Raw genomic sequence first — 57232 nt, forward strand, 5'->3', positions numbered from 1 at the left:
GGTCCTTGACCAGCTCGCTCGGCCGCCCGGGCGGAAGCAGCTCGGCGGCCGTGAGCAGCCCGGTCACCGGGTCTGCGCCGCCCGCTCGTCGTGGTCGCGGAACACCTCGGCGATCTGGTGCCTGCGCTGTTCCATGCGGACGAGTCCGAGGCCGAGCCCGGCGACCGCGTCGCGCACGAGGTCGTACGTCTCCTCGCCCGTCGCCTCGACGAGCAGGATGTGCCCGGCGCCGGGCAGGCCCTCCTCGCGCGCGTGCACCAGGCTGCCGCCGCGCTCCTGAAGCGCCTGCCGCAACGCACCGGTGCCGTCGGGCCGTTCGTCGGTGTCGGTGACCTCGACGGCGAGGGTGCCCATGGTCTGGGTGAAGTCACGGGTGGAGCTGGAACGCAGCAGCTTCCCGCCGTCGATGATCACGACGTGGTCGCAGGTGCGCTCGAGCTCGCCGAGGAGGTGCGAGGTGACCAGGACGGAGATGCCGAAGTCGGTGTGCACCCGGCGGATCAGGCCGAGCATCTCGTCCCGGCCGACGGGGTCGAGGCCGTTGGTGGGCTCGTCCAGGAAGACCACGGAGGGGTCGTGGACGAGCGCCTGGGCGAGCTTGACCCGCTGCTTCATGCCGGTCGAGTAGCCGCCGATGGGGCGGTAGCGCTCTTCGTAGAGCCCGACGTGGCGCAGCGTGTCGGCGGTGCGCTCGCGGGCCGCGGTGGGCGGCAGGCCGGACATCCGCGCCATGTGGACGACGAACTCGGTGGCCGAGACGTCGGGCGGCAGACAGTCGTGCTCGGGCATGTACCCGACACGCTCGCGGATGGCGGCGCCTTCGGTGGCGATGTCCAGGCCGAGGACCTCACCGCGGCCCTCGGTCGCCGGGGACAGGCCGAGCAGAATCTTGATCAGAGTGGACTTACCGGCTCCGTTGGCCCCAACGAGCCCGGTCACACCCGGGCCGATGTCCACGGAGAGCCGGTCGAGAGCGGTCACCCGGGGGAACCGCTTGCTGAGGCTTTCGGTCGCGATCACAGTCACGTTTTCGACGGTAGTGGCGGGGGCCACAGCCGACGTCAGACCAGACTCCTGTATCGGTCTACGCCCTGGGGCGTAGGGGCCCGTAGGGGTACGCCCCCAGAACCAGCCCCTCCGGCAGAACCAGCCCCCTCCGGCGTTTGAGGAGCGGGGGTCCGGGGGCAGCGCCGCCCCACGCGGCGTTGGCCGCATATCGGCACAGCCGGGAAGGGGCGGGACCGGGGAAAGAAGCGCCGCAGGCCCGCCCGCCCCGGCCGCAGAAGTTATCCACAGCCTGCTGCAAGCCCCTTGACGCAGCCGCCGGGCATTGTCACATTCATCAGTGTCAAGTTACGGACACGTAGCGCAGGCGGGCCGCAGGGCTGATGCCGATCACGGGACGGACGGTGGCATGACCTCAGCAGTGGACACCGAACTCAGCGCTGAACTGCGGGGGTTCAGAGAAGTGCAGACGCTCGCGTACGCGTGCGCGGAGTCGGTCGCGGCGCAGCTCAGGCCGGGCGTGACGGAGCGCGAGGCGGCCCGTATGCAGCGGGAGTGGCTGCGCGAGCGCGGCGTGCGCGACTGGTTCCACCTGCCCTTCGCGTGGTTCGGGGACCGCACGGCCTTCGTCGGCTTCAAGATCCCGCTTCAGTTCTTCCCGACCGACCGGAAGCTGGAGCCGGGGATGCCGTTCATCCTCGACATGGCCCCGGTCTACAAGGGCTATACGGCGGACATCGGCTACTCGGGCTGTCTCGGCCTCAACCCCGTGCACGACAAGCTCCTCGCCGACCTGGAGGAGCACCGCGCCCTGATTCTGCGCGAGGTCCGCGAGGGCCGCAGGCTGCGGGAGATCTACGAGGACGTGGAGCGCCTGATGACCCGCCAGGGCTATGCCAACCGGCACCGCGCCTATCCCTTCGGCGTGATCGCGCACAAGGTCGACCGGGTCAAGCAGCGGCGCTTCTCGCCCACGCTGTTCGGCTTCGGCACCCAGTCCCTGAAGGGCCTCGCGAGCGATGCGTTGCACGGCCACCGGGACGGCTGGTCCCCGCTGTGGAGCCCGTACAAGTTCTCCGACCACCCCCCGCAGCCCGGGCTCTGGGCGGTCGAGCCGCACCTCGGATTCAGGGGTACGGGCGCGAAGTTCGAGGAGATCCTGGTCGTCACCGACTCCAAGGACCCCGAGCAGCGCGCGTTCTGGCTGGATGACGATCTGCCGCATGTGCGGCGCTGGGCGGAGGCGAAGGCCGCATGAGCGAGGGTCTGTTGAAGGGCGAGGGTCTGTTGAGGGGCGCGCGGGAGCGCTGGGTGCGTACGGGCGGCGTGGAGCTGTGCGTCGCCGAGCTGGGCGAAGCCGACCGGCCGACGGTCGTGCTTGTGCACGGCTATCCGGACTCCAAGGAGGTCTGGTCGGAGGTCGCGGCCCGGCTGGCGGACCGCTTCCATGTGGTCCTGTACGACGTGCGCGGCCACGGCCGCTCGACCGCGCCGACCCCGCTGCGCGGTGGTTTCACCCTGGAGAAGCTGACCGACGACTTCCTGGCGGTCGTGGACGCGGTCAGCCCCGACAAGCCGGTGCATGTGGTGGGGCACGACTGGGGCTCGGTGCAGTCCTGGGAGTTCGTGACGGTCAAGCGCACCGAGGGCCGGATCGCCTCCTTCACCTCGATGTCGGGCCCGTCCCTTGACCACTTCGGGCACTGGATCAAGAAGCGGATGACCCGCCCGACCCCGCGCCGGGTCGGTCAACTCCTCGGCCAGGGCGCCAAGTCGTGGTACGTGTACATGCTGCACACGCCCGTGCTGCCCGAGCTGGCCTGGCGCGGCCCGCTCGGCAAGCAGTGGCCGAAGATCCTGAGCCGCTTCGAGAAGGTCCCCCGCGGCGGCTACCCGACGCCCTCGCTGCCCTCGGACGCGGCCCACGGCGCCTGGCTCTACCGGGACAACGTCCGGGCACGGCTGTTCCACCCGCGCTCCGACGCGTACGCGCACGCACCCGTGCAGCTGATCACGCCGACCGGCGACGCCTTCCTGTCCCCGCGGCTCTACGACGAACTGGAACTGTGGGTCCCGCAGTTGACCCGCAGGACCTTGGCGGGCATGCACTGGATCCCGCGCACCCGGCCCGACCAACTGACGGCCTGGATCACGGACTTCGTGACGGCCCATGACGACCTGAGCGCACCGGCCGCGCCCGGCGCCCTCGGCGACCGAGAGACACAGGGGGCCGCGGTGGCGGTACGGAATTCCCGGGCGGCGGGCAAGCACGCCGACCGATTCGGCGGACAGCTCGTCCTGGTCACCGGCGCGGCCAGCGGCATCGGCCGGGCCACCGCGTTCGCCTTCGCGGAGGCCGGGGCCCGAGTGGTGGCGGTCGACCGGGATGCCGAGGGCGTGGCCCGTACGGCCGAATTGGCCCAGCTCATCGGCGCACCCGCCGCCTGGGCCGAGACGGTCGACGTCACCGACGAGCAGGCCATGGAGAAGCTCGCCGAGAAGGTCGCCCACGAGTACGGCATCGTGGACGTCCTGGTGAACAACGCCGGGATAGGCGTCTCCGGCTCCTTCTTCGACACCACGGCCGAGGACTGGAAGAAGGTCCTGGACGTCAATCTGTGGGGCGTCATCCACGGCTGCCGGATATTCGGCAAGCAGATGGCCGACCGCGGCCAGGGCGGCCATATCGTCAACACCGCGTCGGCGGCGGCCTATCAGCCCTCCAGGGCCCTGCCCGCGTACAGCACCTCCAAGGCCGCCGTGCTGATGCTCAGCGAGTGCCTGCGCGCCGAGCTGGCCGCGAAGGACATCGGCGTCTCCGCGATCTGCCCGGGCTTCGTGAACACCAACATCACGGCGACCACGCATTTCGCCGGTGTCGACGAGGCGGAGGAGAAGCGCCGCCAGAAGAAGTCCTCCCGCCTCTACGGCCTGCGCAACTACCCGCCGGAGAAGGTCGCTGACGCGATCCTGGGCGCCGTGGTCAAGAACCAGGCCGTCGTCCCGGTCACCCCGGAGGCGCGCGGCGCCCACCTGATGTCCCGCTTCACGCCCAAGGCGCTGCGTGCGATCGCCCGATTGGAGCCGCCGCTGTGAGCACCGAGAGCGCGTACGGATCAAGCCCCGAGGAGCACACCGACACCAACAAGCACACCGCGAGCGAAGAGCACAGGGCTGGCGTCACCGAAAAGGCGGGCACCAAAGAGACCGGCACCCAAAAGACCGCCACCGAAGAGACCAGCGCCCAAAAGACCGGCACCCAAAAGACCGGGACCGAAGAGCACTACGCGATCGTTCCCCGCCGGGTCGCCTTCGACTGGGAGCGGACGCCGCTGCACTGGATACCGGGCGAGCCCACCGCGACACACGTGATCAACGTGCTGCATCTGCTGCTTCCCGCGGGCGAGCGGTGGTTCGTGAAGGTCTTCAAGGAGGGCCTGCCGCTCGTCACGGACCCGGTGCTCCTGAAGGACGTCAAGGGGTTCATGGGCCAGGAGGCCACGCACAGCGTGCAGCACGCGTATGTGCTCGACCACCTGGCCGCGCAGCACCTGGACACCCAGCCGTACACGAAGTACGTCGACTTCCTCTTCGAGAAACTCCTCGGCGAGACCCCGCCGTTGGGCATCCCGATACCCACCCAGGAGTGGCTGCGCGTGCGGCTCTCCATCATCGCCGCGATCGAGCAGTTCACGGCGGTCCTGGGCGACTGGGTGCTCGGCGCCGAGGGCCTGGACGCGGCCGGTGCGGACGAGGTCATGCTGGACCTGCTGCGCTGGCACGGCGCGGAGGAGGTCGAGCACCGCTCGGTCGCCTTCGACATGTACCAGCACTGCGGGGGCCGGGGGCTGCCGCGGTACGCCCGCCGGGTGGGCGGCATGGCGGTCACCGCGCCCGTGATGCTGTTCCTGTGGATCTGGGGCTCCGCCTACCTGATCCGGCACGACCCGGAACTCGCGGGCCGACTGCGCTACTCGCTCACCGAGCACAACAAGGCCGTACGCAAGGGCCTGCTGCCCACCTCGCGGTCGATCGCCGCCGCGATACCCCGCTACCTGCGGCGGTCGTACCATCCCTCGCAGGAGGGCTCGCTGCGCAGGGCCGTCGCATATCTGGCGCAGTCGCCCGCGGCCCGCGTCGCGGCGGGCGCGGTCGGGCGCGCGGCGATCACGTGACGGGGCTGCGCGGGGCGTGCGGCCGGGATACGACGGCCACGGTCGGCCCGGTCGGCCTACTCGGCGTGGTCGGCCCGGTCGGCCTGATCGGCCTGATCGGCCTGGCAGGCGTGGTCGGCCGAGGCAGGGCAGCACGGTGATGGAAGGGCGGGGGAGCGTGGCGTCAGTCTCCGAGTACCGGATCGAGGATCTGGCCCAGCACAGCGGGGCCACGGTCCGTACGATCCGCGCCTACCAGGACCGCGGGCTGCTCCCCCGGCCGGAGCGGCGTGGCCGGTCCAATGTGTACGGCGACGCGCATCTGACCCGGCTCCACCAGATCGCCGCGCTGCTCGACCGCGGCTACACCCTGGCGTCCATCAAGGAGCTCCTGGAAGCCTGGGACGCGGGCCGCGGCCTGGGCGGGGTGCTCGGCCTGGTCGCGGAGATCGACCGCCCATGGTCGGACGAGGAGGCGGACCGGATCACCCGGGCCGAACTGGACGCGAAGTTCGGCGGCAAGCCCGACGAGGCCGCCATCGACGACGCGGTGGAACTCGGCGTCCTGGTGCGCATTCCGGACCGGGACGACGCGTTTCTGGTGCCGAGCCCCCAAGAGCTCGCCGTGGCCGCCGAGTTGCATGCGGCGGGCGTACCGCTATCCGCAATCGCCGATCATCTGCGGGAGTTGCGGGTCCAGGTGGAGCACATCGCCTCCCGCTTCCTGGAGTTCACCACCGAACACGTCTTCGCCCGCTACCTGGGCCACCACCCGCCGAGCGACGCGGAGGCCGACGAAGCGGCCGAGCTGGTACGCAAGCTGCGCCCGCTCGCCCAGCAGACGGTGGACGTCGAACTCGCCCGCGCCATGCGGACATTCGCGACCCGCCACCTCCACCATCACCTGGCGGCCCCGACCCCACCGGCCGCCCGACCCGACCCACCGGTCACCGATGTACCGGTCACCCTGCCGGCCGACACAATGCACTCCGTACAGGCGCTGGTTGGCTCGGAGCGCGCCGCGGAGTTCATCGCGCTCGCTACCGAACGTGAGGTGAGAGCCAGGCAGTTGGACGCGCTCACGTCAAATGACGGACCAGGAGAGGCGATTGACGAACTCGCCTAGGACGCAGAGGAGTTGTCTCGTTGTCCACAGGGACATTCAACAGACCTGTGGATAACCTGGGTTGGCTGTGGATCATGCATAACTCCGGTAAAAATTAAGTGAATTCACGGAACTTATGCGAACGCCCCGGCGAACGTCCAGCAACGGGGAGCGTGAGAAGCGGAGGGCAACCGGGAGCGGGGGCGACCAGGAGCGGGGGGACCGGGAGCGGGAGGCAGGGAGAGCGGCGCACGGAAAAGCAGCCGCACGTAGGCTCGCACCATGAGCACCTCCCTGCGACTGAGCACCCTCATACTGCCCATCCACCGCTGGTCCGACGGCGGCCGCGCCCGCTGGCAGCGCGCCGAGGAGCTCGGCTTCCACACCGCGTACACGTATGACCACCTGGCGTGGCGCACCTTCCGTGACGGACCCTGGTTCGGCGCGGTGCCCACCCTGACCGCCGCGGCCGCCGCCACCTCCCGGCTGCGCCTCGGCACCCTCGTGACCTCGCCGAACTTCCGGCACCCCGTCACGCTCGCCAAGGAGCTGATCACGCTCGACGACATCTCCGGCGGCCGGATCACCCTCGGCGTCGGCGCGGGCGGGAACGGCTGGGACGCGACCACCCTCCTCAAGACCGGCGAGGAGCCCTGGACGCCGCGCGAGCGCGCCGACCGGTTCGGCGAGTTCGTCCCGCTGCTCGACCGGCTGCTGCGGGAGCCCGCCGAGGTGACGTACGAGGGCACGTTCTACTCGGCGAGCGAGGCGCGCAACGTACCCGGCTGTGTCCAGACCCCCCGCCTCCCGTTCGCCGTCGCGGCCACCGGCCCCCGCGGCCTGAAGCTCGCGGCCAAGCACGGGCAGGCATGGGTGACCACGGGGGACCCGAAGGTCAGCGCGTCGGGCACGCCGGAACAGTCGGTTCAGGCCATTCGCGGCCAGCTCGAACGGCTCGACAAGGAGTGCTCGGACCTCGGCCGGGACACCGCAGACCTCGACAAGGTGCTGCTCATCGGCTTCACGCCGGACCGCGCCCGCCCGCTGGAGTCGGTCGACGCGTTCGTGGACTTCGCGGGCCGCCATGCCGAGCTCGGCATCACCGAGTTTGTCGTGCACTGGCCGATCCCGGACTCGGACTTCGCCGCCGACCAGACGGTCTTCGAGCGCATCGCCACGGAGGCGCTGGGCCAGCTCAGCCGCTGAACGGACCGGGGAGATCCGGAAGGAAGGTCCCGGGGGGGCGCGGCCGGGAAGGGTTCGACGGGCCCAGACGACGGCAAGGTTCGACGGCAAGGGCCCGACGGAAAGGGTCCGACGGGACCAGGAACGATCACGGCGGCATCGGCACCGAAAGCGATCACCAGATCACCGGCAGAACCGAAAAGGATCAGCCGATGCGGCCCTCTCAACAGTGCCGCATCGGCCTCAGATGTGCACCGGCGGGAACGCACGTGGGGCATATGCGGCACCATTCCGATATGACCTCAGCGCCTGCGCCCTCACCGGCCCCCGCCACCACGCCGCGGCTGATCGCCACCGACCTCGACGGCACCCTGCTGCGCGACGACAAGTCGGTGTCGGACCGCACGGTCGCGGCCCTGGCCGCCGCCGAGGAGGCCGGAGTCGAGGTCTTCTTCGTCACCGGACGCCCCGCCCGCTGGATGGATGTCGTCAGCGACCACGTGCACGGCCACGGCCTGGCCATCTGCGGCAACGGCGCCGCCGTGGTCGATCTGCACGGCGGCCCCGACACCCACCGCTTCGTGAAGGTCCGCCCCCTGGACCGGGACCCGGCCCTGAGCGTCGTCGACATCCTGCGCACCGCCGCCCCCGGCACGTCCTTCGCGGTGGAGCGGACCAGCGGCATCCACCACGAGCTGGCCTACCCGCCGATGCACCTCGACCCCGCGGTCACCATCGCACCGGCCGAGAAGCTGCTCGCCGAGTTCCCCGCCGACCCGTCGGCGGGCGACCAGCCGGTCCTCAAGCTCCTCGCCCACCACGCCGAGCTGTCCCCGGACGAGTTCCTCGGCCTGGCCCGTACGGCGATCGGCGACACGGCGTCCGTCACCCGGTCCAGCCCCACGGCACTCCTGGAGATCAGCGGACCGGGCGTCTCCAAGGCGAGCACCCTGGCGCTGTGCTGCGCCGAGCGCGGCATCGCCCCCGCGGAGGTCGTGGCCTTCGGAGACATGCCGAACGACATCGAGATGCTGACCTGGGCCGGCCGCTCGTACGCCATGGGCAATGCCCACCCCGATGTGCTCGCCGCGGCCTCGGCCCGGACCGACCCCAACAACGAGGACGGCGTCGCCCTCGTCATCGAACAGCTCCTCGGCATCAAGAGCTAGGCACTCGGCCAGGAGCATCAAGCGCGCCTGCCAGGCGTCGCGCGGCAGGCGGGAGTTTGACGACAGGTCCTAGGGGGCGTCTCCCCCTAGGACCCCACCGGCACCCCGCGCTCCGCCAGCCACGCCACCGGATCCACCGCCGACCCCAGATGTGGGGTGACCCGCGCCTCGAAGTGCAGGTGCGGACCGGTCGAGTTGCCGGTCGAGCCCGCCTGCCCGAGCCACTGCCCGGTCCGCACCCGTTCCCCCTGGTCGACGGTGACCGACGCCAGGTGCGCGTACTGCGTGTAGTACCCGTCCGAGTGCTTGATCAGGACCTCCATGCCGAAGCCCGCCCCGCACTTCACCTGCTCCACCCGTCCCTCGCCGACCGCGCGGACCGGTGTGCCGATGTCGACGGCGAAGTCCTGCCCGGTGTGCCGGTTCGCCCAGTGCTCGCCGGAACCACCGAATCCGGCGGAGAGTTGGTACGTCTCCACGGGCGCGACCCAGGGCTCGTAGGCGAACGGCTCCGGCTGGTCCAGGCGCGCGGCGCCCCGGCACGCGCCCGCCGTGACCTGCTGTTCGGCCTCCTGCTCCAGCGTCGCCCGGGCCTGCTCCAGCTTCTGCTCGATGCCGCGCTTCAGTTCGGCCAGGTCCGCCTGGCGCGCCTGAAGCGACTGCCAGGCCGCCTTCGCCCGCTCCTTCCCGGCGTTCAGGGCCCGCTCCGCCCGTTGGCTGCTTGCGATGGCATTGTTCATCGCGAGATCGGCCTGCCAGGAGAGCCGCTGACTGCGCATCAGCGCCTCGGGATCCTCGGCCAGGAGCAGCTGGGCGGTGTACGACACATCGCCGCCGGTGCGGTACTGGGAGCGCGCGATCCGGCCCAAGTCATCGTGGAGCAGCCGCAGTTCATGGCGCTTCTGGTCGAGCAGCTCCTCCAGGCGTTCGGCCTTGGCACGCTGTCGCTCCGCCGCCCGCCGCCCGGCCTCGTACCGTTCGGTGGCCTTCGCGGCCTCCTCGTACAGCCGCGCCACCTCGGCACTCGTCGACTCCGGCCCCTCGGCGGCGGGGGCCCCGCCGAGTGCGTCGGTGGGACCGCGTACGCCCACGAGCAGCGCGACGAGCACACACAGCACCACCGGAGCGGTCAGCGGACGGCGAGCGGAGCGGCACATTCCCGGATCGTCGCCCGCACCGGCGCGCCCCGCCCGCCTGAGAACGGCAACGGAGTGAGCCACGCCCACGTACGGACCAAGTCACAGACCAAGTCACGGCCCAAGCCACGAACCAAGTCACGGACCAAGCCCGAGCCGTACGGCGTGGTTGGTCAGTGGGGCGCCTGCCACACCACGGACGTCCCCCGCTCCCCGAGCCCCGGCCCGTACCAACTGTCCCCGCCCAGGGACTCCGCACGCCGCTTGAGGTTCTTCAGGCCGCTGCGCCGCCCGCCCTCCGGAATACCGACCCCGTCGTCCGCCACCGTGAGGCGCACCCCGGGCCGCCCGTCCGGCAACGTCGCCGCCGCGTCCACGACGACCTCGATCCGGGTCGCCTCGGCATGCCGGAACGCATTGGACAGCGCCTCGCGCAGCGCCGCGATGAGGTTCTTGCCGACCAGCTCGCCCACCACGGTGTCGACCGGCCCGACGAACCGGCTCGACGGCTTGAAGCCCAGCGGAACGGCCGCCATGTTGATCTCCCGGAGCACCCGGGTCCGCAGCCCGGACGGAGGCTCGGCGGGCCCCTGCTGAAGCGCGAAGATCGCCGTACGGATCTCCTGGATGGTCACATCGAGCTCGTCGACCGCCGTCCCGACACCGTCCCGCACATCGGGCACGACCGCCCGGCGCTGCGCGCTCTCCAGCATCATCCCGGTGGCGAAGAGCCGCTGAATGACCAGGTCGTGCAGGTCACGGGCGATCCGGTCACGGTCCTCGAAGACCGCGAGGCGCTCCCGGTCGCGCTGCGCCTCGGCCATCATCAGGGCCAGCGCGGCCTGCGCCGCGAACTGGCTGGCGAGCGTCTTCTCCGCCTCGGTGAAGGGCGCCGCACCCGGCGCCCGCGGCGTGGCAAGCGCACCGAGCACCCGGCCACCGCTGTTCAACGGCAGCAGCATCGCGGGACCGTAGTTCTGGGCGAAGTTGGTGATCAGCCGGGGGTCGGACCGGGCGTCGTCCACGAACAGCGGCTCCCCGGAGAGCAATTGGTCCACGGCGGGCGACTCCGGCGGCACCACGACGCCGAGCGGGGTCGCCAGTTCGTCCGAGGAGACCGCCACGATCTCCAGGCCGCCCTCCGGCGCGGGCAGCAGCACCATCGCGGACGCCGAGTCGGCCAGCTTCCGCGCCTGTTCGGCGACGACGGTCAGCGCGTCGTCCGCGTCCGCCCCGGAGAGCAGCGCCGTGGTGACGGCCACCGAGCCGTCGATCCAGCGCTCGCGCTGCCGGGTCGCCTCATACAAGCGCGCGTTGCCGATCTGGATCCCGGCCTCGGTGGCGAGCACCTTCACCATGTGCAGGTCGTAGTCGTTGAACGGCCGACCGCCCCGCTTCTCGGTGAGATACAGGTTGCCGAACACCTCGTCCCCCACCCGGATCGGCACCCCGATGAAGGTGTGCATCGGCGGGTGGTGCGGCGGGAAACCCCGCGACCGCGGGTCCTTGCTCAGGTCATCGAGGCGCAGCGACACCGGGTCCTGGATGAGCGCGCCGAGCACCCCGCTGCGGCCGTCCGGCGGCGCGCCGATGCGCTCGCGCTCCTCGTCCGAGATGCCGTGCGTGATGAAGTCGGCGAGCCCATCGCCCTGGTCGTTGATCACGCCGATCGCCGCGTACCGGGCGCCCGTGAGGCTGGCCGCGGTCTCCGCGATGCGGTCCAGGGTGGTGTGCAGCTGGAGCCCGCTGCCCACCGAGACCATGGCCTCCAGCAACTGCGGCAGCCGCGCGGCCAGTTCCTCGGGGAGCGCCTGCAGACTGCGCGCCGCCTGCTCGGCGGCGGCCGTGCCGGTCGCATTCCGATCCGGAAAGGGCGGCGGCGAATCTTCGGGGACTGCGGGCGCTGACATGCCCTTGAGCGTAGTAAGTCCTATTTATCAAGGAAAGTCGGGTACGGGTCTATCGGGTACGGGTTTGTAGATGGGGAGACACCCTCTAGGCCCGCACCAGCTCCGTCTCCCGTTCACGCGCCAGCATCCGCGCCAGCACCCCGCCCTCCTCGGCGGCCAGCTCCGCGTACCCGCCGCGCTGCACGACCCGCCCCTCGTCCAGGACGATCACCTCGTCCACCGCGTCGAGCCCGGCGAGCCGGTGTGTGATCAGCAGCGTCGTCCGCCCCTCGGTCACCGCCAGGAGGTCGGCGGTCAGGGCGTCCGCGGTCTCCAGGTCGAGGTGCTCGGCCGGTTCGTCCAGTACGAGGACGGGGAAGTCGGCGAGCAGCGCGCGGGCCAGGGCGAGCCGCTGCCGCTGCCCGCCGGAGAGCCGGGCACCGTGCTCGCCCACCAGGGTGTCCAGGCCGTCGGGCAGCGAGTCGGCCCAGTCCAGGAGCCGGGCCCGGGCGAGCGCGTCGCGCAGCTCGTCCTCTGTCGCGCCGGTCCTGGCGAGCCTGAGGTTCTCCCGGATCGAGCTGTCGAAGATGTGCGCGTCCTGGGCACACAGGCCGACCACGCGGCGCACCTCGTCACCGTTCAGGACGTACGCGTCCGTTTCGCCCAGGCGGTACGTCCCCGCCTCGGCGTCCAGGAAGCGCAGCAGCACCTGGGCGAGGGTCGTCTTGCCGGAACCCGACGGGCCGACGACGGCGACCCGGCGGCCCCGGTCCAGGGTGAGCCCGACATCGGCGAGCGCGTGGGCCCGCTGTTCCGCGTGCCGCGCGAACAGCCCGTCGACCCGCACCGGGAAGGGATCGGGGGGCGGTGCGGAGACCGACTTCCGGGGGGCGCCGGGGGCCTCGGCCCGTTCGGCGTACGGCTCGGCTCCCGCGGGCACGAGTTCGGCTTCCACAGGCACAGGCTCGGCTTCGACGGGCACGAGCTCGGTCTCCGTGGGGACGCGATCGGGAGCCATCCGCTCTGCGGGCGCGAACTCGGCGGGCGCGGCCGGTTCCCGTACCGGATCCGGAGCGTCGAGCACCTCGAACACCCGCTCCGCGCTCTTGCGCACCCGCTGCCGGAACTGCACCGCGAGCGGCAGCCCGGCCACCGCCTCGAACGCGGCCAGCGGCGTGAGCACCACGACCGCGAGCGCGACCCCGCTGAGCCGCCCGTCGCGGACGGCCCCCACCCCGGCGAGCGCCGCCGCGGCCACGGTCAGACCGCAGGCGAGGGCGGAGAGCCCGGCGCCGAGCGCGGTGGCGGAGGCGGCCCGGGACGCGATCCCGGTGAGCTCCCGGTCGGCCGCCCGCGCCTCGGCCGTACGTGCGCGCAGCGCCCCGGCGACGGTCAACTCGGCGGTGCCGGTGAGGAGATCGGCAACCCGGATGGCCAGGGCGCCGCGTGCCGGGGCGAGCCGCCGCTCCGCCCGGCGGGCCAGGGCGCCGCTCAGGACGGGCACCCCGGCACCGGCGACGAGCAGCCCCCCGGCGAGCAGCACGCCCGCCTCGGGCAGCAGCCACGCGGTGAACCCGACCGCCCCGGCCGAGACGACCACGGCCGCCGACGCGGGCAGCAGCCAGCGCAGCCAGTAGTCCTGGAGCGCGTCCACATCGCCGACCAGACGGGTCAGCAGATCCCCGCGCCTGGCCCGGTGCAGCCCGGCAGGCGCAAGCCGCTCCAGGCGGCGGTATACGGCGACCCGGGTGTCGGCCAGCATCCGCAGTACGGCGTCGTGCGTGACCAGGCGCTCGGCGTACCGGAAGACCGCGCGCCCCAGACCGAACGCCCGGGTCGCGGTCACCGCCACCATCAGATACAGCACCGGAGGCTGCTCGGAGGCCCGCGCGATCAGCCACCCCGAGGTGGCCATCAGCCCGACCGCACTGCCGAGCGCGAGGCTCCCGAGCAGCAACCCCAGAAGCAGCCGCCCCCGCCGCTCCCCGGCCATGTCCCGCACCCGCCCGAGCAGTTCGCGCCCGCCCTTGGAACGCACACCCTCGGGGCGTGCCGAGGCCGTGGCCGAAGCCGAGGGCGAGGGTGAAGCCGAGGCCGAAACCGAAGCCGGGGCCGACGCAGAAACCGCCCCCACAACGTGCGGCTCCCCCCGCTCCTCCCGCACGACCGCCTCGGCCTCGGCCTCGACGTCACCACTCCGTACCGCCGTGGCACCGCCCGGCGCCACCTCCGTAACCGATACCGAACCCCCGTCGGTCACCCCGGCCGGACGTACCGCCGCAGCTCCGGCCGGACGTGCATCCACCGCCTCGGCCGGACGCCCGTCCGCGTCCCCGGCCAGATCCCCATCCCCGGCCAGCCGTACACCCGCAGCCCCATCCGGACGCACGCCAGAAGGCCCCGCCCCCACCGGCCGTACCCCCGAAAGCCCCGCCCCCTCCGAGCCGAGCTCCGAACACCCGGCACCATCCACCCCAAGCCGTACGACCCGGTCAGCCACCGCAAGCAGCGCGGGCCGGTGCACCACAAGGAGCACCGTCCGGCCGACGGCGAGGCGCCGGACCGCCTCGACGATCTCTGCCTCGGTCGCCCCGTCGAGGCTCGCCGTCGGCTCGTCGAGCAGCAGCACGGGCCGGTCCGCGAGGAACGCCCGGGCCAGTGCGAGCCGTTGCCGCTGCCCGGCGGAGAGCCCGGCCCCGTCCTCGCCGAGCCGGGTCGCGAGGCCGTCCGGCAGCGCGGCCACGAAGTCGAGGGCGCCCGCGTCCCGCATCGCCGCGCGTACCGCGTCGTCGGAGGCCTCGGGCCGCGCGAGCCGTACGTTCTCCGCGATGGTCCCGGCGTACAGATGCGGCCGCTGCGGCACCCACGCGACCCGCTCGTGCCAGGCCTCCGGCGAGACCGTGGCCAGGTCGGTCCCGCCGACCCGCACCCGCCCTTCGTCGGGCCGTACGAAGCCGAGCAGCGCGCTCAGGAGGGTCGACTTGCCCGCCCCGCTGGGCCCGACCAGGGCCACGGTCTCGCCTTGTTCCACGTGAAACGTCGCGCCGGTGACGGCGGCGGTCTCCCGTCCCGGGTACCGGACCGTCACCCCCTCGACGCTCAACCTGCCGCTCGGGGCGGGCCCTTCACCGGCCGACGGCACCGGTGTCTCCAGGACCTCGAAGATTTCCTCGGCGGCGGCGAGCCCCTCCGCCGCCGCGTGGTACTGCGCCCCCACCTGCCGCAGCGGCAGATACGCCTCGGGCGCGAGCACAAGCACGACCAGACCGATGTAGAGGTCCATCTCGCCGTGCACGAGCCGCATGCCGATGGTCACCGCCACCAGCGCGACCGACAGGGTGGCGAGCAGTTCGAGCGCGAACGACGACAGGAAGGCGATCCGCAGGGTCCGCATCGTGGCCCGCCGGTACTCGCCGGTGATCCGCCGGATCGACTCGGCCTGCGCCTTGGCCCGCCCGAACACCTTCAGGGTCGGAAGCCCGGCGACGACATCGAGGAAGTGCCCGGAAAGCCGGGAGAGCAGCCGCCACTGACGGTCCATCCGGGCCTGGGTCGCCCAGCCGATGAGCACCATGAAGATCGGGATCAGCGGCAGGGTGACGACGATGATCGCCGCAGAGACCCAGTCCTCGGTGACGATCCGCGCGAGCACCGCGACCGGCACCACGACCGCGAGCCCCAGCTGGGGCAGATAGCGGGCGAAGTAGTCGTCGAGCGCATCGACCCCGCGGGTGGCGAGTGCTACCAGTGATCCGGTGCGCTGCCCACTCAGCCAGCCAGGCCCGAGGGCCCCGGCACGTTCGAGCAACCGCCCCCGCAGCTCCGACTTCACCGCCGCGCTCGCCCGGTGCGCGGACAGTTCGGTGAGCCAGCCGACGGCCCCGCGCCCCACCGCCACGGCCGCGAGCAGCAGCAACGGCGTACGCAGCGCGGAGCCGTCGAGCCCCTGCTGGAAACCGCCCACCACGACCTCGGCGATGAGCATCGCCTGGGCGACGACCAGGCCCGCCCCGGCCAGCCCGAGCACCACCACCGCGATCAGGAAGAAGCGGGTGGCCCTGGCGTACCGGAGCAGACGCGGGTCGATCGGTTTCACGTGAAACAGCCCCTAGTGCGCATCGACGGCGATGTGCTGTGTGCCGATCCGCTTGCGGAACACCCAGTAGGTCCAGCCCTGGTAGAGCAGCACGATCGGGGTCGCGATGCCGGCGCACCAGGTCATGATCTTCAGGGTGTACGGGCTCGACGAGGCGTTGGTGACCGTAAGGCTCCAGGCCTCATTGAGCGAGGACGGCATGACGTTCGGGAAGAGCGTCAGGAACAGCATGGCCACCGCGGCCGCGATCGTGACCCCGGAGAGCGCGAACGACCAGCCCTCGCGCCCCGCCTTGATGGCCCCGATGGCCCCGACCAGGGCGAGCGCCGCCACGAGCATCGCGATGAGGCTCGTGCCGTTGCCCTTGTCGGCCTGGGTCCAGATCAGGAAGCCGAGGGCGAGCACGGCCGTCACCAGGCCCAGGGTGAGCGCCAGCTTCCGCGCCCGCATCCGGATGTCCCCGGTGGTCTTCAGGGCCACGAACACCGCGCCGTGGAAGGTGAACAGGGAGAGGGTGACGAGCCCGCCCAGGATCGCGTACGGGTTGAGCAGATCCCAGAAGGTGCCGACGTACTCCAGGTCCTGATCGATCTTGACGCCCCGGGTGATATTGCCGAAGGCCACGCCCCAGAGGAGCGCGGGGAGCAGCGAGGTCCAGAAGATCGCGTGTTCCCAGTTGGTCTGCCAGCGGTCCTCATCCCGCTTGTGCCGGTACTCGAACGCGACCCCGCGCACGATCAGGCAGACCAGGATGAGCAGCAGCGGCAGATAGAAGCCGGAGAACAGCGTCGCGTACCACTCCGGGAAGGCGGCGAAGGTGGCGCCACCGGCGGTGAGCAGCCACACCTCGTTGCCGTCCCAGACGGGACCGATGGTGTTGATGAGCACCCGCCGCTCGGTCCGGTCCCGGGCGAGCAGCTTGGTCAGGATTCCCACCCCGAAGTCGAAGCCCTCGAGGAAGAAGTAGCCGATCCAGAGGACGGCGATCAGCACGAACCAGATGTCGTGGAGTTGCATGCTTGCGCTCCTCAGGGCTCAGTACGAGAAGGCCATCGGCCGGTCGGGATCACGGTCGCCGCCGATCTTGGTGGGCGGGTTGAGGTCGGACTCGGTGAGCTCGGGCGGTCCGGCCTTGGCGTACTTGACGAGCAGCCTGACCTCGATGACGGCGAGCGCCGCGTAGAGCGCCGTGTAGACGATCATCGAGGTGAGGACCTCACCCTGGGAAACATTGGGGGAGACGGCGGCGGAGGTCTTGAGCACCCCGAAGACGACCCACGGCTGGCGGCCCATCTCGGTGAAGATCCAGCCCCAGGAGTTGGCGATCAGCGGGAAGCCCATGGTCACAAGGGCGAGCCACCAGTACAGCTTGGTGAACTTGGGGCTCAGGGCCTTGTTCCGGAAGAGCACGAGATGCGGCACCTCGTCCTCGCCCACCCGCATCGACTGCGGCAGGAGGAACTTCTTCCGGGTCAGCCAGAGCCCGAGCAGGCCGATGCCGAGCGAGGCCATGCCGAAGCCGATCATCCAGCGGAAGCCCCAGTACGCGACCGGGATATTGGGCCGGTAGTCGCCGGGCCCGTACTTCTGCTGCATCTGCTCGTTCAGGTCGTTGATGCCCGGGACGTGCTCGCTGAAGTTGTTGTGGGCGAGGAAGGAGAGCAAGCCGGGGACCTCGATGGCGACCGTGTTGTGTCCCTTGTCCACGTCCCCGTAGGCGAAGACCGAGAAGGGCGCGGAGTCCTCTCCGTCCCAGAGCGCCTCGGCTGCGGCCATCTTCATCGGCTGCTGCTCGAACATGATCTTGCCGAGGATGTCGCCGCTGACCGCGGTGAGCAGTCCGCTGATGACGACGGTGACGAGGCCCAGGCGGAGCGAGGTCTTCATCACCGGCACGTGCTTCTTGCGCGCCATGTGGAAGGCCGCTATGCCGACCATGAACGCGCCGCCGACCAGGAAGGCCGCGGTGAGCGTGTGGAACATCTGGGCCAGGGCGGTGTTCTGGGTGAGCACCTGCCAGAAGTCGGTGAGCTCGGCCCGGCCCCGCTCCCCGTTTATGCGGTAGCCGACCGGATGCTGCATCCAGGAGTTGGCGGCGAGGATGAAGTAGGCGGAGAGGACCGTGCCGATCGAGACCATCCAGATGGTGGCCAGGTGCAGCTTCTTCGGCAGCTTGTCCCAGCCGAAGATCCACAGCCCGATGAAGGTGGACTCGAAGAAGAAGGCGATCAGCGCCTCGAAGGCGAGCGGGGCACCGAAGATGTCACCGACGAACCGCGAGTAGTCGGACCAGTTCATGCCGAACTGGAACTCCTGCAGGATGCCCGTGACGACACCCATCGCGATGTTGATCAGGAACAGCTTGCCCCAGAACTTGGTGGCCTTGAGGTACTTCTCCTTCTCGGTCCGCACCCACGCGGTCTGCAGGCCCGCGACGAGCGCTGCTAGCGAGATCGTGAGCGGGACGAAGAGGAAGTGGTAGACGGTGGTGATGCCGAACTGCCATCGCGCCAGAGTTTCTGGCGCCAGTGCCAGGTCCACGTCGTCAGTCTCCTTACGTCGCCGTAATCACAGCGGCACTTTGCCCGGTTCCGCCCCGGCCATCGCAGTCAAAGCAGGACGAGAGGGGCAAGCTTGTGAACGCGTTCACATTCACAAGCCATTATGACGCATGGACTTTCGAACGGGTTCAGGTGGGGGGTCCTTAACCGGACCCTGCTCCACCTCTTCCCAAGAACTTCAACATCTTGTTGAATCCGCGGCATGCAGATCCGTATCTCCTGGCCCGCCGGGCATCTCACCGCGACCCTCGAGGACACCCCGACCACCCAGGCGCTCCGCACGGCCCTGCCGCTCACGGCATCCGCCAATACCTGGGGCGAAGAGGTCTACTTCGACACCGGCGTGGTCGTCGACCGCGAGGCCGACGCCCAGCAGGTGGTCGAGCCGGGCACCGTCGCCTTCTGGACCGACGGCGACGCGCTCGCCCTGCCATACGGCCCCACGCCGATATCCCGTGGCGACGAGTGCCGCCTCGCCAGCCCCTGCAACCTCCTGGGCACCCTCGACGGCGACCCCCGCCGCCTCGCCACGGTCCGCAGCGGTGACCCGATCCGCGTGGAGCTGGTCGAGCCCTAGAGGGAGACACCCCCTAGGGCCCGTCTCCCCGATCTTCGCGGCCCGAGCTGACTTCTTCCGGACCCGGTCACCACTCCTTGCGGAACGCCTCCGCCGTCTTCAAGAAGATGTCGTTCGCCTCGGGCTCGCCGATCGTGACCCGTACGCCCTCGCCGGGGAAGGGCCGCACCACCACACCGGCCTTCTCGCAGGCGGCCGCGAACGGAACCGTGCGCTCCCCGAGCCGCAGCCATACGAAGTTGGCCTGCGACTCGGGGACGGTCCAGCCCTGCCCCGTCAGCCCGGCGGACACCCGCACCCGCTCCGAGACCAACGAGCCGACCCGGCCCAGGAGTTCGTCCTCCGCCCGCAGCGACGCCACCGCGGCCTCCTGCGCGAGCTGGCTCACCCCGAACGGCACCGCAGTCTTGCGCAGCGCCGCCGCCACCGGCTCATGGGCGATCGCGAAGCCCACCCGCAGCCCCGCCAGGCCGTACGCCTTGGAGAAGGTGCGCAGCACACACACATTGGGCCGGTCACGGTAGAGCGCGATCCCGTCCGGCACAGCACCTCCCTCACCTTCGGCGGCTCGAATGAACTCCCGGTAAGCCTCGTCGAGGACCACGAGCACATCGCCCGGTACCCGGTCCAGGAAGCGCTCCAGCTCGGCGCGGCGCACCACCGTGCCCGTCGGGTTGTTGGGGTTGCAGACGAAGATCAGTCGCGTCCGGTCGGTGATCGCGTCCGCCATCGCGTCGAGGTCGTGCACGTCCCCCTCGGTCAGCGGCACCTGCACCGACGTCGCCCCGCTGATCTGCGTGATGATCGGGTACGCCTCGAAGGACCGCCAGGCGTAGATCACCTCGTCGCCCGGGCCCGAGGTGGCCTGGAGCAGCTGCTGGGCGACGCCCACCGAGCCCGTGCCCGTGGCCAGGTGCGCGAGCGGGACGTCGAAGCGCTCGGACAGCTCGCTCATCAGGCCCGTGCAGGCCATGTCCGGGTAGCGGTTGAAGGACTCGGCCGCCACCGTCACCTGCTCCATCACACCGGGGAGCGGCGGATACGGGTTCTCGTTGGAGGACAGCTTGTAAGCCACCGGGCCGCCGGCCGCGGCAGGCCTGCCGGGCTTGTACGTCGGGATGCCGTCCAGCTCGGCGCGCAGCTTCGGGCTCTTCTCGCTCACCGCAGGTCCTCCTCGTACCACCAAGGTTCGAATACTGCTCACCCTATGAGGATTCGGCCCCGCTGCGAATGCCCTGGGGAAAACCGCCCCTCGCGCCTGCGCCCCGCGCGGCAGGGAGGGGGCGCGCCCCTTGGCGGTCCGTGCGCCGGTGGCTCACTCCGTGGCGCGCATCCCCCGTGCAGGTGAGTTGAGACCTCTTCGAGACCTCGGAGATTTGGCAGGCCCTCCCGCGTCAGCGGCCTAGGGAGCACCCCTTGATCCCCCAACTCCCTTACCTTCGAAGGTCATTGACATACTTTCACCATGCAGAAACGTGCCTGTCAACGGGTGCATATGCGCCCGTCGAGACCCCCCTCATGAGCCCTACTATCGGCTCGCCATGACAGCAGCAGGGAAGCACCAGGTGAGCCGGGCACAGACTCGGGGAAGCCGGCAGGGTCGGGCGGGTATCCGGGACGTGGCCGCCGCAGCCGGTGTCTCCATCACGACCGTCTCCGACGCGCTCAACGGCAAGGGCCGGCTCCCCGACGCCACCCGCCAACATGTCCGGGAGGTCGCGGACCGCCTCGGCTACCGCCCCTCCGCCGCCGCGCGCACACTCCGGACCGGCAAGTCGGGACTGATCGGCCTGACGGTGACGACGTATGGGGATGAACCTTTCACCTTCACCGAATTCGCCTATTTCGCGGAGATGGCCAGAGCCGCTACCTCCGCCGCTCTCGACCGCGGCTATGCCCTGGTGATTCTGCCCGCGACCTCGCGCCACGACGTGTGGTCGAACGTGGCGCTTGACGGCACCGTGGTCATCGACCCCTCGGACCAGGACCCGGTCGTCAGCGAGTTGGTGCGCCAAGGGCTGCCCGTCGTCTCCGACGGCCGCCCGGCGGGCTCGCTGCCCGTCACCGCCTGGGTCGACAACGACCACGAGGCCGCCGTGCTCGGCATCCTCGACCACCTCGCCGCGGCCGGCGCCCGCCGTATCGGCCTCCTCACCGGCACCACCACGGACACCTACACCCGGCTCTCCACCACCGCCTATCTGCGCTGGTGCGACCGCGTCGGTCAGGATCCGGTGTACGAGGCGTATCCCGCCCACGACCCGTGCGCAGGCGCCGTCGCCGCCGACCGACTGCTCGCCCGCCCGGACCGGCCCGACGCGGTGTACGGCCTGTTCGACCCCAACGGCACCGACCTCCTCTCCGCGGCCCGCCGCTACGGCCTGCGCGTCCCCGAAGACCTGCTCCTGGTCTGCTGCAGCGAGTCCACGGTCTACGCGAACACCGAGCCGCCCATCACCACGCTCTCCCTCAAACCGCGCCGCATCGGCACGGCCGTCGTGGAGTTGCTCATCGACGCGATCGAGAGCACCGAGGAGGGTCACCCGGTCGAGCAGGTGATACCGACCGAGCTGCTCGTACGGACCTCTTCGCAGCGGCGCCCCTCACGCACCACGGTCAGCCCACCGCGTACACCGGACCAGGGATAGGTCCTGCTCGGCAGGAGATCGAGCGAAGAGCCGTACCAATTCGGGATAAAACCGCGACGAACTGCGGTCCGGCCCTGATTCACCACCCCTGGTGCATCACACAGCACGAGCCGCATTCCTATGATGGGCGCACGACACCGCGGACCGCTGCGACCAGGCCGTCCGACTTGGTGGAGAAATGCGGCGCAACGGTGGTGGAGGGGTCGATGACTCAGGGGGCCGGTCAGGGACCCGCGGTGCGTACAGACACGGTGCGCGATTTCCGCGTGCCTGCTTATGTGCACCAGGGCGACCAGGAGCCTCCCTTGAGCGAGGAACCCGACGGCTATACGCCCACCCAGCGCGACCTGCCCGTCATCAACCGCGGTGACGTCATCAATCGCGGGGACACGGTTCAGGTGCACATCACCGAGGCGGCACCGGGCACGCCGGACGGACCCGGACCGCTCTATGTCGTCGGCGATGTGCACGGCTACCTCGAAGAGCTGGTGGTCGCGCTGCGCGAGCAGGGCATCATCGACGCCGAGGGCGACTGGTGCGCGGGGAACACCCGGCTGTGGTTCCTCGGCGACTTCACCGACCGGGGCCCGGACGGCATCGGCGTGATCGACCTCGTGATGCGCCTCTCCGCACAGGCGGCCGCCGCCGGCGGGTACTGCAAGGCCCTGATGGGCAACCACGAGTTGCTTCTGCTCGGCGCCAAGCGGTTCGGGGACACCCCGGTGAACTCCGGCGCGGGCACCGCCACCTTCCAGGCCGCCTGGCTCCTGAACGGCGGTCAGAAGTCCGACATGGACCGCCTGCAGGAGGTCCATCTGCAGTGGATGGCCCGGCTCGACGCCATCGAGCTGGAGGACGACCACCTGCTCGTGCACTCCGACACCACGGCGTATCTCGGGTACGGCGACTCGATCGAGGCCGTCAACGACACCATCCGCGAGGCCCTCACCCGTAACGACCCCGACGAGTGCTGGGACCTCTTCCGCAAGTTCACCAAGCGCTTCGCATTCCGCGACGAGGGCGGCGCACAGGCCGTCCGCGAACTCCTCGGGACCTACGGCGGCACCCGCATCGTCCACGGCCACAGCCCCATCCCGTATCTGCTCGGCGAGGTCGGCTCCGAGGACGGCGAAGACGGCGCGGGTCCTCAGGTCGAGGGGCCGCATGTGTACGCCGACGGGCTCGCCATCGCCATGGACGGCGGAGTGACCATGGCCGGAAAACTACTGGTCTGCCAACTCCCCTTGGATAAATGACCATTGCCCGGGCAGGCGGTCAGCGAAGCGAACCTCGCTGACCAGCGGCCAATTTCCGGAAACCCCCTGTCACCGCGTGCCGTAGGCGCTCTACCATCGGCTTATCCGTAGCAGGCTCTCCTCCGTTTCCGCCCAACTGCCCGCGAACGTGCGGGTATCCAGGCCCTACGGAGCATCGGGGGATGCACATGAACAGCGCTCCGCACCTGCTGAACGAGGACCGCCAGGACTACGAGCGGATCCTCGATGAGGCGCTGCGCTCGGCACCGGACCACCCGGATCTCGCCGCGGTCGGCGACCGGCTCAACCCCGAGCAGCTGCGCACCATGGCGCTCAACGCCACCACCCTGATCACCGCCGCGGCAGCCGCCGAGTACCAGCATTACGTGAAGGTCCGCGAGGAGTTGCGGGAGCCGCCGCGCACCGTCCCGTCCGCGACCTCGTCCTCGGCCGTATCCGAGTCGGGCCACACCGACGGCTCGGGCTCCGTCGGTCTCGCCGCCGCCATGGGCGAGGTCACCGAGTCCGCGGGCGCCGGTGTCGTGGCGGTTCTCGCCGTGCTTGCCCCCGTCCTGGCGGGCGCTGCCGCCGTGATCTTCCTGCTCGTCGGCTTCATCCTGAAGATGCTCACCCCCGAGCCCGCGTTCGCCGACACGATGCTGACGACCGGCTGGGTGTTCGGCGGCCTCACCGCGGCCGGTATCCTCGTCGCCGCCATCGGCCTGCTGCTCACCGCGCTACGAAACGGCTCCACTTCACTCCGGGCAGGCTCTCCGGGTGACTTGCACGAGGAGGTGGCCCGGGCGAGAGAAGCCTGGCGTGCGGCCCTCCTGGAGCGCGGCGTGCTGCCGTTTCTGCGCGAGGCCCTCGCCGCTCCTCCGGAGCCCCCTCAGACGCCGTCCACGCCCGACGGCCACCGCATGCCGCACCTCGGCTACCACCGGCCCGGTTTCAGCAGCCCCGAGGGCGGCCCCGAAGCGGGGCCACGCCCGACCTATTCGCGACCGGACTTCTCCAGCCCCGACTTCGGCGGGCCGGACCACCAACCCGAGTAGGTCCGGGCGTGTTTCACGTGAAACGGCCCGTTCCACGTGAAACACGCCCGATAGCGCCGCCGTTCAGGTGCTCAGCCGTTCAGTCCGCGAGCGGCAGATACACACGATTGCCCGCGGCGGCGAACTCCTTGGACTTCTCCGCCATCCCGGCCTCGATCTCCGACTCCGTCGTGCCGTGCTCACGCCGGATGTCCTGCGAGATCTTCATCGAGCAGAACTTCGGCCCGCACATGGAGCAGAAGTGCGCGGTCTTCGCCGGTTCGGCCGGAAGCGTCTCGTCGTGGAACTCCCGCGCCGTGTCGGGGTCCAGGGCCAGATTGAACTGGTCCTCCCAGCGGAACTCGAAGCGGGCGTCGGAGAGCGCGTCGTCCCACTCCTGGGCGCCGGGGTGCCCCTTGGCAAGGTCCGCCGCATGGGCCGCGATCTTGTACGTGATGACGCCGGTCTTCACGTCGTCCTTGTTCGGCAGGCCCAAGTGCTCCTTGGGCGTGACGTAGCAGAGCATCGCCGTGCCCCACCAGCCGATCATCGCGGCGCCGATGCCGGAGGTGATGTGGTCGTACGCGGGCGCGATGTCTGTGGTCAGCGGGCCGAGCGTGTAGAACGGCGCCTCCTCACAGACCTCCTGCTGAAGGTCGATGTTCTCCTTGATCTTGTGCATCGGGACATGGCCCGGGCCCTCGATCATGGTCTGCACGTTGTGCGCCTTGGCGATCTTGTTGAGCTCGCCCAGGGTCTCCAACTCGGCGAACTGCGCACGGTCGTTGGCGTCCGCGATGGAGCCGGGCCTGAGGCCATCGCCGAGCGAGTACGTCACGTCGTAGGCCGCGAGGATCTCGCAGAGCTCCTCGAAGTGCTCGTAGAGGAAGCTCTCCTTGTGGTGCGCGAGACACCAGGCCGCCATGATCGAGCCGCCGCGCGAGACGATGCCGGTCTTCCGGTTGGCGGTCAGCGGGACATACGGCAGCCGCACGCCCGCGTGCACGGTCATGTAATCGACGCCCTGCTCGGCCTGCTCGATGACCGTGTCCTTGTAGATCTCCCAGCTCAGCTCCTCGGCCTTGCCGTCGACCTTCTCCAGGGCCTGGTAGAGCGGGACGGTGCCGATGGGCACGGGGGAGTTGCGGAGCACCCACTCGCGGGTGGTGTGGATGTTCCGGCCGGTGGAGAGGTCCATGACCGTGTCGGCGCCCCACTTGGTGGCCCAGGTCATCTTCTCCACCTCCTCCTCGATGGAGGACGTGACCGCGGAGTTCCCGATGTTGGCGTTGACCTTCACCAGGAACCGCTTGCCGATGATCATCGGCTCGATCTCGGGGTGGTTGACGTTGGCCGGGATCACCGCGCGGCCAGCGGCGACCTCGTCGCGTACCACCTCGGGAGCGACGTTCTCGCGGATCGCGATGAACTCCATCTCCGGGGTGATCTCTCCTCTGCGGGCGTACGCGAGCTGCGTCACCGCCTGCCCGTCACGGGCCCGGCGCGGCTGCCGGGGACGGCCGGGGAAGACCGCGTCGAGGTTCTTCAGGCCGCCGCGCGGCGAGGTGTGCTTGAGGCCGTCGTCCTCGGGGCGGAGCGGACGGCCGGTGTACTCCTCGGTGTCGCCGCGGGCGATGATCCAGTTCTCCCGCAGCGGCGCGAGGCCACGGCGGACGTCGGTGTCGGCGGTCGGGTCGGTGTAGGGACCCGACGTGTCGTACAGGGTCACGGCCTTGCCGTTGGTGAGGTGCACCTGGCGGACCGGCACCCGCATATCGGGACGTGAGCCCTCGATATACGCCTTGTGCCAGCCGATGGACTCTCCGGCCTCCGTGCCGTTCGTGGTGGAGGCAGGCGTGCGTGCGTCCGATGTGGTCATGAGACCTACTCCCTACGCCGGCATTACCCGGTAACAGGTTCGGCGGTCGACGCAGCGGCTTCCGTAGTTCTCCTACGGAGGTCAGCGCCCTCTCAGCCCGGTGCTCCGAGCTCCCGCGATTGCAAAGGTGCCACCACGCTAGCGTCACACCGGCCGCGCTGAACAGAGGGCCCCCCGCGTTCTTGCGATGATCTGCTGGTGACCACCACACACCAGCCACCGCCTCCGCCCTCCGAACCGCCGCACGGCCACGGCCCCGGGGACGGCCATGGGCACAGCCACGCCCACGGTCCCGCCGCACCCGTCTCCAAACATCTGCGGAAGGTCATCGCCGCGGTGATCATCCCCTTCGCGACCGCCGTGGTGGTCGGTCTCGCGGTGCTCTGGCCGGGCGGCGCACCGCCGCACGAGCGCACCGGCGTCGGCTTCGACCGGCAGACCGAGTCGGCCGTCGTGACGCAGCTGCAGGAGGTCGACTGCAAGGACGTGAACGCCTCGCAGACGCCGCCCACCGGCGACACCACGACCCCTGAGGGCCGCGAGGCCCAGCGCTCCCAGACGGGCTCCTGCAAGAAGGCCACCGTCGAGGTGACCAGCGGTCCGCACAAGGGCCGCACCTTCGTCGAGGTCATCCAGCCGGACGCGCCACGGCAGTTGCGCGACGGCCAGGAAGTGGTGGTGGCGTACGCCCCCGGGGCGCCGAGGGAACTCCAGTACTCGGTGACCGACGTGGACCGCGGGGTTCCGATGTGGATCCTCGCGGCGGTCTTCGCGCTCGCCGTGGTTCTGGTGGGGCGGATGCGCGGCCTCATGGCCCTGGTCGCCCTGGCCATCAGCTTCGCGGTGCTGACCCTGTTCATCCTGCCGGCGATTCTCCAGGGCTCGAATCCGCTGGTGGTCGCGGTGGTCGGGGCCAGCGCGATCATGCTGATGGCGCTCTATCTCTGCCACGGCCTGACGGCCCGGACCTCGGTGGCGGTCCTGGGCACACTGATCTCGCTGCTGATCATCGGCCTGCTCGGCTCGCTCTTCATCGGCTGGGCGTTCCTGACCGGCAACACCGACGACAACACCGGTCTGATCCATGGGCTTTACCCGGATATCGACATGAGCGGTCTGCTGCTCGCCGGCGTCATCATCGGTTCCCTCGGTGTGCTCGACGATGTGACGGTGACCCAGACCTCGGCGGTCTGGGAGCTGCACCAGGCCGATCCGGCTATGGGCGTACGGCAGCTCTACCGCGCCGGCATCCGGATCGGCCGGGACCACATTGCCTCGGTGGTGAACACCCTGGTGCTCGCGTACGCCGGTGCCGCGCTGCCGCTGCTGCTGCTCTTCTCGATCGCGCAGAGCAGTGTGGGCACGGTCGCCAACAGCGAGTTGGTGGCCGAGGAGATCGTGCGGACGCTGGTGGGTTCGATCGGTCTGGTCGCCTCGGTGCCGGTGACCACGGGGCTCGCGGCGCTGCTCGTCTCCGCGGACAAGGAGCAGTCCGCCACGGCCGCCCCCGCCGGTCGGGCCGCGGCGCGCGGCGGAAGGGGGCGCCGACGCAAGCGCTGACCGCCCGGCGGGGGCGGGTCCTGTCGCTGCTCAGCCGATGCTTCGGCTCAGCCCGCACTCGGCTCCTCGGCCAGGATGCGGCCGAGCGCTTCGTCCAGGTGGGAGTCGAAGTCGGCGAGCGCGCGCTCCTGGCCGAGCGGCACCAGCTTGTCGGTGCGGTCGAGGAACGCGGTGAGCGGCGCGATCCCCGCCCGGAACAGCGCCTGATCGGCGCCGACCTGAAGCCGGATCACGACCTCGGCGGGCGGCTCGTCCGCCTCGGGCACGATATGCACATCGCCGTCGCCACACGGCCCGTTGATCCCGTCGACCAGGAGTTCCCGGCTGAAGGCCCAGGTCACTGGGTCGTCCCCGGGCAAATGGAAGGTCAGTCGCACGGCAAAAGGGTCCTGGGGCGCATATCGGAGTTCCACCGGAATACGAAAAGAGAGCTCCTCGGAAACGAGAAAGCTCATCATGACCTCTGCCTGCACCGACTCGCGCATCGCCTACCCCGTCGATCTGCCGCGTTGTGAGTGGAGCCAGGAATGGCCCTCCCGACCCAAAGCATCTTGCTGAACGTACTTACCAGATCACAAGGAGTGAGTTTTCAGATGCTGATAGAGAAGGCCAGCGTGGCGAGCTTCCTTCCCACGTCACTCTGCAACTCACGTACCGCGGGCAGCAGTCGACTGCTCTGATGCAGGGGCAGCGAGATGGCCAGCGTGGCGGCCGTGGTCCCGGCGGTGATGGGCACCGCCGCGCAGACCGTGCCGAGGGCGTACTCCTGACGCTCCATCACGGGCTGCATCCGGGACAGCGAGCCGAGCCGGCGCAGCAGCGTCCGGTCGTCCCGCACCGAGTACGGGGTGATGGACTGCACCGGGTAGCGGGAGAGATGCTCCCGCTGGTCGTCCGCGCCGAGCTGGGAGAGCAGGCACTGGCCGATCGCATGAGCGTGGGCGGTCTGCCGGAAGTCGGCCCACTCCTCCACCGCCGGGCTGCCCGGGGTGTCGGCGATGTCCACGACCTCGACCTCGCCCTCCCGGTAGACGGCGAAGTACACCGGCACACCAATCGCATCGCGCCAATGCGCCAGGACGTCGCCGATCATGCTGCGACGATTCTGCTGAGCTCCGGACCCTGAGAGCCGCTCGGCCGCGGGGCCGAAAACGTACACGCCCTGCACGCGGCGCAGATAGCCCTCGTGGGTCAGGGTCCGAAGGAGGTGGTAGGCGGTGGGCAGCGCGAGCCCGGCCTCGCGCGCGAGCTGCTTCGCGGGCGCCCCGTCCTCATGTGCGGCAACGGCTTCGAGCAGGCGCATCGCCCGTTGTACGGAGCCGATGAGGGTCGGAGCGGCGGTGTTGCCGATGGCCGTGGTCAAGGTTCACTCCCGAGGCGCCTGGGGTCCCCTCGTCCGGAACCACGAGGGTGGGCGGCACACCCGCCCGCGGGGGCGACCCCGCGTCGGCTTCCGGACTCTAGCGACGGCCCACGGCCCGGCGGAGGGCATGGCCGAAATTTTCCCCCTGCCGAGCGAACCGTTGACAGGCGTTACCAGTCGCTGCGCGAGGACGACCCGGACGTGAACTTCCGTACCACGTAAATGAGTCCACCGACCAGCACCGCGAACAGCAGCACTTTGAAGAGCAGGTGGACCACGACGCCGACGATGCTGACAATCAGCCCACCGAACACCACCAGTGCGATAACCGGCACCGCGACCCACTTCACCCACCAGGGCATTCCCGCGAATATCTCCCGCACGGCCATCGTCTTCTCTCTCTTTCACGCTTCAAGTCCACGGTTGTGGACCCTGCATCGATGCTAGGTCGTGGAGGTTGCCGCGCGGGGCGCTCGCACCCCTGGCCCGTCCCTGATCCTTCCCCTAGGGAGTCCGCGGGATCGGCCTCAGCCCTCGGGCGGCGAGAACACCACGAGCACCCGCAGGTCCTCGCTGATGTGGTGGAACTTGTGCGGCACCCCCGCGGGGACGTAGACGACACTGCCGCGCCCGACGGTCGTGGTCTCCATGCCCACCGTGATCGAGGCGCGGCCGCTGGCGATGAAGTAGACCTCGTCCTGGTTATGCGGCTTCTGCGGGTCCGTCTGCCCGGCGTCGAGGGCGTACAGCCCGACCGACATGTTCCGTTCACGCAGAAACTGCAGGTAGGCCCCCTCGTTCGCGGCGCGCTCCGCCTCGAGCTCGTCCAGCCGGAATGCTTTCATCGCCCCTGTCCGCCCTCACTGCCGTCGTACGCCGGTGCCCGGCGCCGATCACGTCTGCCACGATCAGACACATGAAGAATTTCGTAGTCAAGACGATCGCCAATTCGGCGGCCCTCGCGGTGGCCATCTGGCTTCTCGAGAACATCACCCTGACCGGGCACAGCACTCCCCGGAAGGTGATCACGCTGGTCCTCGTCGCGCTGCTCTTCGGCGTGGTGAACTTCGTGGTCAAGCCCATCGTGAAGGTACTCACCTTCCCGCTGTTCATCCTGACCCTGGGCCTGATCACCCTGGTGGTGAACGCCCTGATGCTGCTGCTCACGTCCTGGCTGGCGGACAAGCTGGAGCTGAGCTTCCACGTCGAGGGATTCTGGACGGCCGTACTCGGTGGCTTGATCATCAGCATCGTCTCGTGGGCGATGAATGTGATCCTGCCCGACGACAAGGATTGATCCGTCACATGAATGCCCCCTTCCGGGTCTGCTTCGTCTGCACCGGCAATATCTGCCGGTCCCCGATGGCCGACGCCGTATTCCACACGCAAGTCGAGGAGGCCGGGCTCGCCCACCTCGTCGAGGTGGACAGCGCGGGCACCGGCGGCTGGCACGAGGGCGAACCCGCCGACCCGCGCACGGTCTCCGTCCTGGAAGCGCACGGCTACCAAAGCCGCCATAAGGCACGGCAGTTCCGGGCCGACTGGTTCTCCCGGCTCGACCTGGTGATCGCGCTCGACTCCGGGCATCTGCGGGACCTGCGCCGCCTCGCCCCGACCCGCGCCGATGCGGAGAAGGTCCGCCTGCTGCGGTCGTACGACCCCGCCGCCGGGGACGACCTGGATGTGCCGGACCCGTACTACGGGGGCGCGGACGGCTTCCGGGCGTGTCTGGAGATGGTCGAGGCCGCGGGCCCGGGGCTGCTCGACGCGGTACGCCAGGCGGTCGCGGAGAGGGGCGCCGCATGACGTACGACGGCGTGACGGGGGGTGACGTGACGCGGGGCGGTGTGACGGGGGACGGCGTGACCGGAGACGGCGTGACGCGGGACGGCCACAGTTACGGTGACGGCACCCGCGCGGTGCGGGCCGGTCTGCCCGAGCCCGTGAAGCATGAACCGACGCTTCCGGGGCCGGTGTTCGCCGCCCACTACCACCTGCCCGGCGACCCCACCGGCCCGTACGGCTACGGCCGCGACGAGAACCCGACCTGGACCCGCCTGGAAGAGGCCATCGGCGAGCTCGAGGCCCCCGGCGAGCAGGTCGAGACCCTGACCTTCGCCTCCGGCATGGCCGCGATCTCCGCGGTGCTCTTCTCCCAACTGCGCTCCGGCGACGCGGTGGTGCTGCCCGACGACTGCTACCAGGCGATGCCCCTGGTGCGCGAGCAGCTGACGGCGTACGGCATCGAGGTGCGCACCGCGCCCACCGGCGGCGACGCCCAGCTCGGCGTCCTGGACGGCGCGAAGCTGCTGTGGATCGAGACCCCGTCGAACCCGGGCCTCGATGTGTGCGACATCCGCCGCCTCGCGGCCGCCGCGCACGAGCAGGGCACGCTCGTGGCGGTCGACAACACCCTGGCCACCCCGCTCGGCCAGCGGCCGCTCGCCCTGGGCGCGGACTTCGCCGTGGCCAGCGGCACCAAAGGGCTCACCGGCCACGGGGACGTCCTGCTCGGCTATGTGACCTGCCGCGACGCCGCGTTGATAGCGGGCGTACGGCGCTGGCGCAAGATCGTCGGCGCGATCCCTGGCCCCATGGAGGCCTGGCTGGCCCATCGCTCCCTGGCCACGCTGCGGCTGCGGATCGACCGTCAGACCGCCAACGCCCTGGCCCTCGCCGAGGCACTCCGCACCCGCGAGGACGTCAGCGGGCTGCGCTACCCCGGGCTGCCCGACGACCCCTCGCACAAGGTCGCCGCACAGCAGATGCGGCGGTTCGGCAGCGTGGTCTCCTTCACGCTGCCGTCACGCGCGCGTGCCGAGGGTTTTCTCTCCGCCCTGCGCCTGGTCGAGGAGGCCACGAGTTTCGGAGGCGTACGGTCCACCGCCGAGCGGCGCGCCCGCTGGGGCGGCGACCCGGTAACGGAGGGCTTCATCCGCTTCTCCGTCGGCGCCGAGGACCCGGAGGACCTGATTCCCGATGTACTGCGCGCCCTGGACGAGGCAGCCGCCCTGGACGAGTCGGCCCCGTAGCACCGCCCCGGAAACCACACAACGGACGTTCCGAGCCTCCCCCCTCGTGGCTCGGAACGTCCGTTGTGTGTGCGCCAAGTACTGCGCAAAACAAGGCTAGTTGACTCTGTGTCAGTGTCCAATCACAGTAACGACAGCGACCTATCGACTTATTTATAGTTGAACGCCGACACCGCCTTGGGGAGGGGAGGGGACTTCGCATGGATCTCGCCCTGCTCCGCACGTTTGTCACAGTGCACCGGGCAGGTTCCTTCACCCGCGCGGCCGCCCTGCTCGGCCTCTCCCAGCCCGCCGTCACCGCGCAGATCCGGACTCTGGAACGGCAGTTGGGCCGCCCGCTCTTTCTGCGGCAGGCGCGCGGGGTGACCCCCACGACGATCGGCGACGAGCTGGCGCACAAGGCGGCGCCGCATCTGGACGCCCTGGTGGAGATCGCGGAGAGCGGGCCCGCCCTAGAGTCCTCGATCCGCACCCTCCATCTCGCCGGGCCACCCGAGTTCACCGCGGAACGGGCCCTGCCCGCGCTCACCTCGCTCACCGGTGAGGACGGGCAGTCCATCGCGCTCCGCGCCTCGTTCGGCAACGCCGAGGAGACCCTGGAGGGCCTGGCGGCCGGGCATCACGATCTGGCCATCGCCACGGCACGCCCGCGCGGCGCCCTGCTCACCGCGAGCGCCCTCTGCGACGAGGAACACGTCCTGGTGGCGGCCCCGGCGCTCGCCGAGAAGATCGACTCCGGCGCGCTACGGCAGCACGGCGCTCCCGCCCTCGAGGACCTGCCGGTGGTGGAGGTCCATGAGTCGCTCCCGCTGGTCACCCGCTACTGGGCCGCCGTCTTCGACTGCTGCCCCGCGACCGCCGGGACCGTCGTCGTACCCGACCTGCGCGCCGTCCTGTCCTGCGCCGCGGCGGGCGCGGGGCTCGCGGTGCTGCCCCGCTACCTCTGTGCCGAGGCCCTGGCCCGCGGCGAGGTCATCGCCCTCCTCGAACCTGCGGTGCCCCCGCTCCGTACCTACTTCCTGGTCGTACGCACCGGCACCCTGGCCATGCCGCATATCGCGAGGGCGCACGAGTGGCTGCTGCGCACCGCCGCCGACTGGGACTGAGGGCGACTACCGGCCGGGGCCGGGCGCGTGCGTCGTGTTTCACGTGGAACATGACGGGTTTCACGTGGAACATAACGGGCCACATTTCATGCATGACCGTCCGACCCGTGGTCAAGCGCACCGCCCGAGCCATCCTGCTCGACGGCGACAACCTGATTCTGATCAAGCGCACCAAGCCCGGCATGGATCCGTACTGGATCACGCCCGGCGGGGGAGTCGAACCCGGGGACGCGACCGTGGTCGACGCCCTCCACCGCGAGGTCCACGAGGAGTTGGGCGCGAAGATCACCGATGTCGTGCCCTGCTTCGTCGACACCGTCGAGCACATCGGCGCGGACGGCGGGGCGACCGGTGTGAAGGTGCAGCACTTCTTCGTCTGCCACCTGGAGTCCATGGACCCCTCGCTGCGGCACGGTCCCGAGGTCGACGAGCCCGCGGGCGAGTACAAGATCGTGCGGATCCCCTTCACCCGGGTCGGCATCGCCTCGGTCCATCTCGTGCCGCTGTCGCTGCGCCACTATCTGGACGGCAATATCGAGGGCGTACGCGCCATGCACGCCCATGACCTGGGCTGACCGCTGGTTCGGGCCGGGCCTAGTCGGCCGCGGCGACGAGCTCCTCGACGGAGTCATGCCGGATGCGCTCCGTCGGAATGCCGACGGAGCGCAGGGTGCACACCCCGCTGCGGATCATCCCGGGCGGCCCGGACAGATAGGCGTCGTACTCGGTCCAGGGACCGTACGCGCGGACGGCGTCGGGAAGCCGCGCATGCTGGTCCATCTGGTCGATCACCGGACGCACCGAGAGCCACGGGTGCGACTGCTGTAGCCGCAGCATGGTGTCGATGTCATAGAGGTCGTGGTCGGTGCGGGCCCCGTAGAAGACTTCGACCGGGCGCCGCTGGCCGTGCTCGGCCACATCCTCGATCAGCGCCTTGATGGGTGCGATTCCGGTGCCGCCGCCCAGGCACAGCAGGCCGGTCCCCTTGGCGTGGTCGACCGTCATGTTCCCCGCGGGCGGACCGAGGCGGATGGTGTCGCCGGGGCGGGCCCGGTGCACCAGGGCGCTGGAGACCCAGCCCGCCGGAACCGCCTTGACGTGGAAGGTGAGCAGTCCGTCGGAGCGGGGCGCGGAGGCGAACGAATAGTGCCGCCAGACCCGCGGCCACCAGGGCGTCTCGATGCTGGCGTACTGACCGGCCAGGAAGGGGTACGGCTGGTCAGGGCGGATCGTGATCACGGCGACGTCGGACGTCCTGAGGTCATGCGAGACGATCTCGCCGAACCACCAGGCGGGCGCCCGCAGTTCGTCCTCCGCGGCTGCGTCGATCATGACCTGGGAGATGGTGGTGTAGGCCCGCACCCAGGCGGCCTCGGTCTCCTCGTCCCAGACGGCCGAGGCGTAGCGGCTCAGGGAACCGATCAGGGCCTCGCCGACGGCCGGGTAGTGCTCGGGCTGCGTGCCGTACTTGCGGTGACCCCGGCCGAGGTTCTTGAGGTACGCCACCAGGACATCGGTGTTGTCGATGTGCTCGGCGGCGGTAAGGAGTGCCTTGAGGAGCCGGTCGCGCTGGGTGTCCATCGAAGCCGGGAACAGCATGCGCAGGTCGGGGTGGCGCACGAACAGCAGCGCGTAGAAGTACGAGGTGACCTTGTCGGCCACGGGCGCGACCTCGGCCATGGTGCGCTGGATGAGCACCCCATCGGGCGAGACGGCCGCAGCCTTGGCGCCGGGGGCGTCGGAGGCGGCCGGTGTGTCCAGGGAGTCCGGGGCGGGGGCTTCGGGGCGGGCGGTGTCCTCAGAGCGGGTGGGGTCTGCTGGGCGGGCGGCACCGAAGGCGTTCCAAGGCTCGCTGTTGCCCCCGGCCTCGGGGGCGGCAGTCTTCTCCGCGGCGGCGGGCCAGGTGTCCTCGGCGGTCTCGGGAACGGCTCGCTCGGCCGGGGTCCGCGGCTCGGGTATTCGCTCCCGGGCCGGTGCCTCGGCGCCGGGCCCGGACAGCGTGGTCGGCGCTCCGGACGCGGGCGGCGTCGACGGCGCACCGGATGCGTCCGGCCGCGACGGCTTGTTGCGCGGAGTGAACCAGCCGCCGCCGTCGCCATCGCCGTCACGGGACGTGCCGTTTCCGGCCGACGCGGTGGTCGGAGCGTCCATACTGTGCCTCGCCTCGAACATCTTTCGGTCGGTCTGTGCACATCCCGTGTGGAAGGTGCTTGATGTCCCTCGCTCTGCCCCGGAAGCAAGATGGTCACATTCAACTCGGGCTTCGCACCAATACGGACGAGTAGGCCGGGAATGTGACATGGAACGCAGCCCTGTCTCAGCGCGCCACCACAAGCGGTGATGCCGGACAAAGAGCGGGAAGTCCGGGTGCCCGATCCTCCTTACCGTTAGGCTGCGTTGATCCACCGGTGCGTCTGGCACTCCCCCTATGGACCGGGATCGACCATACCGGCACCGGCGAGAGGCACAAGACCCTCGCCCCTTGGACGGAATTCCCGCACGGCGGTTCCCCGTAATTCCCGCCAATTAGCCGCTCCGGCACACCATTTCGTACGCCTCTCGCAGGTCATGCCCGACGTAGGTGTGCGTAGCGAGATGCGCCACATGGTGATCGGCGTTGACCGCGACGGATAGCGGAACGGCACCGAAGAGCTCCGCGTCCGACATCGAGTCCCCGTACGCGACGCAATGGGCTCGGTCCACGCCCAAGGACGCACACAGCCTCTCCATGATCTCGACCTTGGCTCCCGCATTGAGAATGCCCGAGGGATCAATCGGCTCGGTGAAGGGAACAGCGGGAAAACGCGAGCCGAATGCGGCATGCGCACCCCAGTCGAGCAGCCGCTCCACGAAGAACGAGGGCGAGAGTGAGATCACGGCGCAGTAGTCGCCCCGGGCCCGGAGTTCCGCCCAGGTATCCCGGATTCCGGCAAGCCAGGGCGCGCCGTCGAACGCCGCCGCCACATGCTCCTCGGTGAGCTCGGCCCACAGGGCGCGCACCTGGAGCGCGAACTCCGGGGGGCCGATACGACGGGTGGCGAAGTCCCGCTCCAAGGCGCCGATCTCCGCCTCGAGACCGAGCTGCCGGGAGATCTCGACGGGCGCCGCGCTGCCGTGGAGCAGCGTCCCGTCCAGGTCGAAGAGGTGCAGACGCGGCCCTGAAGGCGGTCCTGGCTGTCGTGGCTGTGTCGGCTGTCCCCACATGGAGGCCGAGGCTAACGCCCCGTACGCCGACGCTAGTACGCGGGTTTACTCCCCCGGTGAGACGTCTCGGGGGCGCTTTCCCGGGATCGTGTTTCACGTGAAACTCGACCGCCCTGTACGACGGGCCACCCTGGTAGTCCACGTAGTCGCCTCCGCCGGCTGGCTGGGGCTGACACTCGGGCTGCTCGCGCTGGCCGTCACCGCACTCACCTCGGACTCCGCGTCCATGGCCGCGGCCGCAATCCGTTCCATGAAGGTCTTCGCGGACTGGCTGGTGCTCCCGCTCGCGCTGCTCACCCTGCTGAGCGGGCTCGTGCTCTCCCTGGGCACCTCGTGGGGGCTCGCGCGGTACCGCTGGGTCTACATCAAGTTCTGGCTGACCCTCGTGACGACCGCCGCTTCGCTCTTCGCTCTACGTCCGGGCATCAACGCCGCCGCCGCGGCCGGTGCGCCGGTCGAGCCGAGGGATCTGGTCGCCGGCCCGATCGTCTCCCTCTCGGCCTATGTCTTCATGATGGTGCTCGCGGTCCTCAAGCCGTGGGGCCTGACCAAGCGTGGCCGAAAGCAGCGTGCCGCCGGGCGTAAAGCAGTGGACGGCAAGCGGGCGGGTCAGCCAGCCTGACCTGGTGCCGACACCTTCGCTCTCCACGCTGCCCGTCCGCCGTCTCACGTTCCGCGATCTGGCGTCCTGTGCGGACCTGTCCGAGAATCGCGGCTGGCCGCGCGAGGAACACAAGTGGGGGCTACTGCTGTCCGCCGGGACGGGCTACGGCATCGACGCCCCGGAGGGCGGCCTGATCAGCGCCTGCACGGTCATGTCGTACGGGCCGCAGGAGCGACCCGACCTCGCGGCGATCGGCATGGTCCTGGTCGCCGAGCGGTACGCGCGGCAAGGCGTCGGACGCCGCTTGATGCGGCAGATGCTGGCCGAGGCCGCGCCGACGCCGCTCACTCTGCACGCCACTCCGAACGGCCAACCCCTTTACGAGGAGCTGGGTTTCAAGACAATCGGCCGCGCCGAGATGGTGAGCGGCCACTTCCGTGCCTCCCACCCGGCGCCCGAGAGGGCCACGCGCGCGGCGACGGCCGAGGATCTTCCGGCCATCCTGCGCCTCGACGCCGAGGTCTTCGGTAGCGACCGGACCCATGTGATCACCCGGCTCCCGGCCTTCGCCGACCAGCTCAGGGTCGTGGAGGACGGCGGCGAGCTCCTCGGCTACGCCGCCGCCTGGCCCAATATGGACACCCACGTCATCGGCCCTCTGATCGCCCGCGACCCGGCCACGGCCCAGGCCCTCGTCGCCTCGCTCGCCGCGCACACGGACCGGCCGCTGCGCACCGATATCGACGTACGCCACGAGGAGTTGCTCTCCTGGCTCAAGGGTCAGGGCCTGGAGTCCGTGGCCTTCAACGCCGTCATGACCTACGGCATCTCGGAGCTGCCGGGCGACTGGACCCGGAGGTTCGCCCCGCTGACGGTGGCGGCGGGCTGAGCGTCCGGGACGGTTCGCTGCTGCGCCGTGGGGCCTCCCCCGGCGACCACGCGTCCGGTGGGGCTCGCGCTCCGCTCCAGGGCCGACGAGACGACGGCGAGCACCAGCGCGGAGCCGGCCAGGGCGGCGCCCACCCAGTTGGGGGCGGTGAAGCCGAGGCCCGCCGCGATGACGATGCCGCCGAGCCAGGCCGCGAGGGCGTTGCCGAGGTTGAAGGCGCCGATGTTCATGGCCGAGGCGAGCGTGGGCGCACCGGCGGCCTGGTCGAGGACCCGCTTCTGCAGCGGCGGGACGGTCGCGAAGCCCAGGGCACCGATCAGGAAGATGGTCACCGCGGCCGCGACCTTATTGTGCGCGGTGAGCGTGAACAGGGCGAGTACCAGGGCGAGGGCGCCGAGGGAGACGTACAGCATCGGCATCAGGGCGCGGTCGGCGAACCTGCCGCCGACGAGGTTTCCGCCGACCATGCCGAGGCCGAACAGAGCGATCAGCCAGGTGACGGAGGAGTCCGCGTAGCCCGCGACATCCGTCATCATCGGCGTGATGTAGGTGATGGCCGCGAAGACGCCGCCGAAGCCGAGCACCGTCATCGCCATGGCGAGCAGCACCTGCACATTGCGGAAGGCGGCCACCTCGTGCCGGAGCCGTACCCCTTCGGGCTTGGGTGTCTCGGGGACGAGGCGGGCGACGCCGAGCAGCCCGATCACGCCGAGCGCCGCGACGATGGCGAAGGTGACCCGCCAGTCCAGCGTCTGTCCGACCAGCGTGCCCATCGGAACGCCGACCACATTGGCGACGGTCAGGCCGGTGAACATCATGGCGATGGCCCCGGCCTTCTTCTCGGGGGCGACCAGGTCGGCCGCGACCACCGAGCCGATGCCGAAGAAGGCACCGTGCGCGAGTGAGGCGACCACCCGGCCGGCGAGCATGACGCCGAATACGGGGGCGACGGCGGAGAGCACATTCCCCGCGATGAACAGCGCCATCAGGAGCATCAGCATCCGCTTGCGGGAGACCCGGGTTCCCAGGGCGGTCATCAGGGGAGCGCCGAGCACCACGCCGAGCGCATAGCCCGTCACCAGATATCCGGCGAGCGGGATCGAGACTCCGTAGTCACCGGCCACCTCGGGGAGCAACCCCATGATCACGAACTCGGTGGTGCCGATGCCGAAGGCCCCGATCGCCAGGGCCAGAAGTGCGAGAGGCATGGGATCGACCTTCTCCGTTCCAGAGCTGCCGCAGCGCTTGCCACTGCGGCTTACACGCGGTGACGATACTTGCAGACGCGGATTACTTGCAAGCGCGGGATATTGCGAGAGTGGTCTATCCTGGTGAGCAGCCGCTCGTTTCAGTAGCGACGGCAAGGAGGGACAGAGCCATGACAGCGACGGATCCGGCGATGATCGCCCTCTCACAGGGCTGGTGCGCGCTCTCCCTGCTCCACGGGAAGATCGAGGCGCACATCGAGCGGGAGCTCCAGGCGAAGCACCGCCTGAGCGTGCGCGAGTACTCCCTGCTCGACGTCCTGAGCCGCCAGCACGACGGCCCCGGCGGCCATCTACAGATGAAACAGGTCGCCGATGCCGTGGTCCTCAGCCAGAGCGCCACGACGCGCCTGGTGACACGGCTCGAGGACCGCGGGCTGCTCTCCCGCTACCTCTGCCCGACCGACCGGCGCGGGATCTACACCAACGTCAGCGAAGCCGGCGCCGCACTCCTCGCGGAGGCCCGCCCCACCAATGACCGCGCGCTGCGCGAGGCACTCGACGAGGCGGCGACCAACCCCGAACTCGCCCCTCTGGTCAAAGCGGTGGAGTCGCTCCACGTACCGGCCTGACATCGGCCGCCGACCACTGAGCGTCGTGTTTCACGTGAAACACGACGCCCTGCGCTGTGGCCAGGCCACCATGTGCCCCGCCGTCAGGGCAGCCCCCGCCACCCCTCCGGGTCCACACCGCCCGGGACCGGGGCCCCCGCGTCGTACGGCGCACGCGTGAAGACGAACGAGCCCAGGTCGAGATGGCTCACCGCGCCGTCCGCATGCCGCACAGCGCGTAGCGTCTCCCCCGCGTAGTAGCCGTCGAGACCGGTCCAGGTGCCGTCCGGCTCCGGGCGGAACCGTGCACCACGGCCGCTGCCGGAGAGCGGCCGGAGCTCCAGGCCGCTGTCCCCGACCAGCCGGAGCCCGAAGCTCTGCGTGCCCCAGTACCAGGGCCCGGTCACCTCAAGGAGGCTCCGGTCGGCCTCGCGTGCCGGGCGCCAAGGCTCGGGGATGCGTGGCTCCGCCTCGGCCACGATCCGCACGAGGTCGGCGGCGAGCGCCACCACCTGCGGCCCCGAGGTGCAGTTGGCCAGGGTGACGGCGGCGAGATCGTCCTGCTCGCTCAGTTGCAGGGAGGCCAGGAAGCCGGGCAGCGAACCGGAGTGCCCGGCCAACGTCCGCCCGTCCGTCCGGAGCAGCTGGACGCCGAGCCCGTATCCCCCGTCCCACTCACCGGCCTCGGGCGGAGCCGCCGGGGTACGCATCTCACGTACCGTCTCGGCGCTCAGCACCCGAGCGTCACCATGAGCCAGGAAGACGGCGAACCGCGCCAGGTCCTCGGTGGTCGACCAGAGCTGCCCAGCCGGTGCCATCAGGCCCAAATCCTCGACGGGTTCGGGCAGGAGCACATCCGCCCACGGGTGCACGGCCCACGCACCCGCATGAGGGGACTCCGGATGGAACGTGGTCCGGCTCAGCCCCAGGGGTTCCAGAACTTCGTCCCGCAGCACGTCGTACCACGGGGCGCCCCGCAGCTTCTCGACGAGCGAACCGAGCAACGTATAGCCGGGGTTGGAGTAGTGATGCCGCTGCCCCACCGGGTGCCGGAACGGCTCGTCCCCCAGGACCGCGTCGAGCGTGGGCCGCTGCGCGCCGGGCGTCCGCTCCCACCACGGCGACGGTGTCTCGGCGGCCAGACCGGCGGTGTGGGGCAGGAGTTGACCAACCGTCACCTGGCCCACGTCCGATCCAGACCCTGTGCTCGTCCTGGGCAGATGCTTCTCCAGCTGGTCCCCAAGGTCCAGGAGCCCCTCGTCGCGCAGCCTCATGACGAGCACCGCGGTGAAGGTCTTGGTGATCGACCCGATGCGGTACTGCGTACGCCCATCCGGCTCATGCCCATCGACACAGCTCCGCGCCCCGGACCAGACGACCTGCCCCTCGCGCACCACCGCGGCCGCAAGCGAGGGCGCCCTGCCCTCCGCCTGCGCGGTGGCAAGCCGGTGGAGGAGGGCCCTGCGGGTGGCGGGCAACAGCCCCTGCTCGGGGGAGACATCGGCCGTAGGGAGGGCATCGAGGACGGGACCGGACGACGACGAGGACCGGCCGGTCTCCTGCTCAGTACGTGGTGTCATGGACCACAGTCCACCGCCCGACCGCCCCTTGGTCGAGTTCTTTTCCCACCGGCGCGCGGGCCGGAAGTGAAGGGCGGAGGCTCGGTCAGGTCTGTGCCATATCCACGAAGCGCGAGTAGTGGCCCTGGAAGGCGACCGTGATCGTGGCCGTCGGGCCGTTACGGTGCTTGGCCAGCATCAGGTCGGCCTCACCGGCGCGCGGCGACTCCTTCTCGTACGCGTCCTCGCGGTGCAGCAGGATGACCATGTCCGCGTCCTGCTCGATGGAGCCGGATTCACGCAGGTCGGAGACCATGGGCTTCTTGTCCGTGCGCTGCTCGGGGCCACGGTTGAGCTGGGAGAGAGCGATCACCGGAAGCTCCAGCTCCTTGGCGAGGAGCTTGAGGTTCCGGGACATGTCCGAGACCTCCTGCTGGCGGCTCTCGGCCCGCTTGGAGCCGCCGGACTGCATCAGCTGCAGATAGTCGATGATGACAAGGCGCAGGTCATTGCGCTGTTTGAGCCGGCGGCACTTGGCGCGGATCTCCATCATCGACAGATTCGGGGAATCGTCGATATACAGCGGCGCCGCCGAGACATCCGGCATCCGGCGCGCCAGCCTCGTCCAGTCCTCGTCCGTCATCGTGCCGGAGCGCATATGGTGCAGCGCCACCCGCGCCTCGGCGGAGAGCAGGCGCATCGCGATCTCGTTGCGCCCCATCTCCAGGGAGAAGATGACGCTGGGCAGGTTGTTCTTGATCGAGGCGGCGCGCGCGAAGTCGAGGGCGAGGGTGGACTTACCCATGGCGGGACGGGCCGCGATGACGACCATCTGGCCGGGGTGCAGGCCGTTGGTCAGCGAGTCGAAGTCCGTGAAGCCGGTCGGGACGCCGGTCATCTCGCCGGTGCGGGAGCCGATCGCCTCGATCTCGTCGAGCGCGCCCTCCATGATGTCGCCGAGCGGCAGGTAGTCCTCGCTGGTGCGCTGCTCGGTGACGGCATAGACCTCGGCCTGGGCCCGGTTGACGATGTCATCGACGTCGCCGTCGGCTGCGTATCCCATCTGCGTGATGCGCGTACCGGCCTCGACCAGGCGGCGAAGTACCGCCCGCTCGTGGACGATCTCCGCGTAGTACTCGGCGTTCGCCGCCGTCGGGACCGACTCGACCAGGGTGTGCAGATACGATGCGCCGCCGACCTTGGTGATCTCACCGCGCTTGGTGAGCTCGGCGGCCGTCGTGATCGGGTCGGCCGGCTCGCCCTTGGCGTACAGGTCGAGGATGGCCTGGAAGATGGTCTCGTGTGCCGGGCGGTAGAAGTCGTGGCCCTTGAGCACCTCGACGACATCCGCGATCGCGTCCTTGGACAGGAGCATGCCGCCGAGCACGGACTGCTCGGCGTCCAGGTCCTGCGGCGGTACGCGTTCGAATGTGGCACCGGCGTCCCAGCCGCCGTCCCGGCCGCGCTCGTGCTGGTCGTCGCCTCGGCCTCCGTCGCGGCGCTGGCGTGTGACGGGCAGACGGTCGCCCGGACCGCTGTCGGCCCACGGGTCGTCCAAAGGCTCGGAAATGCTCACCGGGCCACCTCCTCCCGTCCGCCGCGCGGACCTCGCCGTGCCCCTCATTACTACGGCACGACACTGACAAACCGAGAGGCCCAACTCCGCTTCTGACGCGTGGGTTCTACGTGGTTTCCGGTACCGGAGAACGGGGAGGGCGCCGGACCACGGTAGGGCTGCGGGCACCGTCAGCCAATCTGGTTATCCACAGGCGGTGTGGATGACGGACCCTATGCTGTGGAGAACTCCCTGAATCCTGTGCACGGCTCGGTGGACAGCGCTGTGAACAAGCCCTCAGCACTACCGGAAAACAGCCTCTGACCAGGCGTTTCCTTGTCCCCTCGCTGTGCATAAGAAAAACTTCGCCCATCGGGCCAAGATCACAACAAACGGCATGGCACGCGGCACCCGACCCCAGCACAGGTAAGGGTCTTTCGTGCATTGCATCTCTTACCTGTGGAAGATTACATTGGTGCGCATGACCCAGGCTCCCCCGACGCCCCAGGCTGTCCGAAGACAGCACGACCGAGAGATCATCGCGCTGGCGATACCGGCCTTCGGAGCGCTTGTCGCCGAGCCCCTCTTCGTGATGGCCGACACGGCCATCGTCGGCCACCTCGGCACCGCACAGCTCGCGGGCCTCGGTGTCGCCTCCGCCCTGCTCACCACGGGCGTCAGCATCTTCGTCTTCCTCGCATACGCCACCACCGCCGCCGTCGCCCGCAGGGTCGGCGCCGGGGACATGCAGTCCGCCATCCGTCAGGGCATGGACGGCATCTGGCTCGCCCTGCTGCTCGGCCTGGCCGTCGTGGCTGTTCTGCTGCCGACGGCACCGGCGATCGTCGACCTCTTCGGCGCCTCCGACACCGCGGCCCCGCATGCCATCACGTATCTGCGGATCTCGGCGCTCGGCATCCCGGCCATGCTGGTCGTCCTCGCCGCCACCGGTGTCCTGCGCGGACTCCAGGACACCAAGACCCCGCTGTACGTGGCGATCGCGGGGTTCCTCAGCAACGCCCTGCTCAATGTCGGCCTGGTCTACGGCGCGGGGCTCGGCATCGCCGGCTCCGCCTGGGGCACCGTCATCGCCCAGCTCGGTATGGCGGCCGCCTATCTCGTCGTCGTGGTCCGCGGCGCCCGGCGGCACGGCGCCTCGCTGCGCCCGGACGCCGCCGGAATCAGGGCCTGCGCCCAGGCAGGCGTTCCCCTTCTGGTCCGTACGCTCTCGCTGCGCGCCATCCTGATGATCGCGACCGCGGTCGCCGCCCGCCTCGGTGACGCGGATATCGCCGCCCACCAGATCATCCTGACCCTCTGGAGTCTGCTCGCCTTCGCCCTCGATGCCATCGCCATAGCCGGGCAGGCCATCATCGGCCGCTATCTGGGAGCCGGGGACGAGCAGGGGGCCCGGGACGCCTGCCGCCGCATGGTGCAGTGGGGCATCGTCTCCGGGATCGTGCTCGGGCTCCTGGTGATCGTGGCCCGGCCGGTGTTCCTGCCGCTGTTCACCAGCGACACCGGTGTGCAGGACGCCGCCTTCGTCGCCCTCCTGGTCGTGGCCCTCTCCCAGCCCATCTCCGGCATCGTGTTCGTTCTCGACGGAGTTCTGATGGGCGCGGGCGACGGGCCGTACCTGGCCTGGGCGATGCTGATCACCCTCGCCGTCTTCATCCCGGCCGCGCTTCTGGTGCCCTCCTTCGGCGGCGGTCTTACCGCGCTCTGGGGAGCGATGACGCTGATGATGACGGTCCGCATGCTGACCCTGTGGCTACGGGCGAGCTCCGGCCGCTGGATCATCACCGGCGCCACGCGCTGACGCGGCGGGGACGGCGGCGCTTTCCACGGCCCTCCGCGTTTCACGTGAAACACCCGGTCTGCGTGAGAAGGCACGCGGTTTCACGTGAAACACGCACCCGCCCCACCAACACACAAACGCCCCGCGCAAGCACGCATAAGCATGTGGGGCCCGCACCCCCGAAGGGTGCGGGCCCCACATCTGCTTCAGCAGTGCCGAGTGCAGCGCTTACGCGGCGACAACCTCGATGTTGACCTTGGCGGCCACCTCGGGGTGCAGACGCACGGACGTCTCGTGGGCGCCCAGCGTCTTGATCGGCGCGCCCAGCTCGACGCGGCGCTTGTCGACCTTCGGGCCACCGGCAGCCTCGATCGCCGAAGCGATGTCGGCCGGGGTGACGGAACCGAAGAGACGACCGGCGTCACCGGAGCGGACCGCAAGACGGACCTTGACCGCCTCGAGCTGGCCCTTGATCTGGTTGGCCTGCTCGATGGTCTGGATCTCGTGGATCTTGCGAGCGCGACGGATCTGCTCGACGTCCTTCTCGCCGCCCTTGGTCCAGCGGATAGCGAGCTTCCGCGGAACCAGGTAGTTACGGGCGTACCCGTCCTTGACGTCGACGACGTCGCCCGCGGCACCGAGGCCGGAGACCTCGTGGGTAAGGATGATCTTCATGAGTCGGTCACCCTTTCCTTAGCGCGCGGTGGACGTGTAGGGCAGCAGCGCCATCTCACGGCTGTTCTTCACGGCCGTGGCGACGTCACGCTGGTGCTGCGTGCAGTTGCCGGTCACGCGGCGGGCACGGATCTTGCCGCGGTCGGAAATGAACTTCCGCAGCATGTTCGTGTCCTTGTAGTCCACGTACGTGACCTTGTCCTTGCAGAAAGCGCAGACCTTTTTCTTCGGCTTGCGCACAGGCGGCTTCGCCATGGTGTTTCTCCTGTGTGATCAAGAAGTGTGGGTGCAACCCGCCTTCTCGCCGTAAGGCCCGCAGGCCCTGAGGCTCAGAAGGGGGGTTCGTCCGAGTAGCCGCCGCCGGAGCCGCCGGAGCTACCGCCCCAGCCGCCTCCGCCGCCCTGCTGGCCACCGCCGGCCGGCGCACCGGTCGCCCAGGGGTCGTCGGCGGGAGCACCGCCGCCACCCTGCTGCGGACCGCCACCGGGGCCACCGCCCCAGCCGCCACCGCCCTGCTGGCCACCGCCGTAGCCGCCACCCTGGGCACCGCGGCCGCTGGTCTTGGTGACCTTGGCCGTGGCGTTACGGAGGCTGGCGCCGACCTCGTCGACGTCCAGCTCGTAGACCGTGCGCTTGATGCCCTCACGGTCCTCGTAGGACCGCTGCTTCAGCCGGCCCTGCACGATGACGCGCATGCCTCGCTGGAGCGACTCCGCGACGTTCTCCGCCGCCTGGCGCCAGACCGAGCAGGTCAGGAACAGGCTCTCGCCGTCCTTCCACTCATTGGTCTGACGGTCGAAGGTGCGCGGGGTGGACGCGACACGGAACTTCGCGACCGCCGCACCGGAGGGGGTGAAGCGCAGCTCGGGGTCGTCGACAAGATTGCCGACGACCGTGATGACGGTCTCGCCTGCCATGGGGGAACCTCTCGGCGGGTTTGCTGCTGGCTGCTTGCTGCTACTCGAATCCCGAGCGCCGCTGAACTAGGAAGTTCAGTGGGTCTCGGGGCGGAGGACCTTGGTCCGGAGGACCGACTCGTTCAGGTTCATCTGGCGGTCGAGCTCCTTGACGACCGCAGGCTCGGCCTGCAGGTCGATGACCGAGTAGATGCCCTCGGGCTTCTTCTTGATCTCGTACGAGAGACGACGACGGCCCCAGGTGTCGACCTTCTCGACCTTCCCGTTGCCCTCACGGACGACGGAGAGGAAGTTCTCGATCAGCGGGGAGACAGCGCGCTCCTCGAGATCGGGGTCGAGGATGACCATCACCTCGTAGTGACGCATGTGGAACCCACCTCCTTTGGACTCAGCGGCCACGGTCGTTCCGTGGCAGGAGGGTCGTGATGCGTACGCAACGGTATCGGCCACCACTGACAATCGGCCTCGGAGACCGAGGCGCTTGACGTGGTCGGGGCAGACACCGGTGCAGACGGTACAGAGTACCCGCCCCCGCCTTCCGGTTGAAATCAGCAAGCGAGCGGACGCAATCTGGACACATCGGGTGTGTACGGCGCTACGATGCGCCGCTTCTCCGCCAGGAGGTGCCTCATGGCACAGGTAGTGCGACCCAACACCGCGGGCTCTCTTCTCGCCACCGACCACAAGCCTCATCCGCTCCAGGACACCCTGGTCACGGTGGCTCTGGTGCTCGGAGCCACCGCGTTCGTCTCCGCAATGTTCCACAACCTCCACCTGCTCAGCTCCTGGGCCGGCTTGGCCGGGATCGTCGCCGCCGGGTACGGGCAGTTCATCTCGGAGACGACCCGGGAGCGGTTCGGGCTGATCCTCGCCCTGGGCGCTTCCGGAGTCGGCTTCTATCTGGGGATTGCGCACGGCGGCCTCTGGGGCGGCGTGCTCGGCTGAGCGCGCGGCGGAGTCGCATACGGCCAGTCGGGGCGCTCCCCGGGCGCAGTAGGCTTCGGCGCGAGAGCCGGAACCCCTGCCCCATGGGGACACACCAGCCGAGGAGCGCCCCGCATGAGCCTGACCCTGAGCACCATCAGCCGAGAGCAGCATCTGGCATATATCCAGAGCCTGCCGTCGGCCAGTCACTGCCAGGTACCGGCGTGGGCTGATGTGAAGAACGAGTGGCGCTCGGAGAGCCTGGGCTGGTTCGACAAGTCCGGTGAGCTCGTCGGGGCCGGCCTGGTGCTGTACCGCCAGCTGCCCAAGATCAAGCGTTACCTCGCGTATCTGCCCGAGGGCCCGGTCATCAACTGGAACGCGCCGAACCTGGAGGAGTGGCTGGCCCCGATGCTGGCGCACCTCAAGCAACAGGGCGCGTTCTCCGTGAAGATGGGGCCGCCGGTGGTCATCCGCCGCTGGGAGGCCCCGAGCATCAAGAAGGGCATCCAGAACCCGGACGTCAAGCGGCTGCGGGACGTCGAGGCGGATGTCATCGAGCCGCGCGCCTTCGAGGTCGCGGACCGGCTGCGCAAGATGGGCTGGCAGCAGGGCGAGGACGGCGGCGCCGGGTTCGGCGACGTCCAGCCGCGCTATGTGTTCCAGGTGCCGCTGGCGAACCGTTCGCTCGACGAGGTACAGAAGAGCTTCAACCAGCTGTGGCGGCGCAACATCAAGAAGGCCGAGAAGGCCGGCGTCGAGGTCGTCCAGGGCGGCTACGACGATCTGCCCGTGTGGCAGGAGCTCTACGAGGTCACCGCGGAGCGGGACCGCTTCCGGCCGCGCCCGCTCAGCTACTTCCAGCGGCAGTGGAAGGCCCTCAACGCCGAGGACCCCAACCGCATGCGGCTGTACTTCGCCAAGCACGAGGGCGAGGCGCTCGCCGCGGCCACGATGATCACCGTCGGCAGCCATGTCTGGTACTCGTACGGCGCCTCGGTGAACCACAAGCGCGAGGTGCGGCCCTCCAACGCCATGCAGTGGCGGATGCTCCGGGACGCCTACGCGCTCGGCGCGAGCGTCTACGACCTGCGCGGCATCTCCGACACCCTGGACGAGACCGACCACCTCTTCGGCCTGATCCAGTTCAAGGTCGGCACCGGCGGCCAGGCCGTCGAGTACATCGGTGAGTGGGACTTCCCGCTCAACAAGCTGCTGCACAAGGCGCTCGAGATCTACATGTCGAAGCGCTGAGTAGGCACAGCGAGCACGGATAGGCTCACTGTCCTCAGCATCTCCAACCACACCGCAGACACAGAAAGGTTCCGGGACCGGCCATGGCGCTCACGCTCTACGTCGACACCGCGCGCTGGCGGGCACACCACAAGCAGGTGCTCGAGCAGTTCCCGGGGCTGATCCCCGTCTGCAAGGGGAACGGGTACGGCTTCGGCCACGAGCGCCTGGCCGACGAGGTCACCCGCATCGGCGCGGACATGCTCGCCGTCGGCACCACCTACGAGGCCGCCCGGATCAAGGACTGGTTCGGCGGTGACCTGCTGGTCCTGACCCCGTTCCGGCGGGGCGAGGAGCCGGTGCCGCTGCCCGACCGCGTCATCCGCTCCGTCTCCTCCGTGGAGGGCGTGCACGGCCTGGTCGGCGCCCGGGTCGTCATCGAGCTCATGAGCTCGATGAAGCGGCACGGCGTCAACGAGCAGGAGCTCGCGAGCCTCCACGCCGCCATAGAGGATGTGCGCCTGGAGGGCTTCGGCATCCACCTGCCGCTCGACCGCACCGACGGCTCCGACGCCGTCGAGGAGGTCATCGCGTGGATGGACCGGCTCCGCGCCGCCCGGCTTCCGCTGCACACCATGTTCGTCAGCCATCTCTCGGCCCAGGAACTGGCCCGTCTGCAGCAGCAGTTCCCGCAGACCCGGTTCCGCGCCCGCATCGGTACCCGGCTCTGGCTGGGGGACCACGACGCGACCGAGTACCGCGGCTCCGTCCTCGATGTCACCCGCGTCGCGAAGGGCGACCGGTTCGGCTACCGCCAGCAGCGCGCCGCCTCCGATGGCTTCCTGGTCGTCGTCGCGGGCGGTACGTCGCACGGCGTGGGCCTGGAAGCGCCGAAGGCGCTGCACGGCGTGATGCCGCGCGCGAAGGGCGTGGCCCGGGCGGGTCTCGCGACCGTCAACCGCAATCTGTCGCCGTTCGTCTGGTCCGGCAAGCAGCGCTGGTTCGCGGAGCCGCCGCACATGCAGGTATCCATCCTGTTCGTGCCGTCGGACGTCCCGGAGCCGCGGGTGGGCGACGAGCTGGTGGCCCATCTCCGGCACACCACCACGCAGTTCGACCGCATGGTCGACCACTGACCGACCCCTTCATCACGACGACGCGGGACCCGCGGCCACTGGCCCGGGTCCCGCGTCGGTTCACCTGCCGGGGCGGACGCCCCCTCAGGGCGAGGCGTCTCCCGTGACCGCGCCGTGCTGCGCCGTCCCCGTCCCCGTGCCCCACGCGACATAGGTCCCCGGGGCCTGATGCGCCGCGGCATGCCGCGGCGGGTGCGCCGCCCGCCCCAGGCTGAAGACATCGGGCGCCCGGTCGAGCACTCCGCCCGACGGATCGTCGGAGCCGTCCCGGCGGACCACGTCCCGCTCCGGCATCAGGATGTCCCGTACCACCACGGCGCAGAGATAGAGCGTGCCGAGGATGTGGGCGATGATCGCGAGCTGATAGCCCTCCTGCGGCAGCCCCTGGTGCTTGTCACCGCTCGTCGTGTACGCGAGGTACATCCAGATGCCCAGGAAGTACGCGACCTCGCACGCCTGCCAGATCAGGAAGTCCCGCCAGCGGGGCCGGGCCAGCGCAGCGAGCGGGATCAGCCACAACACGTACTGCGGCGAATAGACCTTGTTGGTGAGCACAAAGGCGGCGACGACGAGCAGGGCGAGCTGGGCGAACCGCGGCCGCCGCGGGGCGGTCAGCGTGAGCGCCCCGATACCGAGGCAGGCCAGGGCCATCAGGGCGGTGGCAAGGGTATTCACCGTCTCGGTGCTGAGTGGGTTGTTCGAGTGCTGCTGCAGGATCAGCCAGAAGGAGCCGAAGTCGACGCCGCGCTCCTGGCTGAAGGTGTAGAACTTCTGCCACCCCTCGGACGCGAGGACCATCACCGGCAGGTTCACCACGAGCCAGGAGCCGACCGCGCCACCGGCCGCCATTCCGAACTCCCGCCACCGTCCGGCCCTCCAGCAGAGCACGAGGAGCGGGCCGAGCAGCAGCACGGGATAGAGCTTCGCGGCGGTCGCGAGGCCGAGGAGCACCCCGAAGGCCAGGGCCCGTCCACGCGACCACATCAGCATGGCGGCGGCGGTGAGCGCGATGGCAAGCAGGTCCCAGTTGATGGTCGCGGTGAGCGCACCGGCGGGCGCCAGGGCGACAAGGAGTCCGTCCCAGGGGCGGCGCCGGTGCGTGCGCGCGACACAGACCGCGATGATCACGGCGCAGACCATCAGCATCGACGCATTGGCGAGCCAATAGATCTGCTCGCGGTGCTGCACGCCGCCACCGTCGGGCACGACCCAGGACGCGACCTCCATGAACACGCCGGTCAGGACCGGGTATTCGAGGTACTCCATGTCCCCGGAGATCTTGTCGAAGTACGGCACCAGGCCCTCCGCGAAGCCCCGCCCGGCGAAGAGATGGGGGATATCGGAGTAGCAGGCGTGGGTGTACTGCGCACCCGCGCCGAAGAACCACGCCCCGTTGTAGCAGGGCAGCTTCTGCACCATGCCGAGCGCGAACATCCCGATGGCCACCAGGGCCACGACCCGGACCGGGGTCCACCAGCTCGCACCGAGCAGTGCCCGCCGGCCGAGAGGGCCTCCGATCACCTCACTACCGGCCGCGGCGATCTCGTCGTGTCTGGTGGGGGGTACCGGCGAGGACGGCTCCTCCGGCCGCCGCGGGTGCGAGTGCTGCGCGCTCGGGTTCGGGCTCGTGCTGCTCGTCATGGGCCACATCCTGCCGTACGTGCCGGGGGACGCGGCGAGGGCCGCCGCACCCTCAGGTGCGACGGCCCTCGTTTCACGTGAAACACCCGGCTTCGACGCCCGCCGTTCCACGCAGAACTCGCTGTTTCACGTGAAACACGGGCCCGGAGGCGGGGCGGCCGCCCGGCTAGCCGTTCGGCCCGCCGAGGAAGCCTCCTCCGCCGCCGTTACCGCCGCTATCGCCACCCGTATCGCCGCCGGTCGGTGGCTCGGGGGTCGGCGTGGTGCCGCCCGTCTCGCCGCCGTCGACACCACCGTCGGTCCCGCCTTCGGACGTCCCACCGTCCGGCTCACAGTTCCACTCCCACTGTCCACAGGTCTCGCCCGGACCGGGTTCGCCCGTGGCCGACTCGGACGGGTTGGGCTCCGTGGGACTCGGGGACGTGCTCTCGTCCGGCTCCTCGGTGGGCGTCGGCGTGGGGCTGGGGCTCTGTGCACCGCCGCCGAACACGACCTCGCCGATGGGCTGGGGAGGCGTGAACGTCATGGGCGTCGTGCCCTTAAGGGCCCGGAGCATGTAGTCGTGCCAGATCTGGGCCGGGAACGAGGCGCCGTGGATCTTCTCCTCACCCCCGGTCCCGAACATCTCCAGGAACTTGCGGTTCTTCGCCTTCGCGTCGTCGTTCAGCCGGTACATGCTGATCGCCGTCGACATCTGCGGCGTGTACCCGACGAACCAGGCCGACTTGTTGCCGTCCGTGGTACCGGTCTTGCCCGCCACCTGTCGGTCGGGGAGCTTTGCGGACGTACCGGTTCCCTTGTCCACGACGTTCTTCAGCACGTCCGTGACGTTGTTCGCCACATTCGCGTCGAAGGGACTCTTGGTCTGCGGCTTGTGCTTGTACTCGACCTGGCCCTTCTTCTTGACCTCGATGACCGAGTACGGGTCGTTCTGCTTGCCCTGCGCCGCGAAGGTGGCGTAGGCACCGGCCATCCGGATCGCACTCGGCGAGTCGATGCCGACCGAGACCGAGGGCACATTGCCCTTGGTCAGACCGTCCTCGAGCAGCCCCGCATCGACCGCGGACTCCCGCACCTTGTCGATGCCGACGTCCATACCGAGCTGTACGAACGGGGAGTTGGCGGAGACCCGCATGGCCTCACGGAGCGTGATGGCGTAGTCGGGCGGCGTGCCGTACGACTCCTCGCCGTCATTCCGCTGCAGCCACTGCTCGCCCTTCTCGTTCTGCCAGACCGTCCCGTCGTAGTTCTTGATCTTCAGGTCGTTCTTGCCGTTGTAGCGGCTGCTCGGCGAGACCTTCTTCCGCTCGGAGTCGGGCTGGTCCAGACCCATCTTGGGGTTCAGCTTTCCGTCCCGCATCGCGGCCGCGAGGACGAAGGGCTTGAAGGTCGAGCCGACCTGGGCGCCTGTCACGTCCGCGTTGTTCGTGAAGTGCTTGGCGTAGTCCGTACCGCCGTAGATGGCGACGATCGCGCCGTCCTTGGGGTCCACCGACGCACCGCCGAACTGGACGTGGGTGTCCTTCTTCGGGCGGGCCTTGATGTCGATGTTCTCCTTGTAGACGGCCGTGACGGCCTTCTTCAGCTGGCCGACCTTCTTCTTGTCGAAGGTCGTCTTGATCTCGTAGCCACCACGCTGCAGATCCTCCTCGCTGATGTCCGTGTTGTTGAGGATGTAGGACTTGGCAAGGTTGACGAGGTAACCGGTCTGACCGCTCAGCTGCTGGTTGTTCCGCGGGCTCTCCACCTCGGGGAACTTCGGGAACTCCGCCCGCTCATCGCGCGTCAGGTGCTTGTCCTTGACCATCTCGTCAAGGATCCACTTCCAGCGCTTCTCGGCCCTCTCCCGGTTCGCCTGCGGGGTGGCCGCCGGGTCGATGGCGGTGGCACCGGCCGGGTCGTAGTACGTCGCGCCCTTGAGGACCGCCGCGAGGAAGGCGCACTGGCTCGCATTGAGCTCTTCGGCGTCCTTCTTGAAGTAGGCGCGGGCGGCCGCCTGGATGCCGTAGGCGCCGCGGCCGTAGTAGGCGGTGTTCAGGTACCCCGCCATGATCTCTTCCTTCTCCATCTGCGCTCCCACCTTTATGGAGATGAAGAGCTCCCGGAACTTACGCGTGAGCGTCTGGTCCTGGGAGAGCATGGAGTTCTTGACGTACTGCTGGGTGATCGTCGAGCCACCCTGGGTGTCGCCGCCCTTGGCCATGTTGAAGGCCGCGCGGGCGATACCCATGGGGTCGACGCCCTTGTCCTTCATGAACGTCTTGTTCTCGGCCGACATGACCGCGAACCGCATCTCCTTGGGGATCTCCGCGTACGGGATGATCTGGCGGTTGTATTCACCCCCCGTGGCGACCATTTGCGAGCCGTCTTTCCACAGGTACACGTTGTTCTGCGCCCGTGCGGCGTCCGACGGCTTGGGGATGTCCACAAGCGCGTACCCGACACCCGCCGCGGCCACGAGGAGACCGCAGAAGCCGATGAACGTGCCCATCAGCTGCTTCCAGGAGGGCACCAGCTTCCGCCAGCCGTCCTTGCCCGCGCGCGGGTAGTCGATCAGACGCTTCTTGCCCGGCGGCTCGGCTCCGCGGCCGCGGCCACGCCCCGGTCCGCCCGCGCCACCCATGCCTGCCGAACCACCGGCGGCCCGGCGGCCACCACCGCCGGCTCCGTCGGGCGCGCGGCGTCGGCCGCCACTGCGCTGGGCGGCGCGACGGGCCTCTGCCCGGCCGCCGTACGGACGTTCCTCTCCGGCGCCGTACGATCCGGCAGCAGCACCTCCGGAGCCCGGGGGTGCTGCACGTCGGCCGGAGGACGATCCAGTGAAGCCGCGCCTGGCCGCGGCACGTCCGCCGCCCTGCGGTGGCGGTTTGCGACGGTGCTCGCTCATCGAACAACTACTCCTCGGGCAGGCGCAGACTCCGCGCCTGGAAAGCGGCAGAATTTCCAGTCCCCCGAAGTGCGGACGGGCCCGATTCCGGACTCGACCGCACTGCCCCCGGGACGACGACGCAGTCTGGCGCCACGTGGTTCCCGGTGGTCTGCATGCGGCACAGACTACGCACCGTCAAAACCCACCTAGGGCCGAAGTTCACCCCAAATCAGGCACTTCGCTTCGTACGAATCGGTGATGTGACGCCGTTCACCGCACCCCCTCTTGTCGCTTCCCGAGGGCCGATCTATCGTCGTGATGTATCGAGTCGATACATCAGCTCGACATAAAGGCCGCAGGGAACCATGGCAGAGGAGGAGGGCGAAGCATGAGCAGACGCTCCGGCATCCTCGAGTTCGCCGTCCTCGGCCTGCTCCGCGAATCCCCGATGCACGGCTATGAGCTGCGCAAACGGCTCAACACCTCACTCGGGGTGTTCCGCGCCTTCAGCTACGGGTCGCTCTACCCCTGCCTCAAGGCGCTGGTCGCCAACGGCTGGCTGGCCGAGGACTCGGACAGCGCAGCAGAGGACCCCCTGGCCGCACCACTGGCCGGCCGCCGGGCCAAGATCGTCTACAGGTTGACGGCGGAAGGTAAGGAGCACTTCACGGAGCTGCTCGCCCAGACGGGCCCCGACGCCTATGAGGACGAGCACTTCGCCGCCCGCTTCGCCTTCTTCGGACAGACCTCGCGCGACGTACGCATGCGGGTGCTCGAGGGCCGCCGAAGCCGGCTCGAGGAGCGCCTCGAGAAGATGCGCGCCTCTCTGGCCAGGACCCGGGAACGCCTTGACGACTACACGCTCGAGCTACAGCGACACGGCATGGAGTCCGTCGAGCGCGAGGTCCGCTGGTTGAACGAGCTCATCGAGAGCGAACGCATGGGGCGTGACCAGCAGCGGTCCACCCCCGAGAACCCTGCTCAGCAGGACACATCGGAAAAGACGGGCGGCCTGCCCCGGTACCGGGACAGCTCCCGGCCGGATCCGTCCGACGACACCACCAAGTGAGGCCCCGCGAACAGTGCGGGCCTCGTCGAGAACAAACAGGGAGCAACCGGAATGGGTTCGGTTCGCGTAGCCATCGTCGGCGTGGGCAACTGCGCCGCCTCGCTGGTGCAGGGCGTCGAGTACTACAAGGACGCCGACCCGGCGGCCAAGGTCCCGGGCTTGATGCACGTCCAGTTCGGCGACTATCACGTCAAGGACATCGAGTTCGTCGCGGCCTTCGATGTCGACGCGAAGAAGGTCGGCCTCGACCTCGCGGACGCCATCGGCGCCTCCGAGAACAACACCATCAAGATCTGTGACGTCCCGTCCACGGGCGTCCAGGTCCAGCGCGGCCACACCCTTGACGGCCTGGGCAAGTACTACCGCCAGACCATCGAGGAGTCCGCCGAGGAGCCGGTCGACATCGTCCAGATCCTCAAGGACAAGCAGGTCGACGTCCTGGTCTGCTACCTGCCCGTCGGCTCCGAGGACGCGGCGAAGTACTACGCCCAGTGCGCCATCGACGCCAAGGTCGCCTTCGTCAACGCCCTTCCGGTCTTCATCGCCGGCACCAAGGAGTGGGCCGACAAGTTCACCGAGGCGGGCGTCCCGATCGTCGGTGACGACATCAAGTCGCAGGTCGGCGCCACCATCACGCACCGCGTCATGGCCAAGCTGTTCGAGGACCGGGGCGTCATCCTGGACCGCACGATGCAGCTGAACGTCGGCGGCAACATGGACTTCAAGAACATGCTCGAGCGCGAGCGCCTGGAGTCCAAGAAGATCTCCAAGACCCAGGCCGTCACCTCCCAGATCCCCGACCGCGAGCTCGGCGAGGACAACGTCCACATCGGCCCGTCCGACTACGTCGCCTGGCTCGACGACCGTAAGTGGGCCTACGTCCGCCTGGAGGGCCGTGCCTTCGGTGACGTCCCGCTGAACCTGGAGTACAAGCTCGAGGTCTGGGACTCTCCGAACTCGGCGGGCGTGATCATCGACGCCCTGCGTGCCGCGAAGATCGCCAAGGACCGCGGGGTCGGCGGCCCCGTCCTCTCGGCCTCCTCGTACTTCATGAAGTCCCCGCCGGTCCAGTACTTCGACGACCAGGCCCGGGAGAACGTGGAGAAGTTCATCAACGGCGAGGGCGAGCGCTGACCGCTCACTCCTTACGTCGCTTGATCACCGGCCCCCGGGAAATCCTCCCGGGGGCCTGAGCGTTGTGTGAGGCTGTGCCCCATGCCCGTCGTGCGTGATTTGCGCGTACTGCTGCGCTTCCGGAACTTCCGGCGGCTGCTGGTCGTCCGCCTGCTCTCCCAGTCCGCCGACGGCGTCTATCAGGTCGCCCTCGCCACGTACGTCGTGTTCTCCCCGGAGAAGCAGACCTCGGCCCTGGCCATCGCCTCCGCCATGGCCGTGCTCCTGCTGCCGTACTCCCTGATCGGCCCCTTCGCGGGCGTGCTCCTCGACCGCTGGCCGCGCCGCCAGGTCTTCCTGTACGGGAACCTGCTGCGGGCCGCACTCGCCACCGTCACGGCCGCCCTGATCGTGAGCAGCGTGCCCGACTGGCTCTTCTATCTGTCGGCCCTGTGTGTCACCGCGGTCAACCGCTTCGTCCTTGCCGGGCTCTCGGCCGCGCTGCCGCGCGTGGTGGACGCCGACCGCCTGATCATCGCCAACTCCCTTGCCCCGACGGCCGGAACGCTCGCCGCGACGGCCGGAGGCGGCCTCGCCTTCCTCGTCCGCCTGGCAGCCTCGGACTCGGACGCCGCGGTGGTGCTTCTCGGCGCCGCCCTCTATCTCTGCTCGGCACTCTCCGCGCTGCGCATGCCGCGAGAGCTGCTCGGCCCGGAACCGGGCCTGGTACAGCCACGGATCGGGGCCGCGGTGGCGTCCACCGCCAAGGGGCTGCTCGACGGGGTGCGGCATCTGGCCGCACCCGAACGGCGTCCCGCGGCCCGGGCGTTGGGGGCCATGACCGCGATGCGGTTCTGCTACGGGGCGCTGCTCATCACGGTCCTGATGCTCTGTCGGTACTCCTGGGCGGAGACCGAGTCCGAGGGGCTCGCGCTCCTCGGGCTTGCCCTCTTCATCTCCGGGGCCGGGTTCTTCGCGGCGGCGGTGGTGACGCCCTATGCCGCGGGACGGTTCGGCCCGGCGGGCTGGATCGTCGTGTGCGCGGGCATCGCCGCCGTTCTCGAACCCGCCCTCGGGCTGCCCTTCGAGCCGGTGCCGATGCTGATCGCCGCGTTCGTCCTGGGTCTCGTCAGCCAGGGCGTGAAGATCGCCACCGACACCGTCGTGCAGTCCTCGGTGGACGACGCCTTCCGCGGCCGGATCTTCTCCGTGTACGACGTGCTCTTCAACGTCGCCTTCGTGGCGGCGGCCGCAGTTGCCGCGCTGATGCTGCCGCCTGACGGTCGTTCGGCTCTGCTGGTCGTGATCGTGGCCGTGCTCTACGCGGCGGTTGCGGTGGCTATGGCCCACTTCGAGCGCCGATGAACTGTCACATCGCCGCCACAGAGCCGCACCAGGCTGCGGCTCACGCGGACCGCATCGGTACCTTACGGAGGCCATACACGCGCCAGTAGCGCACTCAACCAAGGGGGACC

General features: G+C 69.6%; 50 protein-coding genes. 27 read left to right on the forward strand and 23 right to left on the reverse strand.

The window, feature by feature from the left end:
• Positions 1–63: 63 nt before the first annotated feature.
• Entirely contained in the window at positions 64–1026 is a 963-nt protein-coding gene (locus ACWD10_RS33805) for an ABC transporter ATP-binding protein (RefSeq protein WP_451097497.1), read from the reverse strand.
• Between the two features lie 388 nt (positions 1027–1414).
• On the opposite strand from ACWD10_RS33805, the gene ACWD10_RS33810 reads away from it, so the two are divergent.
• The 7 genes from ACWD10_RS33810 to ACWD10_RS33840 all read left to right on the forward strand — a co-directional run bounded on the left by ACWD10_RS33810 (position 1415) and on the right by ACWD10_RS33840 (position 8618).
• A complete protein-coding gene (locus ACWD10_RS33810) occupies positions 1415–2263 on the forward strand; it encodes a M24 family metallopeptidase (protein ID WP_451097498.1) in 849 nt (282 codons plus the stop codon).
• Positions 2260–4101, forward strand: coding sequence for an SDR family oxidoreductase (locus ACWD10_RS33815; protein ID WP_451097499.1), 1842 nt, complete (start codon positions 2260–2262; stop codon positions 4099–4101). Before ACWD10_RS33810 ends, ACWD10_RS33815 begins: the two co-directional genes overlap by 4 nt.
• Before the next feature lie 194 nt (positions 4102–4295).
• Entirely contained in the window at positions 4296–5180 is an 885-nt protein-coding gene (locus tag ACWD10_RS33820) for a metal-dependent hydrolase (RefSeq protein WP_451097543.1), read from the forward strand.
• Positions 5177–5320: a hypothetical protein gene (locus ACWD10_RS33825; protein WP_451097500.1), complete on the forward strand. Its 144-nt coding sequence runs from the start codon at positions 5177–5179 to the stop codon at positions 5318–5320. The genes ACWD10_RS33820 and ACWD10_RS33825 overlap by 4 nt, the downstream gene beginning before the upstream one ends.
• The gene (locus ACWD10_RS33830) at positions 5320–6285 is read left to right on the forward strand and encodes a MerR family transcriptional regulator (RefSeq protein ID WP_451097501.1); all 966 of its coding nucleotides are present in this window, start codon (positions 5320–5322) and stop codon (positions 6283–6285) included. The genes ACWD10_RS33825 and ACWD10_RS33830 overlap by 1 nt, the downstream gene beginning before the upstream one ends.
• Positions 6286–6546: 261 nt before the next feature.
• Positions 6547–7470: an LLM class flavin-dependent oxidoreductase gene (locus tag ACWD10_RS33835; protein WP_451097502.1), complete on the forward strand. Its 924-nt coding sequence runs from the start codon at positions 6547–6549 to the stop codon at positions 7468–7470.
• A 275-nt stretch (positions 7471–7745) separates the two neighbouring features.
• The gene (locus tag ACWD10_RS33840) at positions 7746–8618 is read left to right on the forward strand and encodes a Cof-type HAD-IIB family hydrolase (protein ID WP_451097503.1); all 873 of its coding nucleotides are present in this window, start codon (positions 7746–7748) and stop codon (positions 8616–8618) included.
• A gap of 86 nt (positions 8619–8704) precedes the next feature.
• Here ACWD10_RS33840 and ACWD10_RS33845 read toward each other — a convergent pair whose 3' ends face one another.
• From ACWD10_RS33845 to ACWD10_RS33865, 5 genes are all read right to left on the reverse strand, one after another.
• Positions 8705–9775, reverse strand: a complete 1071-nt coding sequence (locus ACWD10_RS33845) for a peptidoglycan DD-metalloendopeptidase family protein (RefSeq protein ID WP_451097504.1) — start codon at positions 9773–9775, stop codon at positions 8705–8707.
• Positions 9776–9927: 152 nt separating this feature from the next.
• Positions 9928–11664, reverse strand: coding sequence for a GAF domain-containing sensor histidine kinase (locus ACWD10_RS33850; RefSeq protein WP_451097505.1), 1737 nt, complete (start codon positions 11662–11664; stop codon positions 9928–9930).
• 85 nt (positions 11665–11749) lie between these two features.
• Positions 11750–15739, reverse strand: a complete 3990-nt coding sequence (gene cydD / locus ACWD10_RS33855) for a thiol reductant ABC exporter subunit CydD (RefSeq protein ID WP_451097506.1) — start codon at positions 15737–15739, stop codon at positions 11750–11752.
• 12 nt (positions 15740–15751) lie between these two features.
• Positions 15752–16756, reverse strand: a complete 1005-nt coding sequence (gene cydB, locus ACWD10_RS33860; RefSeq protein ID WP_451097507.1) for a cytochrome d ubiquinol oxidase subunit II — start codon at positions 16754–16756, stop codon at positions 15752–15754.
• An 18-nt stretch (positions 16757–16774) separates the two neighbouring features.
• Positions 16775–18280, reverse strand: coding sequence for a cytochrome ubiquinol oxidase subunit I (locus ACWD10_RS33865; protein ID WP_451097508.1), 1506 nt, complete (start codon positions 18278–18280; stop codon positions 16775–16777).
• A 222-nt stretch (positions 18281–18502) separates the two neighbouring features.
• On the opposite strand from ACWD10_RS33865, the gene ACWD10_RS33870 reads away from it, so the two are divergent.
• Positions 18503–18877, forward strand: a complete 375-nt coding sequence (locus tag ACWD10_RS33870) for a cyclophilin-like fold protein (RefSeq protein ID WP_451097509.1) — start codon at positions 18503–18505, stop codon at positions 18875–18877.
• 67 nt (positions 18878–18944) lie between these two features.
• Here the strand turns inward: ACWD10_RS33870 and hisC are convergent, their stop codons facing one another.
• On the reverse strand, positions 18945–20039 hold the full coding sequence (gene hisC, locus ACWD10_RS33875) for a histidinol-phosphate transaminase (RefSeq protein ID WP_451097510.1): 1095 nt from the start codon (positions 20037–20039) through the stop codon (positions 18945–18947).
• A 379-nt stretch (positions 20040–20418) separates the two neighbouring features.
• On the opposite strand from hisC, the gene ACWD10_RS33880 reads away from it, so the two are divergent.
• From ACWD10_RS33880 to ACWD10_RS33890, 3 genes are all read left to right on the forward strand, one after another.
• Entirely contained in the window at positions 20419–21525 is a 1107-nt protein-coding gene (locus tag ACWD10_RS33880) for a LacI family DNA-binding transcriptional regulator (RefSeq protein WP_451097511.1), read from the forward strand.
• Between the two features lie 206 nt (positions 21526–21731).
• Positions 21732–22781 carry a metallophosphoesterase gene (locus tag ACWD10_RS33885; RefSeq protein WP_451097512.1) on the forward strand — a complete coding sequence of 350 codons (1050 nt, stop codon included), beginning with the start codon at positions 21732–21734 and terminating at the stop codon, positions 22779–22781.
• Positions 22782–22963: 182 nt separating this feature from the next.
• The gene (locus ACWD10_RS33890; RefSeq protein ID WP_451097513.1) at positions 22964–23836 is read left to right on the forward strand and encodes a hypothetical protein; all 873 of its coding nucleotides are present in this window, start codon (positions 22964–22966) and stop codon (positions 23834–23836) included.
• Between the two features lie 79 nt (positions 23837–23915).
• Here ACWD10_RS33890 and thiC read toward each other — a convergent pair whose 3' ends face one another.
• The gene (thiC, locus tag ACWD10_RS33895; protein ID WP_451097514.1) at positions 23916–25694 is read right to left on the reverse strand and encodes a phosphomethylpyrimidine synthase ThiC; all 1779 of its coding nucleotides are present in this window, start codon (positions 25692–25694) and stop codon (positions 23916–23918) included.
• 198 nt (positions 25695–25892) lie between these two features.
• Here thiC and ACWD10_RS33900 point away from each other — a divergent pair, with 198 nt between their 5' ends.
• Positions 25893–27254: a YibE/F family protein gene (locus ACWD10_RS33900; RefSeq protein WP_451097515.1), complete on the forward strand. Its 1362-nt coding sequence runs from the start codon at positions 25893–25895 to the stop codon at positions 27252–27254.
• A gap of 47 nt (positions 27255–27301) precedes the next feature.
• Here the strand turns inward: ACWD10_RS33900 and ACWD10_RS33905 are convergent, their stop codons facing one another.
• The 4 genes from ACWD10_RS33905 to ACWD10_RS33920 all read right to left on the reverse strand — a co-directional run bounded on the left by ACWD10_RS33905 (position 27302) and on the right by ACWD10_RS33920 (position 29462).
• Positions 27302–27739 carry an SsgA family sporulation/cell division regulator gene (locus tag ACWD10_RS33905; RefSeq protein WP_451097516.1) on the reverse strand — a complete coding sequence of 146 codons (438 nt, stop codon included), beginning with the start codon at positions 27737–27739 and terminating at the stop codon, positions 27302–27304.
• A 104-nt stretch (positions 27740–27843) separates the two neighbouring features.
• Entirely contained in the window at positions 27844–28617 is a 774-nt protein-coding gene (locus ACWD10_RS33910) for an IclR family transcriptional regulator (protein ID WP_451097517.1), read from the reverse strand.
• A gap of 170 nt (positions 28618–28787) precedes the next feature.
• On the reverse strand, positions 28788–29000 hold the full coding sequence (locus ACWD10_RS33915; RefSeq protein WP_451097544.1) for a DUF5326 family protein: 213 nt from the start codon (positions 28998–29000) through the stop codon (positions 28788–28790).
• A gap of 144 nt (positions 29001–29144) precedes the next feature.
• Positions 29145–29462 (reverse strand): cupin domain-containing protein, encoded by a 318-nt coding sequence (locus ACWD10_RS33920; protein WP_451097518.1) that lies wholly within the window; start codon positions 29460–29462, stop codon positions 29145–29147.
• Between the two features lie 71 nt (positions 29463–29533).
• On the opposite strand from ACWD10_RS33920, the gene ACWD10_RS33925 reads away from it, so the two are divergent.
• From ACWD10_RS33925 to ACWD10_RS33945, 5 genes are all read left to right on the forward strand, one after another.
• Entirely contained in the window at positions 29534–29914 is a 381-nt protein-coding gene (locus tag ACWD10_RS33925; RefSeq protein ID WP_451097519.1) for a phage holin family protein, read from the forward strand.
• 8 nt (positions 29915–29922) lie between these two features.
• On the forward strand, positions 29923–30423 hold the full coding sequence (locus ACWD10_RS33930; protein WP_451097520.1) for a low molecular weight protein-tyrosine-phosphatase: 501 nt from the start codon (positions 29923–29925) through the stop codon (positions 30421–30423).
• Entirely contained in the window at positions 30420–31649 is a 1230-nt protein-coding gene (locus tag ACWD10_RS33935) for a cystathionine gamma-lyase (RefSeq protein WP_451097521.1), read from the forward strand. The genes ACWD10_RS33930 and ACWD10_RS33935 overlap by 4 nt, the downstream gene beginning before the upstream one ends.
• Before the next feature lie 200 nt (positions 31650–31849).
• Positions 31850–32755, forward strand: coding sequence for a LysR family transcriptional regulator (locus ACWD10_RS33940; protein WP_451097522.1), 906 nt, complete (start codon positions 31850–31852; stop codon positions 32753–32755).
• Positions 32756–32847: 92 nt separating this feature from the next.
• Entirely contained in the window at positions 32848–33330 is a 483-nt protein-coding gene (locus tag ACWD10_RS33945; RefSeq protein ID WP_451097523.1) for an NUDIX domain-containing protein, read from the forward strand.
• Between the two features lie 19 nt (positions 33331–33349).
• On the opposite strand, the gene ACWD10_RS33950 is transcribed toward ACWD10_RS33945, so the two are convergent.
• A complete protein-coding gene (locus ACWD10_RS33950) occupies positions 33350–34906 on the reverse strand; it encodes a globin domain-containing protein (RefSeq protein ID WP_451097524.1) in 1557 nt (518 codons plus the stop codon).
• A gap of 375 nt (positions 34907–35281) precedes the next feature.
• Positions 35282–35959 (reverse strand): HAD family hydrolase, encoded by a 678-nt coding sequence (locus ACWD10_RS33955; RefSeq protein WP_451097525.1) that lies wholly within the window; start codon positions 35957–35959, stop codon positions 35282–35284.
• A 97-nt stretch (positions 35960–36056) separates the two neighbouring features.
• On the opposite strand from ACWD10_RS33955, the gene ACWD10_RS33960 reads away from it, so the two are divergent.
• On the forward strand, positions 36057–36581 hold the full coding sequence (locus ACWD10_RS33960; protein ID WP_451097526.1) for a DUF2269 domain-containing protein: 525 nt from the start codon (positions 36057–36059) through the stop codon (positions 36579–36581).
• A gap of 4 nt (positions 36582–36585) precedes the next feature.
• On the forward strand, positions 36586–37452 hold the full coding sequence (locus tag ACWD10_RS33965) for a GNAT family N-acetyltransferase (RefSeq protein ID WP_451097527.1): 867 nt from the start codon (positions 36586–36588) through the stop codon (positions 37450–37452).
• Here the strand turns inward: ACWD10_RS33965 and ACWD10_RS33970 are convergent.
• Positions 37383–38660, reverse strand: coding sequence for an MFS transporter (locus tag ACWD10_RS33970; protein WP_451097528.1), 1278 nt, complete (start codon positions 38658–38660; stop codon positions 37383–37385). The genes ACWD10_RS33965 and ACWD10_RS33970 overlap by 70 nt on opposite strands.
• Positions 38661–38830: 170 nt before the next feature.
• Here ACWD10_RS33970 and ACWD10_RS33975 point away from each other — a divergent pair, with 170 nt between their 5' ends.
• A complete protein-coding gene (locus ACWD10_RS33975; protein WP_451097529.1) occupies positions 38831–39289 on the forward strand; it encodes a MarR family winged helix-turn-helix transcriptional regulator in 459 nt (152 codons plus the stop codon).
• An 83-nt stretch (positions 39290–39372) separates the two neighbouring features.
• Here the strand turns inward: ACWD10_RS33975 and ACWD10_RS33980 are convergent, their stop codons facing one another.
• Positions 39373–40749: a serine hydrolase domain-containing protein gene (locus ACWD10_RS33980; protein WP_451097545.1), complete on the reverse strand. Its 1377-nt coding sequence runs from the start codon at positions 40747–40749 to the stop codon at positions 39373–39375.
• A gap of 184 nt (positions 40750–40933) precedes the next feature.
• Entirely contained in the window at positions 40934–42403 is a 1470-nt protein-coding gene (gene dnaB, locus ACWD10_RS33985) for a replicative DNA helicase (RefSeq protein ID WP_451097530.1), read from the reverse strand.
• A gap of 460 nt (positions 42404–42863) precedes the next feature.
• Here dnaB and ACWD10_RS33990 point away from each other — a divergent pair, with 460 nt between their 5' ends.
• On the forward strand, positions 42864–44201 hold the full coding sequence (locus ACWD10_RS33990; RefSeq protein ID WP_451097531.1) for an MATE family efflux transporter: 1338 nt from the start codon (positions 42864–42866) through the stop codon (positions 44199–44201).
• Positions 44202–44408: 207 nt separating this feature from the next.
• On the opposite strand, the gene rplI is transcribed toward ACWD10_RS33990, so the two are convergent.
• The 4 genes from rplI to rpsF all read right to left on the reverse strand — a co-directional run bounded on the left by rplI (position 44409) and on the right by rpsF (position 46138).
• Positions 44409–44855, reverse strand: coding sequence for a 50S ribosomal protein L9 (rplI, locus tag ACWD10_RS33995; protein ID WP_451097532.1), 447 nt, complete (start codon positions 44853–44855; stop codon positions 44409–44411).
• A gap of 18 nt (positions 44856–44873) precedes the next feature.
• Positions 44874–45110 carry a 30S ribosomal protein S18 gene (rpsR, locus tag ACWD10_RS34000; RefSeq protein ID WP_003949403.1) on the reverse strand — a complete coding sequence of 79 codons (237 nt, stop codon included), beginning with the start codon at positions 45108–45110 and terminating at the stop codon, positions 44874–44876.
• Between the two features lie 74 nt (positions 45111–45184).
• Positions 45185–45772 carry a single-stranded DNA-binding protein gene (locus ACWD10_RS34005; RefSeq protein ID WP_451097533.1) on the reverse strand — a complete coding sequence of 196 codons (588 nt, stop codon included), beginning with the start codon at positions 45770–45772 and terminating at the stop codon, positions 45185–45187.
• Positions 45773–45847: 75 nt separating this feature from the next.
• Positions 45848–46138 carry a 30S ribosomal protein S6 gene (gene rpsF / locus ACWD10_RS34010; protein ID WP_006604399.1) on the reverse strand — a complete coding sequence of 97 codons (291 nt, stop codon included), beginning with the start codon at positions 46136–46138 and terminating at the stop codon, positions 45848–45850.
• Between the two features lie 264 nt (positions 46139–46402).
• On the opposite strand from rpsF, the gene ACWD10_RS34015 reads away from it, so the two are divergent.
• The 3 genes from ACWD10_RS34015 (at position 46403) to ACWD10_RS34025 (ending at position 49065) form a co-directional block, all read left to right on the forward strand.
• Positions 46403–46717, forward strand: a complete 315-nt coding sequence (locus ACWD10_RS34015) for a hypothetical protein (protein ID WP_451097534.1) — start codon at positions 46403–46405, stop codon at positions 46715–46717.
• Positions 46718–46831: 114 nt separating this feature from the next.
• On the forward strand, positions 46832–47950 hold the full coding sequence (locus ACWD10_RS34020) for a lipid II:glycine glycyltransferase FemX (protein WP_451097535.1): 1119 nt from the start codon (positions 46832–46834) through the stop codon (positions 47948–47950).
• 83 nt (positions 47951–48033) lie between these two features.
• Positions 48034–49065 carry an alanine racemase gene (locus tag ACWD10_RS34025; protein WP_451097536.1) on the forward strand — a complete coding sequence of 344 codons (1032 nt, stop codon included), beginning with the start codon at positions 48034–48036 and terminating at the stop codon, positions 49063–49065.
• 84 nt (positions 49066–49149) lie between these two features.
• Here ACWD10_RS34025 and ACWD10_RS34030 read toward each other — a convergent pair whose 3' ends face one another.
• Together ACWD10_RS34030 and ACWD10_RS34035 are read right to left on the reverse strand one after the other, a co-directional pair.
• Complete coding sequence (locus ACWD10_RS34030; protein ID WP_451097537.1) at positions 49150–50706, reverse strand: glycosyltransferase family 87 protein; 1557 nt, start codon at positions 50704–50706, stop codon at positions 49150–49152.
• A gap of 166 nt (positions 50707–50872) precedes the next feature.
• A complete protein-coding gene (locus ACWD10_RS34035) occupies positions 50873–53593 on the reverse strand; it encodes a transglycosylase domain-containing protein (protein WP_451097538.1) in 2721 nt (906 codons plus the stop codon).
• A gap of 370 nt (positions 53594–53963) precedes the next feature.
• Here ACWD10_RS34035 and ACWD10_RS34040 point away from each other — a divergent pair, with 370 nt between their 5' ends.
• From ACWD10_RS34040 to ACWD10_RS34050, 3 genes are all read left to right on the forward strand, one after another.
• Positions 53964–54644 carry a helix-turn-helix transcriptional regulator gene (locus ACWD10_RS34040; RefSeq protein ID WP_451097539.1) on the forward strand — a complete coding sequence of 227 codons (681 nt, stop codon included), beginning with the start codon at positions 53964–53966 and terminating at the stop codon, positions 54642–54644.
• 51 nt (positions 54645–54695) lie between these two features.
• Positions 54696–55778: an inositol-3-phosphate synthase gene (locus ACWD10_RS34045; protein WP_451097540.1), complete on the forward strand. Its 1083-nt coding sequence runs from the start codon at positions 54696–54698 to the stop codon at positions 55776–55778.
• 81 nt (positions 55779–55859) lie between these two features.
• A complete protein-coding gene (locus tag ACWD10_RS34050; RefSeq protein WP_451097541.1) occupies positions 55860–57122 on the forward strand; it encodes an MFS transporter in 1263 nt (420 codons plus the stop codon).
• Positions 57123–57232 lie beyond the last annotated feature (110 nt).

The organism is Streptomyces sp. NPDC002851, assembly GCF_053591935.1.

Excerpts from the sequence above, each read along its gene's own strand:
- ACWD10_RS33810 (WP_451097498.1), top strand. The coding sequence starts at position 1,415 with ATGACCTCAGCAGTGGACACCGAACTCAGCGCTGAACTGCGGGGGTTC.
- ACWD10_RS33815 (WP_451097499.1), top strand. The coding sequence starts at position 2,260 with ATGAGCGAGGGTCTGTTGAAGGGCGAGGGTCTGTTGAGGGGCGCGCGG.
- ACWD10_RS33830 (WP_451097501.1), top strand. The coding sequence starts at position 5,320 with ATGGAAGGGCGGGGGAGCGTGGCGTCAGTCTCCGAGTACCGGATCGAG.
- ACWD10_RS33835 (WP_451097502.1), top strand. The coding sequence starts at position 6,547 with ATGAGCACCTCCCTGCGACTGAGCACCCTCATACTGCCCATCCACCGC.
- ACWD10_RS33840 (WP_451097503.1), top strand. The coding sequence starts at position 7,746 with ATGACCTCAGCGCCTGCGCCCTCACCGGCCCCCGCCACCACGCCGCGG.
- ACWD10_RS33845 (WP_451097504.1), bottom strand. The coding sequence starts at position 9,775 with ATGTGCCGCTCCGCTCGCCGTCCGCTGACCGCTCCGGTGGTGCTGTGT.
- ACWD10_RS33850 (WP_451097505.1), bottom strand. The coding sequence starts at position 11,664 with ATGTCAGCGCCCGCAGTCCCCGAAGATTCGCCGCCGCCCTTTCCGGAT.
- cydB (WP_451097507.1), bottom strand. The coding sequence starts at position 16,756 with ATGCAACTCCACGACATCTGGTTCGTGCTGATCGCCGTCCTCTGGATC.
- ACWD10_RS33870 (WP_451097509.1), top strand. The coding sequence starts at position 18,503 with ATGCAGATCCGTATCTCCTGGCCCGCCGGGCATCTCACCGCGACCCTC.
- ACWD10_RS33880 (WP_451097511.1), top strand. The coding sequence starts at position 20,419 with ATGACAGCAGCAGGGAAGCACCAGGTGAGCCGGGCACAGACTCGGGGA.
- ACWD10_RS33885 (WP_451097512.1), top strand. The coding sequence starts at position 21,732 with ATGACTCAGGGGGCCGGTCAGGGACCCGCGGTGCGTACAGACACGGTG.
- ACWD10_RS33890 (WP_451097513.1), top strand. The coding sequence starts at position 22,964 with ATGCACATGAACAGCGCTCCGCACCTGCTGAACGAGGACCGCCAGGAC.
- thiC (WP_451097514.1), bottom strand. The coding sequence starts at position 25,694 with ATGACCACATCGGACGCACGCACGCCTGCCTCCACCACGAACGGCACG.
- ACWD10_RS33905 (WP_451097516.1), bottom strand. The coding sequence starts at position 27,739 with ATGCGCGAGTCGGTGCAGGCAGAGGTCATGATGAGCTTTCTCGTTTCC.
- ACWD10_RS33920 (WP_451097518.1), bottom strand. The coding sequence starts at position 29,462 with ATGAAAGCATTCCGGCTGGACGAGCTCGAGGCGGAGCGCGCCGCGAAC.
- ACWD10_RS33925 (WP_451097519.1), top strand. The coding sequence starts at position 29,534 with ATGAAGAATTTCGTAGTCAAGACGATCGCCAATTCGGCGGCCCTCGCG.
- ACWD10_RS33930 (WP_451097520.1), top strand. The coding sequence starts at position 29,923 with ATGAATGCCCCCTTCCGGGTCTGCTTCGTCTGCACCGGCAATATCTGC.
- ACWD10_RS33935 (WP_451097521.1), top strand. The coding sequence starts at position 30,420 with ATGACGTACGACGGCGTGACGGGGGGTGACGTGACGCGGGGCGGTGTG.
- ACWD10_RS33940 (WP_451097522.1), top strand. The coding sequence starts at position 31,850 with ATGGATCTCGCCCTGCTCCGCACGTTTGTCACAGTGCACCGGGCAGGT.
- ACWD10_RS33945 (WP_451097523.1), top strand. The coding sequence starts at position 32,848 with ATGACCGTCCGACCCGTGGTCAAGCGCACCGCCCGAGCCATCCTGCTC.
- ACWD10_RS33950 (WP_451097524.1), bottom strand. The coding sequence starts at position 34,906 with ATGGACGCTCCGACCACCGCGTCGGCCGGAAACGGCACGTCCCGTGAC.
- ACWD10_RS33955 (WP_451097525.1), bottom strand. The coding sequence starts at position 35,959 with ATGTGGGGACAGCCGACACAGCCACGACAGCCAGGACCGCCTTCAGGG.
- ACWD10_RS33970 (WP_451097528.1), bottom strand. The coding sequence starts at position 38,660 with ATGCCTCTCGCACTTCTGGCCCTGGCGATCGGGGCCTTCGGCATCGGC.
- ACWD10_RS33975 (WP_451097529.1), top strand. The coding sequence starts at position 38,831 with ATGACAGCGACGGATCCGGCGATGATCGCCCTCTCACAGGGCTGGTGC.
- ACWD10_RS33990 (WP_451097531.1), top strand. The coding sequence starts at position 42,864 with ATGACCCAGGCTCCCCCGACGCCCCAGGCTGTCCGAAGACAGCACGAC.
- rplI (WP_451097532.1), bottom strand. The coding sequence starts at position 44,855 with ATGAAGATCATCCTTACCCACGAGGTCTCCGGCCTCGGTGCCGCGGGC.
- rpsR (WP_003949403.1), bottom strand. The coding sequence starts at position 45,110 with ATGGCGAAGCCGCCTGTGCGCAAGCCGAAGAAAAAGGTCTGCGCTTTC.
- ACWD10_RS34005 (WP_451097533.1), bottom strand. The coding sequence starts at position 45,772 with ATGGCAGGCGAGACCGTCATCACGGTCGTCGGCAATCTTGTCGACGAC.
- rpsF (WP_006604399.1), bottom strand. The coding sequence starts at position 46,138 with ATGCGTCACTACGAGGTGATGGTCATCCTCGACCCCGATCTCGAGGAG.
- ACWD10_RS34015 (WP_451097534.1), top strand. The coding sequence starts at position 46,403 with ATGGCACAGGTAGTGCGACCCAACACCGCGGGCTCTCTTCTCGCCACC.
- ACWD10_RS34020 (WP_451097535.1), top strand. The coding sequence starts at position 46,832 with ATGAGCCTGACCCTGAGCACCATCAGCCGAGAGCAGCATCTGGCATAT.
- ACWD10_RS34025 (WP_451097536.1), top strand. The coding sequence starts at position 48,034 with ATGGCGCTCACGCTCTACGTCGACACCGCGCGCTGGCGGGCACACCAC.
- ACWD10_RS34030 (WP_451097537.1), bottom strand. The coding sequence starts at position 50,706 with ATGACGAGCAGCACGAGCCCGAACCCGAGCGCGCAGCACTCGCACCCG.
- ACWD10_RS34035 (WP_451097538.1), bottom strand. The coding sequence starts at position 53,593 with ATGAGCGAGCACCGTCGCAAACCGCCACCGCAGGGCGGCGGACGTGCC.
- ACWD10_RS34040 (WP_451097539.1), top strand. The coding sequence starts at position 53,964 with ATGAGCAGACGCTCCGGCATCCTCGAGTTCGCCGTCCTCGGCCTGCTC.
- ACWD10_RS34045 (WP_451097540.1), top strand. The coding sequence starts at position 54,696 with ATGGGTTCGGTTCGCGTAGCCATCGTCGGCGTGGGCAACTGCGCCGCC.
- ACWD10_RS34050 (WP_451097541.1), top strand. The coding sequence starts at position 55,860 with ATGCCCGTCGTGCGTGATTTGCGCGTACTGCTGCGCTTCCGGAACTTC.